51 protein-coding genes, 1 tRNA gene and 1 pseudogene (2 of these 53 running past the window's edge) are annotated in these 57,671 nt (G+C 67.3%); 38 read left to right on the forward strand and 15 right to left on the reverse strand.

The features are described from left to right. Positions 1 to 721, forward strand: the 3' portion of a protein-coding gene (locus tag CA951_RS28690) for an oligosaccharide flippase family protein (RefSeq protein ID WP_087560117.1). The gene continues 734 nt to the left of window position 1, outside the view; only the last 721 of its 1,455 coding nucleotides appear in the window; the start codon falls outside the window, past its left edge; its stop codon occupies positions 719 to 721. Continuing rightward, positions 722 to 1,270, forward strand: coding sequence for a YdcF family protein (locus tag CA951_RS28695; protein ID WP_256974123.1), 549 nt, complete (start codon positions 722 to 724; stop codon positions 1,268 to 1,270). Here the strand turns inward: CA951_RS28695 and CA951_RS28700 are convergent. Continuing rightward, positions 1,225 to 2,394, reverse strand: a complete 1,170-nt coding sequence (locus CA951_RS28700) for a transferase (protein ID WP_179220336.1) — start codon at positions 2,392 to 2,394, stop codon at positions 1,225 to 1,227. The genes CA951_RS28695 and CA951_RS28700 overlap by 46 nt on opposite strands. 62 nt (positions 2,395 to 2,456) lie before the next feature. On the opposite strand from CA951_RS28700, the gene CA951_RS28705 reads away from it, so the two are divergent. Next, positions 2,457 to 3,023, forward strand: coding sequence for a dTDP-4-dehydrorhamnose 3,5-epimerase family protein (locus tag CA951_RS28705; protein WP_087560065.1), 567 nt, complete (start codon positions 2,457 to 2,459; stop codon positions 3,021 to 3,023). 19 nt (positions 3,024 to 3,042) lie between these two features. On the opposite strand, the pseudogene CA951_RS28710 reads toward CA951_RS28705, so the two are convergent. The 3 genes and pseudogenes from CA951_RS28710 to CA951_RS28720 form a co-directional block, all read right to left on the reverse strand. Next, a pseudogene (locus CA951_RS28710) lies at positions 3,043 to 3,801 on the reverse strand (NAD-dependent epimerase/dehydratase family protein); the annotation flags it as partial. Beyond that, positions 3,702 to 4,436, reverse strand: a complete 735-nt coding sequence (locus CA951_RS28715) for a glucose-1-phosphate cytidylyltransferase (RefSeq protein WP_256974124.1) — start codon at positions 4,434 to 4,436, stop codon at positions 3,702 to 3,704. The gene CA951_RS28715 and the pseudogene CA951_RS28710, both read right to left, overlap by 100 nt. Continuing rightward, complete coding sequence (locus CA951_RS28720) at positions 4,433 to 5,692, reverse strand: class I SAM-dependent methyltransferase (RefSeq protein WP_087560067.1); 1,260 nt, start codon at positions 5,690 to 5,692, stop codon at positions 4,433 to 4,435. Before CA951_RS28720 ends, CA951_RS28715 begins: the two co-directional genes overlap by 4 nt. Positions 5,693 to 6,039: 347 nt before the next feature. Between CA951_RS28720 and CA951_RS28725 the strand changes: the two genes are divergently transcribed. From CA951_RS28725 to CA951_RS28845, 25 genes are all read left to right on the forward strand, one after another. Then, positions 6,040 to 6,504, forward strand: a complete 465-nt coding sequence (locus CA951_RS28725) for a GyrI-like domain-containing protein (RefSeq protein WP_087560068.1) — start codon at positions 6,040 to 6,042, stop codon at positions 6,502 to 6,504. Further along, positions 6,501 to 6,926, forward strand: coding sequence for a hypothetical protein (locus tag CA951_RS28730; protein ID WP_087560069.1), 426 nt, complete (start codon positions 6,501 to 6,503; stop codon positions 6,924 to 6,926). The genes CA951_RS28725 and CA951_RS28730 overlap by 4 nt, the downstream gene beginning before the upstream one ends. A gap of 192 nt (positions 6,927 to 7,118) precedes the next feature. Continuing rightward, positions 7,119 to 7,895, forward strand: coding sequence for a hypothetical protein (locus tag CA951_RS28735; protein ID WP_087560070.1), 777 nt, complete (start codon positions 7,119 to 7,121; stop codon positions 7,893 to 7,895). Next, complete coding sequence (locus CA951_RS28740) at positions 7,892 to 10,018, forward strand: Rv1355c family protein (protein WP_087560071.1); 2,127 nt, start codon at positions 7,892 to 7,894, stop codon at positions 10,016 to 10,018. Before CA951_RS28735 ends, CA951_RS28740 begins: the two co-directional genes overlap by 4 nt. 14 nt (positions 10,019 to 10,032) lie before the next feature. Beyond that, entirely contained in the window at positions 10,033 to 11,877 is a 1,845-nt protein-coding gene (locus tag CA951_RS28745) for a bifunctional diguanylate cyclase/phosphodiesterase (protein ID WP_087560072.1), read from the forward strand. A 267-nt stretch (positions 11,878 to 12,144) separates the two neighbouring features. Then, a complete protein-coding gene (locus tag CA951_RS28750; protein WP_087560073.1) occupies positions 12,145 to 13,599 on the forward strand; it encodes a sugar transferase in 1,455 nt (484 codons plus the stop codon). 260 nt (positions 13,600 to 13,859) lie between these two features. After that, positions 13,860 to 14,297 carry a holo-ACP synthase gene (gene acpS, locus CA951_RS28755; RefSeq protein ID WP_087560074.1) on the forward strand — a complete coding sequence of 146 codons (438 nt, stop codon included), beginning with the start codon at positions 13,860 to 13,862 and terminating at the stop codon, positions 14,295 to 14,297. Continuing rightward, positions 14,294 to 14,536 carry an acyl carrier protein gene (locus CA951_RS28760; protein WP_015889559.1) on the forward strand — a complete coding sequence of 81 codons (243 nt, stop codon included), beginning with the start codon at positions 14,294 to 14,296 and terminating at the stop codon, positions 14,534 to 14,536. Before acpS ends, CA951_RS28760 begins: the two co-directional genes overlap by 4 nt. Further along, positions 14,533 to 15,738: an acyl-CoA dehydrogenase family protein gene (locus CA951_RS28765; protein WP_087560075.1), complete on the forward strand. Its 1,206-nt coding sequence runs from the start codon at positions 14,533 to 14,535 to the stop codon at positions 15,736 to 15,738. Before CA951_RS28760 ends, CA951_RS28765 begins: the two co-directional genes overlap by 4 nt. After that, the gene (locus CA951_RS28770) at positions 15,735 to 16,685 is read left to right on the forward strand and encodes an amino acid--[acyl-carrier-protein] ligase (protein WP_087560076.1); all 951 of its coding nucleotides are present in this window, start codon (positions 15,735 to 15,737) and stop codon (positions 16,683 to 16,685) included. The genes CA951_RS28765 and CA951_RS28770 overlap by 4 nt, the downstream gene beginning before the upstream one ends. After that, complete coding sequence (locus CA951_RS28775; protein ID WP_087560077.1) at positions 16,682 to 17,647, forward strand: DUF1839 family protein; 966 nt, start codon at positions 16,682 to 16,684, stop codon at positions 17,645 to 17,647. Before CA951_RS28770 ends, CA951_RS28775 begins: the two co-directional genes overlap by 4 nt. A gap of 32 nt (positions 17,648 to 17,679) precedes the next feature. Next, the gene (locus tag CA951_RS28780; protein ID WP_087560119.1) at positions 17,680 to 20,115 is read left to right on the forward strand and encodes a glycosyl hydrolase; all 2,436 of its coding nucleotides are present in this window, start codon (positions 17,680 to 17,682) and stop codon (positions 20,113 to 20,115) included. A gap of 119 nt (positions 20,116 to 20,234) precedes the next feature. Then, a complete protein-coding gene (mfd, locus tag CA951_RS28785) occupies positions 20,235 to 23,882 on the forward strand; it encodes a transcription-repair coupling factor (RefSeq protein ID WP_087560078.1) in 3,648 nt (1,215 codons plus the stop codon). A 4-nt stretch (positions 23,883 to 23,886) separates the two neighbouring features. Next, a complete protein-coding gene (locus tag CA951_RS28790; RefSeq protein WP_087560079.1) occupies positions 23,887 to 24,753 on the forward strand; it encodes a MazG family protein in 867 nt (288 codons plus the stop codon). Between the two features lie 304 nt (positions 24,754 to 25,057). Then, positions 25,058 to 25,885: a glycosyltransferase family 2 protein gene (locus CA951_RS28795; RefSeq protein WP_087560080.1), complete on the forward strand. Its 828-nt coding sequence runs from the start codon at positions 25,058 to 25,060 to the stop codon at positions 25,883 to 25,885. Between the two features lie 6 nt (positions 25,886 to 25,891). Continuing rightward, positions 25,892 to 26,842, forward strand: coding sequence for a glycosyltransferase family 2 protein (locus CA951_RS28800; RefSeq protein ID WP_087560081.1), 951 nt, complete (start codon positions 25,892 to 25,894; stop codon positions 26,840 to 26,842). After that, complete coding sequence (locus tag CA951_RS28805) at positions 26,839 to 28,149, forward strand: glycosyltransferase (protein WP_087560082.1); 1,311 nt, start codon at positions 26,839 to 26,841, stop codon at positions 28,147 to 28,149. Before CA951_RS28800 ends, CA951_RS28805 begins: the two co-directional genes overlap by 4 nt. Continuing rightward, a complete protein-coding gene (locus tag CA951_RS28810) occupies positions 28,133 to 29,926 on the forward strand; it encodes a serine aminopeptidase domain-containing protein (protein WP_087560083.1) in 1,794 nt (597 codons plus the stop codon). The genes CA951_RS28805 and CA951_RS28810 overlap by 17 nt, the downstream gene beginning before the upstream one ends. Positions 29,927 to 29,928: 2 nt before the next feature. Continuing rightward, positions 29,929 to 31,302 carry a lipopolysaccharide biosynthesis protein gene (locus CA951_RS28815; RefSeq protein ID WP_087560084.1) on the forward strand — a complete coding sequence of 458 codons (1,374 nt, stop codon included), beginning with the start codon at positions 29,929 to 29,931 and terminating at the stop codon, positions 31,300 to 31,302. Further along, positions 31,289 to 32,527: a hypothetical protein gene (locus CA951_RS28820; protein ID WP_087560085.1), complete on the forward strand. Its 1,239-nt coding sequence runs from the start codon at positions 31,289 to 31,291 to the stop codon at positions 32,525 to 32,527. Before CA951_RS28815 ends, CA951_RS28820 begins: the two co-directional genes overlap by 14 nt. A 2-nt stretch (positions 32,528 to 32,529) precedes the next feature. After that, positions 32,530 to 33,201: a DUF998 domain-containing protein gene (locus CA951_RS28825; protein ID WP_087560086.1), complete on the forward strand. Its 672-nt coding sequence runs from the start codon at positions 32,530 to 32,532 to the stop codon at positions 33,199 to 33,201. Between the two features lie 31 nt (positions 33,202 to 33,232). Continuing rightward, positions 33,233 to 34,030, forward strand: a complete 798-nt coding sequence (locus tag CA951_RS28830) for a glycoside hydrolase family 16 protein (protein ID WP_087560087.1) — start codon at positions 33,233 to 33,235, stop codon at positions 34,028 to 34,030. Further along, positions 34,023 to 36,131 carry a hypothetical protein gene (locus tag CA951_RS28835; RefSeq protein ID WP_087560088.1) on the forward strand — a complete coding sequence of 703 codons (2,109 nt, stop codon included), beginning with the start codon at positions 34,023 to 34,025 and terminating at the stop codon, positions 36,129 to 36,131. Before CA951_RS28830 ends, CA951_RS28835 begins: the two co-directional genes overlap by 8 nt. A gap of 56 nt (positions 36,132 to 36,187) precedes the next feature. Continuing rightward, complete coding sequence (locus tag CA951_RS28840; RefSeq protein ID WP_087560089.1) at positions 36,188 to 37,027, forward strand: glycoside hydrolase family 16 protein; 840 nt, start codon at positions 36,188 to 36,190, stop codon at positions 37,025 to 37,027. A 449-nt stretch (positions 37,028 to 37,476) separates the two neighbouring features. Beyond that, on the forward strand, positions 37,477 to 41,445 hold the full coding sequence (locus tag CA951_RS28845) for a bifunctional diguanylate cyclase/phosphodiesterase (protein ID WP_087560120.1): 3,969 nt from the start codon (positions 37,477 to 37,479) through the stop codon (positions 41,443 to 41,445). Positions 41,446 to 41,463: 18 nt separating this feature from the next. On the opposite strand, the gene efeB is transcribed toward CA951_RS28845, so the two are convergent. From efeB to efeU, 3 genes are read right to left on the reverse strand one after another with little or no spacing between them, the layout of a single operon-like run. After that, the gene (gene efeB / locus CA951_RS28850; RefSeq protein ID WP_179220337.1) at positions 41,464 to 42,744 is read right to left on the reverse strand and encodes an iron uptake transporter deferrochelatase/peroxidase subunit; all 1,281 of its coding nucleotides are present in this window, start codon (positions 42,742 to 42,744) and stop codon (positions 41,464 to 41,466) included. A 2-nt stretch (positions 42,745 to 42,746) separates the two neighbouring features. Continuing rightward, the gene (gene efeO / locus CA951_RS28855) at positions 42,747 to 43,886 is read right to left on the reverse strand and encodes an iron uptake system protein EfeO (RefSeq protein WP_087560091.1); all 1,140 of its coding nucleotides are present in this window, start codon (positions 43,884 to 43,886) and stop codon (positions 42,747 to 42,749) included. Positions 43,887 to 43,902: 16 nt separating this feature from the next. After that, complete coding sequence (efeU, locus tag CA951_RS28860; protein ID WP_087560092.1) at positions 43,903 to 44,838, reverse strand: iron uptake transporter permease EfeU; 936 nt, start codon at positions 44,836 to 44,838, stop codon at positions 43,903 to 43,905. A 244-nt stretch (positions 44,839 to 45,082) separates the two neighbouring features. Between efeU and CA951_RS28865 the strand changes: the two genes are divergently transcribed. The 9 genes from CA951_RS28865 (at position 45,083) to CA951_RS45215 (ending at position 51,090) form a co-directional block, all read left to right on the forward strand. Then, on the forward strand, positions 45,083 to 45,853 hold the full coding sequence (locus tag CA951_RS28865) for a lytic transglycosylase domain-containing protein (RefSeq protein WP_087560121.1): 771 nt from the start codon (positions 45,083 to 45,085) through the stop codon (positions 45,851 to 45,853). Between the two features lie 196 nt (positions 45,854 to 46,049). Continuing rightward, on the forward strand, positions 46,050 to 47,336 hold the full coding sequence (eno, locus tag CA951_RS28870; protein WP_072940896.1) for a phosphopyruvate hydratase: 1,287 nt from the start codon (positions 46,050 to 46,052) through the stop codon (positions 47,334 to 47,336). 33 nt (positions 47,337 to 47,369) lie between these two features. Continuing rightward, a complete protein-coding gene (locus tag CA951_RS28875; RefSeq protein WP_087560093.1) occupies positions 47,370 to 48,092 on the forward strand; it encodes a septum formation initiator family protein in 723 nt (240 codons plus the stop codon). Then, positions 48,089 to 48,643: a DUF501 domain-containing protein gene (locus tag CA951_RS28880; RefSeq protein WP_087560094.1), complete on the forward strand. Its 555-nt coding sequence runs from the start codon at positions 48,089 to 48,091 to the stop codon at positions 48,641 to 48,643. The genes CA951_RS28875 and CA951_RS28880 overlap by 4 nt, the downstream gene beginning before the upstream one ends. Then, positions 48,640 to 49,584, forward strand: a complete 945-nt coding sequence (locus CA951_RS28885; protein WP_087560095.1) for a Ppx/GppA phosphatase family protein — start codon at positions 48,640 to 48,642, stop codon at positions 49,582 to 49,584. Before CA951_RS28880 ends, CA951_RS28885 begins: the two co-directional genes overlap by 4 nt. 50 nt (positions 49,585 to 49,634) lie before the next feature. Then, positions 49,635 to 49,711: transfer RNA gene (locus tag CA951_RS28890), tRNA-Leu, on the forward strand. Positions 49,712 to 49,800: 89 nt separating this feature from the next. Then, positions 49,801 to 50,238, forward strand: a complete 438-nt coding sequence (locus tag CA951_RS42990; RefSeq protein WP_143543104.1) for a hypothetical protein — start codon at positions 49,801 to 49,803, stop codon at positions 50,236 to 50,238. Between the two features lie 87 nt (positions 50,239 to 50,325). After that, the gene (locus tag CA951_RS28895) at positions 50,326 to 50,715 is read left to right on the forward strand and encodes a hypothetical protein (RefSeq protein WP_087560096.1); all 390 of its coding nucleotides are present in this window, start codon (positions 50,326 to 50,328) and stop codon (positions 50,713 to 50,715) included. Positions 50,716 to 50,847: 132 nt separating this feature from the next. Beyond that, the gene (locus CA951_RS45215; protein WP_179220334.1) at positions 50,848 to 51,090 is read left to right on the forward strand and encodes a LysR family transcriptional regulator; all 243 of its coding nucleotides are present in this window, start codon (positions 50,848 to 50,850) and stop codon (positions 51,088 to 51,090) included. Positions 51,091 to 51,130: 40 nt separating this feature from the next. On the opposite strand, the gene CA951_RS28905 is transcribed toward CA951_RS45215, so the two are convergent. The 7 genes from CA951_RS28905 to CA951_RS28935 form a co-directional block, all read right to left on the reverse strand. After that, complete coding sequence (locus CA951_RS28905; RefSeq protein ID WP_087560098.1) at positions 51,131 to 51,505, reverse strand: hypothetical protein; 375 nt, start codon at positions 51,503 to 51,505, stop codon at positions 51,131 to 51,133. Between the two features lie 410 nt (positions 51,506 to 51,915). After that, the gene (locus CA951_RS28910; RefSeq protein WP_087560099.1) at positions 51,916 to 52,143 is read right to left on the reverse strand and encodes a DUF3263 domain-containing protein; all 228 of its coding nucleotides are present in this window, start codon (positions 52,141 to 52,143) and stop codon (positions 51,916 to 51,918) included. Between the two features lie 104 nt (positions 52,144 to 52,247). Continuing rightward, positions 52,248 to 52,880, reverse strand: coding sequence for an MBL fold metallo-hydrolase (locus tag CA951_RS28915; RefSeq protein ID WP_087560100.1), 633 nt, complete (start codon positions 52,878 to 52,880; stop codon positions 52,248 to 52,250). Then, positions 52,877 to 54,166: an NAD(P)/FAD-dependent oxidoreductase gene (locus CA951_RS28920; RefSeq protein ID WP_087560101.1), complete on the reverse strand. Its 1,290-nt coding sequence runs from the start codon at positions 54,164 to 54,166 to the stop codon at positions 52,877 to 52,879. Before CA951_RS28920 ends, CA951_RS28915 begins: the two co-directional genes overlap by 4 nt. Continuing rightward, the gene (locus tag CA951_RS28925; protein WP_087560102.1) at positions 54,163 to 54,486 is read right to left on the reverse strand and encodes a 2Fe-2S iron-sulfur cluster-binding protein; all 324 of its coding nucleotides are present in this window, start codon (positions 54,484 to 54,486) and stop codon (positions 54,163 to 54,165) included. Before CA951_RS28925 ends, CA951_RS28920 begins: the two co-directional genes overlap by 4 nt. A gap of 86 nt (positions 54,487 to 54,572) precedes the next feature. Beyond that, a complete protein-coding gene (locus tag CA951_RS28930; protein WP_087560103.1) occupies positions 54,573 to 54,884 on the reverse strand; it encodes an EthD family reductase in 312 nt (103 codons plus the stop codon). 25 nt (positions 54,885 to 54,909) lie between these two features. Further along, the gene (locus CA951_RS28935; RefSeq protein WP_087560104.1) at positions 54,910 to 56,223 is read right to left on the reverse strand and encodes a cytochrome P450; all 1,314 of its coding nucleotides are present in this window, start codon (positions 56,221 to 56,223) and stop codon (positions 54,910 to 54,912) included. Between the two features lie 164 nt (positions 56,224 to 56,387). Here CA951_RS28935 and CA951_RS28940 point away from each other — a divergent pair, with 164 nt between their 5' ends. Then, positions 56,388 to 57,386, forward strand: a complete 999-nt coding sequence (locus CA951_RS28940; RefSeq protein WP_218780525.1) for an AraC family transcriptional regulator — start codon at positions 56,388 to 56,390, stop codon at positions 57,384 to 57,386. A 110-nt stretch (positions 57,387 to 57,496) separates the two neighbouring features. Here CA951_RS28940 and CA951_RS28945 read toward each other — a convergent pair whose 3' ends face one another. Further along, positions 57,497 to 57,671 carry the end of an NADH:ubiquinone reductase (Na(+)-transporting) subunit F gene (locus tag CA951_RS28945; protein WP_087560105.1) on the reverse strand. 863 nt of this gene lie beyond the right edge of the window, so the window shows 175 of its 1,038 coding nt (coding positions 864–1,038); the start codon falls outside the window, past its right edge — the gene reads right to left on this strand; its stop codon occupies positions 57,497 to 57,499.

Here is a 57,671-nt window from a genome sequence, read left to right on the forward strand (position 1 = left end):
GGCCATCGTCCAGGTCTGCTCGTACGTGCTGTTTCCCGCTTTCGCTCGTATCTCGGCCGACTCGAAGCGGTTCAAGGACGCCTTCCTGCGTGCGCTGAGCTGGATCTGGCGGGTGGCAATGCCGGCCGGGGCACTGATGGTCGCCGTCGGTGAGCCCGCCGTCGTGGTGCTGCTCGGCGAGCCCTGGCGCGGCGCCGGAGTGGCGGTGGCATCGATGTCGGGCTTCGGACTCGGCGTGGCGATGAACTCGGTGAGTTCGGAGGCGATGAAGGGCGCCGGCCGATCCAGCCGTATGAATTGGATGACCGCAGCGGGCTTGCTGACCGGGGTCCCGTTGCTGCTGCTGTTGCTACCTCTCGGGCTCGCCGGGGTCGGTCTCGCGGTTTCGGGGGCGGCGATCGTCGTGGGGATCACGGGGCTCGGCCTCGCACGCTCGGTGGTCGGGGCATCGGGCGGTGAGATAGCCCGGGTGATGGCCCCACCGGTGGTCGCCTCGCTCGCGGCGTTCGCGATGATCGCGCCGCTCGAACGGTACGTGGTGCACTCGGACCAGCGGTCGATCGCGGTGGGACTCGCGGCGATAGCCCTGGAGTGTGTGGCGTTCCTGATCGCCTACCTACTGACCCTGCGGCTGGTCGCACCATCCGTCTTCGCGGAGATACGGGAGGCCGTCCGCTCGGTCGGTGGCCGCGCAATACGAGCCGTGGGAGGGGAACGCTAGGTGCGCAGGACGGCTCGGTGGTTGCGCGGGACGTTCATCTGCGTGGTTGCGGCCGTTCTCACCGCGACGGCAGCGTGTGTGCCGACATATGTCGAGCCCCAGCTCGACGAGCTTCACCGAGCCGATGCAATTCTGGTCCTCGGCGGCCCCGGCCACGAGCGGTATACGTACGGACTCGATCTCGCTCGCAAGGGCCTCGCCGGGCGGGTGGTGCTGTCCGATCCCAGCGGTGGATCCGACGCGTGGCTCGATCGACTCTGCGGAGCACGGTTCGCGTTTGCCGTTGTCTGCTTCGACCCCGACCCCGCGACCACTGCCGGGGAGGCGAGGGCACTCCGCGATCTCGCGACCGCCGGCGGGTGGAACAGCGTCATCGTCGTCACATTCCGACCACACGTGTCACGGGCGCGCTACAGCATTCAGCGCTGCTTCGGCGGGGACGTGATGATGGCGGCAGGTCCGGCGGACATTTCTGCCGCCGATTGGGTGTGGCAGATCGGATATCAGACGGCAGGGTACGTGCGGAGCGTGTTCCAGCGAGGTTGCTGACCCCCATGAGCAAGCGCGTGATCGGCGTCCGGCCGGTCCCCGTCGGCAATGTCCACCACCCATTTGCCGGCCAAACCCGGAAGCTGTGACTGCACCTCCGGAAGCAGGTCGGCGATTGTCAGCAGGACCACGTCGGGGTCGTCTGCGAGCAGCTGTGCGGGGGAGATGATCGGGATGTCGGTGCCGGGCATCCGGCGGCCCTGTTTCGCGGGGGACGCATCGGCTACCGCGCACAACACGCGATGGTCGACTCCCGCCCGGCTGAACAGGGACACCGCCCGGGACGCCGCGCCGTATGCGTAGACCCGTTGTCCGCGAGCGGTCATCGTGGCGAGCCAGGTATGCAGCGCACCGGCGTGACCGTCCGCAGCCTGCTGAAGGGTCCGGAGTGTTCGCGGCTCGCACACCCCCAGGGCGTTTTCAGCCGCAAGGATACTGCGGACGGTGTGCGATGTGTCCGACCGGACTCCGTGCCGCGCGGCAATCAGGACGGTGCCGCCGTAGAGGTCGAACTCCCACGCGTGCGACACGCTCATTCCCACGTCGGTGAGCATCCGCTGCAGCGCGGTCAACGAGTAGTACGCATAGTGGCCGTGCCGCAGCGCGTTCCACTGACGGTGTGCGACTATCGCCGCGAGAGAGTGGAACTGGAGCAGGAGGATACCGTCACTCGCCGTGGCGTTCACCCGTTCCCGCAGTGCCGACCTCTGGCAGGGTTCGTGCATGAGGCCGAAGCAGTCGAGGACGACCGATGCCGGTCTCCCCGGGGGCGGTGGGCAGAAACCGCGCGACGCGAGCAGTCCGAGCCAGCTACCGCCGTGCGGGCTGCCGAACTCGAGTACGGTGTCACCGTCGAGGAATCCCGACATCGCGACCGTCCGAACGGCGTCGGCAGCCTGCTTCCGCAACGCCAGCGGCTCGACGCCTTGCGGCTCCTCGGGAGTCGTGTCGTCCTCTGCGAGTTGCGCGAGGCCGCACCGTCGGCACAACTCCATTGCCAGCGGGTGCGCCGACTCGCACGAGTCGATCGCCGACCACTCCGGCGGGAAATGGTCCGCAGCAGGAGTGCACCCGAGATCGAGCACCCGCACCGTGTCGGATCCGGCGCATCCGCGGCAGATCATTGTGGTCACCCTGACTTCCTGAAATGCCGGACTCGCCCGTGGCGATGCGGCACGATGGTGATGTGCGCGTGGAAAACACGGAACTCGACGATGTCCTGCTCTTCACTCCCGAGCCGTTTCGGGACGGGCGGGGACTCTTCACGCGGACGTTCGATGCGCAGATCTTCGACGACGCCGTCGCTAGCCGGCCATCCTCGGGTCGACCGGTCCGTGCCGCGGACTTCGTACAGGATTCGCAGTCGCGATCGGTGCGCGGCGTGATCCGCGGCATGCACTGCAGATCGGGAGATGGCGAGGCCAAGCTCGTGCGTTGCGCGCGGGGAGCGATATACGACGTGCTCGTGGACGTGCGGCGGGCGTCGACGACCTTCGGCCGAAAGCAGGCGTTCAGGCTCGACGACGTCAGCTTCTCCCATCTGTTCGTACCACCGGGATTTCTTCACGGGTTTCAGGCAATCACCGACTGCGATGTCTGTTACCGGATCGACCGCGGCCACGATCCCACCGAAGATCTCGCAGTGGCCTACGACGATCCCAGCCTGGGGATCGAGTGGCCGCTCCCGGTGTCCGCTGTGAGCCCACGCGATGCCTCGGCGGGAAGCTGGGAGGCTTTGCTGCTGTGTCTCTGACGACCTCGAGATGCCGATGTCAGCCATGTCCGGCCCCGACACGGAGAAACCGGAGTGACTCGTCGAGCACGCCCGAGGCCCGCAGCTTCTGCAAGTGGGCCAACCGGGTGAACCGGGTGTTGAACAGTTCCTCGGTGAGCCCCCACCGCACGTAATTCTCGTACAGTTCGACCGCGCCGTCGGCGACGGTCCACTGCGGTGTGTATCCGTCGAGCGCCGTCCGGATCGCGCTGAAGTCGACTCGATACGACCGCGGATCCGGTCCCGTCTCGCCGGTGACCGCGACCGTCGAGTCGGGCACCGCCGCCGCCGCGGCTTCCGCGATCTGCGCCACGGTGACGTTGTTGGTCTCCGTGCCCACGTTGTAGGCGCGGCAGTGAACAGCGTCCACAGGCGCGACGAGTGCGGCGCAGAATGCAGTGGCGATGTCGCGGGCGTGTACGAGCGGACGCCATGGCGTGCCGTCCGACAGCACCCGCACAGTGCCGGTGAGCATCGCGACGCCGACGAGGTTGTTGAGAACGATGTCGGCGCGAAGGCAGGGCGAGAACCCGAACGCGGTAGCGTTTCGCAGGAAGACCGGCGAGAACCCCGAGTCGGCGATGGCCGTCACGTCTTCCTCTACGCGCACCTTGCTCTCCGCGTACGGGGTGAGTGGGCGCAGAGGAGCGTCCTCCGTCACGAGTTCGTCGCCTGCCGAGCCGTACACAGAGCACGTCGATGCGTACAGGAAACGTTGTACTCCGGCATCTTTCGCAAGTCGAGCGAGACGTAGGTTTCGCAGACATCCGCGACCAGATCGCCACCCGGTGGGAGAAATTCGAAGATCTCGTCGCTGAGGACGAAATACCCGCCGTTCTCCCAGACGGGTAGCCGGCTGACAGGAATGATCTCTTTGACGTCACCGTTGTCGGCCACATTCACGCAGTGGAACGAGGACTGCGGCGGGACGACGAGCATCGACGCCGCGGCACCGGATTCGTGGAATTTCGCGACCACGTCGTCGAGGGGAGCGTCGGTCAGGACGTCCGCGTAGTTCGCGAGGAAATGCTCGTCGCCGTCCAGATGCTGCCGCACGCGGCGCAGTCGTTCACCGATCGCCGATTCCAGACCCGTGTCGACGAACGTGATGGACCAGTCGCTGATGTCGGAATGCAACAACTCGATCTTGTTGGCGTGAAGAACGAAGTCGTTGGTCTCCGCTTCGCGGTAGTCGAGGAAGAACTCCTTGATGGCCTCGGCGCCGTAGCCGAGGCAGAGGATGAACTCCTTGTGCCCGAAATGGGCGTAGTAGTGCATCACGTGCCACAGCAGGGGCCGAGGGCCGACCATCTGCATCGGCTTGGGGATGGCGTCGTTGCGGTCGTTACGCATCCGCATGCCGTAGCCGCCGCAGAACAGGACAACCTTCATATCGTGAGCCTCCTTGCCGCGCTGTCGGGTTGAAAGGTCGCGCTGTGTAGGGAGGGGAGCGGGAAGACGATCTCACCGCCCCACTCGGTGATGTATCGCAACTGTTCGGTCAGTTCTGTTTCGAGATTCCAGGGCAGCGCGAGGACGACGTCGGGGCGATCCTTCTCGATCTGCTTCGGGTCGAGAATCGGAATCCGGGTGCCCGGCGTGAAACGACCATGCTTGTAGGGATTCCGGTCGACCGTGTATTCGAGGAGGTCGGGACGGATTCCGCAATAATTCAGCAGTGTGTTGCCCTTGCCGGGAGCGCCGTAGCCGACGACGGTCCTGTTCTGGGCTCGGCAGGCGAGAAGGAACCCGAGTAACTGTTGTCGGGTGGCTCTGGCCTTCAGTTCGAGGCGGCCGTATCCTTCGGCGTCGTGCAGGCCGGCTTCTTCCTCCTGCTTCAACACGTCGGCGACACGCTGTGTGGGCACTGCGCCTGCAGTGTCGGGGCGCGCCCAGATTCGGATCGAGCCGCCGTGTGTTTCCAGTAGTTCCACGTCGACGACCGAGAGGCCGGCCGTGGCGAGCGCACGCGTCGCGGAGAGGAGTGTGTAGTACTGGAAATGTTCGTGATAGACCGTGTCGAATTGCGCGAGGACGATCAGATTGAGGGCATGGTGCACCTCGATACTCAGCCGGCCGTCGTCGGCGACGAGGGTACGCAGAGCGCGCGTGAACCCGCGGAGGTCGGGGATGTGCGCGTACACGTTGTTGGCAACCACGAGGTCTGCCGGCCCATGCTCCGCGCGGACCTGCGCGGCCAGTTCCTCGTCGAGAAATGCCGTGAGAGTGGGAACTCCTCGTTCGCGCGCGGCGGCACCGACGTTGTGCGAAGGTTCGATTCCGACGCAGCGGATCCCGGCGTCGACCGCGTGCTGCAGCAGGTAGCCGTCGTTGCTCGCGACCTCGACGATCAACGATCCCGCGTCGAGGCCCAGTCGTGACACCGAGGAGCGGACGAATTGGCGGGCGTGCTCGACCCATGAATCCGAGTAGGACGAGTAGTAGGCGTAGTCGGTGAAGGTGTCTTGCGGAGAGATCAGGGCCGGAATCTGAAGCAGCAGGCAGTCCTCGCAGATGCGTAGGTGCAGCGGATAGTTCGTCTCGGGGGCGTCCAGGCCTTGTTCGGTCAGGAAGAGTTCGCACGGCGGCGTCGCTCCCAGATCCAGGACGCTTCGCAAGCGATCGGAGTCGCACAGTCGGCAGCGCACGGGCAGTCTCCCCTCGTCACCGAGACTTGGAGGCCGCTGCGTGTCAGATGCGTCACACCCAAAGTCTCGACCCGTCCAATTAACCACACTTGGAGTCGTCTTGCAAGGCTTTAAACCAACTTCAAGTATGTAAATGGTCGTAATTAGAGAATACTGTCCTTTTATTTGGCGACTCGTTGGGGCTCGGTCAAATGAGCGATTTCTCAGTCGTAGAGGTTTTCGCGACTAAGGGCGCAGACCGCGGGATTCGGAGGAGGTATGGTGATATCTCGTCCTCCAAATTAAAGGTGGGCGAACATTAATTGCCATTGCAGGCCCAATGTGCCGGTGACATCGGAGGGTGCCCGATGCCGTTCGTCATAGTCGAACGCAAAGAGACGCTGGTCGCCGGACTGGCCGTCCGCAGCCCTAAGAGGGCGCTGGGGAAAGCGCGCGACAAGGATCTCGAGAAGACGTGGTCCACCCTGCTGGCGCAGAACGTGGACAAGCCTTTGGCGTCTGCCTATGTCGACCACGCTCCCGAGATCAATTCGTACTACACGCAAATCGTGGGCTACGAGTGCACGTCGATCGATCAGGTCGGGCGCGGGCACCTGGTCTCACGGATTCCTGCGGGAACCTATGCGAAGTTCTCCTCGGTCGGCACCTTTCCTGACCTCTTCGATGCGCTCTGGGGGCAGATTCGTGACGCGGAGGAATCGCGGCAGATTCAACGGTCGTACACTGGCGACTTCGAGTTCTATCCGCACGCCTTCGGGATCGATTTGTATGTGGCGATAGTGCCACCCGCCACGATGCAGGGGCCGCAATGAGTTTCGAGATCGTCAAGCGTGAGTCCGCCGACTTCGGGGGGCTCGTTCTGCCGCGCACGGAGCTCGGTTCGACGGCGCATTCGACCGATCTGATGAAGTTCACCCGCGAGCGCATCCAGCAGCGCGGCACCGCGGAGCTGATCACCGTCTACGTCGCGGTCCCGGATCTGGGGTGGACCGCCGTGATCGGATATCGGTGTACCGACCTCGGTCGGCTCGCGGTCGGTGACGTGCTGGTGCGTGTCCCGGCCGGCTACTTCGCCAGGTTCACGCCCGACGGGCGGTCGTCCGACCCGATCGAGGACGTGTGGATTCAGGCCGAGCTGGCGGAGAAGGAAGGGCGCATCGAGCGCGCCTACGCGGAGGAGATCGAGGTCTTCCGCGCTCCGAGCAACGTCGAGCTGTTCATTTCCCTCGCTTAATTCCAGGTCGGCAATTACAGACCTGAAGTTTGTTTTCGAGCGCATTTCTGGCATCTCAGGTGACAAATCCGGTGTAAACGCGGAAAATAAGTAGCCGCGGGGCTGTGACCGGGTTCGTGTGTCCAGTTCTTGGGGTCTTTACATAACCCGTGAGTCCCCGGAATTGCCGCACCGACTCCGATGGGAAAGCCAATGCCAGTTGAACAGCTGTCGCGTCCGCAGGTCGACACACAGTCGACAGATACTCTAATCGACCGAACTCTGAGCGTGTGGGATCCACGGTCGGAGTGTCGCTTCGTCGTGGCCCGGCCCTCCGAGGAGCCTGAGCTGTGGGAAGCATATCTCGAGGGGGCGGTAGCGGGCTATCGCAAGTACGGCGCCGAGAAGGCGCTCGAGTACCGCCGGATTCAGGACGGTGACAGCACCGCGATCTTCTTCGTCGCGATCGAGTCGAACGGCTCCGTCGCGGCGGGCGTTCGCGTGCAGGGACCGTACATTTCTGCTGCTCAGGCACATGCGATCACGGAATGGGCGAACGATCCCGGAGCGCCCGCCGTCCGCCGGATGATCGAGGATCGGCTGCCGTTCGGTGTCGTGGAGGCGAAGGGCGCATGGGTGTCGGGCACCGCCGCCCGGCGCGGTGAACTCGTCGGCGCACTGGGCCGTTTCGCCACCTTCTCGATGGACCTGCTCGATGTCCAGTTCATGCTCGCGACCGCCGCATCCCACGTCCTGGACACGTGGCGAACCACCGGTGGGGTAGTGGCCGACCATATTGCTCCCGTGCCCTACCCGGATGACCGCTACGAGACGCGCCTGATGTGGTGGGATCGGAGTATGCGCAGGGGCCGCGCCGAAGCCATGCAACTGGCCCAACTGTTACTCACGGCGTCCGGACCGACACCGTCGGCAGCCATCGCGACGGGGACGGGAGGCGACGTCGTCCGGCCGATGCGGAGCGTCTCGTGAATGAAACCCACGGTGGATACACCGCGCTGCTGCTCGACGAGGGCCACTCCGGGGACGCGGCGGTACTCGACCGCCTCCGCCGCGACCCCGCGGTAGTCTTCGTCGATCAGCTCGACCATCAGCGGAACGCCCTGCGTTCCCTGGTTCCCACGCCGGGCCCCGGTGTACTGGATGAGACTCCGGTGTGGGCGTACTACTCGTGGCGACGGACCGTGGTGCGGCTGCTCGGTCCTACGTCGTTCCGGCTGTTGCGGCTGGACCGGAATCGGAACAAGATCACCGCGCAGGAGCAGGAACGCCTCAGGGACGTCACCGTCGGGATCGTCGGTCTCAGCGTCGGTCACGCCGTCGCGGTGGCTCTCACGCTGGAAGGTGCGTGCGGCGGCCTGCGGCTCGCGGACTTCGACACCCTCGAGTTGTCCAACCTGAACCGGGTTCCCGGCACCGTTTTCGACCTCGGCGTGAACAAGGCCGTGGTCGCAGCCCGCCGTGTCGCGGAGATCGATCCCTACGTCACAGTGACGTTATGGAAGGACGGTGTCGACGTCGACTCGGTCGCCGAATTTCTGGACGGCACGGACGTGGTGATCGACGAATGCGACTCCCTCGACGTCAAGGTGTCTCTGCGGCGGGAGGCCCGGCGCAGGGGATTACCGGTGCTGATGGCGACCAGTGACCGGGGTCTGCTGGACGTCGAGCGTTTCGACGTCGAACCTGATCGACCCGCGTTCCACGGAGTGATCGGTGACGTCGACGTCGAATCGCTGGCGGGTCTCGGCTCGCGGGACAAGATTCCGCTCGTGCTGCAGATTCTCGACGCCGGACAGTTGTCGGCGTCGATGGCGGCGTCGTTGGTGGAGGTGGACGAAACCATCTCCACGTGGCCCCAGCTCGGGGGCGAAGTGCTGCTCGGTGGGGCGCAGGTCGCTGCGGCGGTGCGGCGCATCGGGCTCGGGCAGCCGCTCGCGTCGGGTCGGTGCCGGATGGATCTGGACGAGAATCTCGACGCCCTCGCCGATCCGCCGCTGCCGCAGGACCTGCCGGAGCAACCCGTGGGCCGGAGCGCAGCGGCGGTTCCGCAGGACGCTGTCGACGCCGTCGTCGATGCCGCGGCCCGCGCGCCTTCCGGCGGCAACGTGCAGCCGTGGACGATCGCGGCGGACGACGCGGGACTGACCATCTCCCTGGCCCCGGAGCACACGACGGCCATGGACGTCGCGTACCGCGGCAGTTGTGTCGCGGTCGGCGCCGCGCTGCACAACGCCCGGATCGCCGCGTCCGCCGCCGGGATTCTCGGCGCCGTGACGGTCCACGACGGCGATCCGGGGCTTCCCGTCGCCACGATGACGTTCGGCAGCGGGAACGACCGGGAACTCGGCGACCGCTACGAGCACATGCTCGACCGGACCACCAACCGCAGGCTGGGCGTTCCCCGGCCGTTGGACGACTCGCTGGCCGGCCTTCTCGCGGAGGCCGCGGCTCGCGAAGGCGCCCGCCTCTGCCTGGTCACCGACCGGGACGACATCGCGGCGATCGGCGCCATCCTGGCGGAGTCGGACCGCATCCGTTTCCTCACACCCACCCTGCACCGTGAGATGATCGGCGAGTTGCGGTGGCCACCCCGGGATTCGGTCGAGACCGGCATCGACGTGCGCGCGCTGGAACTCGACTCGGCGGAACTGTCGACGCTCGCATTGTTGCGGAGACCCGAGGTCATGGAACGACTCGGCGCACAGGACGCGGGACAGGCGCTGGGCAAGTCCACCGCGGACCGAATCGCCTCGAGCTCGGCTGTCGCGGTCGTCGCGATTCCCGGCCGCACCTCACGGGACTATGTGCGCGGCGGTGAGGCGACCGAAAGCGTGTGGATCCACGCGCAGGCACTCGGCCTCGCCGTTCAGCCGATTTCGCCGGTGTTTCTCTACGGTGTGGAAAGTGCGGAACTCGAACAACTCTCACCGCGGTATGCGGCACCATTGGAGAGGCTGCGGGAAGAATTGTTCGACGTCGTCGGAGCGAAGGCAGATGAGGAGCTCGCCATGGTGTTACGGCTCAGCCATGCGCCGGGCCCGTCGGTCCGGAGCGAGCGCCGTGCCGACCGGGTGCGAAGGCGGATATCGTGACGACAGGAGGGCCCGTGAACACCGAGAAGCAAACCGAAAAGCTCGAGACCCTGGTGACAACCGTGGCGTCCCGGCTCACGCCGGTCGACGCGGTCTCGTTCAAGGCCGTGGCGACCCGCGTGTTGCAGGATCTCGTCGAACACTTCGAGGTCGACACCAGCTTTCTCCGGTTCACCGACCACGAGATCGCGGCGACGGTCCTGGTCGCGGAGTATCCCCTTCGGCCCTTCATCCCCGACCCCGACCCACTCGGCGTCGTCTACTTCAAGGATGCCGATCCGACCTTCGCCCAGATCGAGCACCAGAAGGAAGTCGCCATCTTCCGACCGGAGGTGTCCGGTCCGGATTACAACGAACGGGTCCGCGAGGCGTCGGGGGTGCCGCAGGTGTCACTCGCCGCCGTTCCGCTGCTGTCCGGTGAGACGACGACGGGCACGCTCGGATTCATCAAGTTCGGCGACCGCGACTGGACGCCGCCGGAGCTCGACGTCCTGAAGGCGATCGCCGCCCTGCTCGCCCAGGTCCAGGCCCGCATCGTCGTAGAGGAGCAGTTGCGCTATTCGGCCGATCACGATTCCCTCACCGGACTCAGTAACCGGCGCGCCCTCTACCACCACCTGGACACCCGTCTGGCGTCGACCGAACCCGGTCCGGTCGCCATTCTGTTCCTGGACCTGGACCGCCTGAAACCCCTCAACGACTTCTTCGGTCACGGGGCGGGCGACGGGTTCATCTCGACGATCGCCGACCGGCTCAGATCGACCAGCCTGCCCGACGACCTCGTCTCCAGGCTCGGAGGTGACGAATTCGTCCTGGTGCTCGGAGGGTCGGTGGGTCTCGAGGAGGCAGAGAGGCGGGCGCAGCACATCCGCGACGTCGTGACCGAACGGGTGCGTCTCGGCCGGGAAGTGGTCAGCCGCAGTGTCAGCATCGGCGTCGCCGCGGGGCGTCCGGGCAAGGCCACCACGAGTTCGCTCCTCAGCCAGGCCGACCAGGCTGTCATGGTTGCGAAGACCAAGGGCGGAAACGCGATCAGCGTCTTCACCGACGAGATGCAGGAGGAGAGCGAGAAGCGCAACATGATCGAGCTCAGTCTGCGTGCGGCCATCGCGGACGAGTCGCTGTTTCTCGAGTACCAGCCCGAGGTCGACCTGCGGACCGGCCGGATCATCGGGGTGGAGGCCCTGGTGCGGTGGAATCATCCGCTGCTCGGGCTGTTGCAGCCCGCGTCGTTCATCGACGTCGCCGAGGCGACGAACGTTGCTGGGGAACTCGGGCGCTGGGTCATCCGGAAGGCCTGCGGGCAGTGGGCCGACTGGCGGTCGCAGGCTCCCGAGCTGGATCTGGATCTCAGCGTCAACGTCTCACCGGGCCAGTTGGCCGGTCTGGACTTTCTCGACGTCGTCGCGAACGCGTTGACGGAGTTCGACCTTCGCAAGGGTGCACTGTGCCTGGAGATCACGGAGAACGCAGTGCTCAGTGACCTCACCTGGACGCGTGAAGCGCTCGAGGGACTGCACGCGATGGATGTGGAGGTCGCGATCGACGACTTCGGCACCGGATACAGCTCCCTCAGTCACCTCAAAGCACTGCCGGTGGGGACATTGAAGATCGACAAGGGGTTCGTGATGAACCTGGACACCAACCCCGAGGACCGGGCGATCGTGAAGTCCATTATCGGCCTCGCGGAGTCGTTCGGCCTGGAATTGGTGGCAGAGGGCGTCGAGAATGTGGAGTCGGCCCGGCAACTTCTGGACATGGGATGCCATCGGGCCCAAGGATTCCTGTTCAGTCGCCCGGTCTCGGCGGAAAAGATCGGCAAGTTACTGGTGGCCGGAGTTATCGAGGTAGGCCTTTAAAGGTCGGAATAAACCATACCGAAAGCTCGGTTTAGTTCATTTATGATAATTAAGAGCATTTGATTGCAGCGATAACAAACTCGGAGTATGTTTTTAAGGGTAGTAATCAACTCCACGGCGCGACGAATCGACGCGGTGGCGGGCGGGCTCCGAGCATGGGTTTGATCAATGTGCGAATGTGGAAGCGATTTCGAGGCACTGAGCGTATCCGAGCGGACCCAACTCCTCATCAAATCTGAATGTGCACACGGCCGTAGAGGGGCGGGGGTGCCGACCATCCCCGGGCGTGCCGTGCCCGAACTCCCTTCGCCACGGCCGTCCTGGGAGCGGTGGTACTCCCAGGCTGCGATATGCAGTGATCTGTTCAGCGTCGTCGCCGCAGACCTTTTCGTCACCGTCGTCTACCGCCAGATCCCTCTCTGGACGTGGGCCGGGAGCCTCGCGGTCGCGGTCGCGGTTCCGGTCCTCGCGATGCTGTCCCTGGCGTTGGCGCATGCGTGGGATCCGCGCATTCTCGGCAGCGGTGCCGAGGAGTTTCGCAGAGTGGGACGGGCGTACGTGTGGGTGATCGCAGTGATGGCTGTCGCCGGGTACGCCCTGGGTACCGCGAACGGACACTCGTGGGTGTTCGGCGCTCTCCCGCTCGCAGTAGCGCTGTCGGTGCTCGGACGTTATGTGCTGAGGCGGGCGTTGCGCAGGCGCCGGAGATTGGGAGATTATCTGCGATCCGTCCTCGTAGCCGGCGACATCGACGAAGTGCTCGAATTGATCAAGCGCACGCCGGACATCTCGCAAGCGGGGTGGCGCGTGGACGCCATCTGCCTGGCCGACGTGAGACCGGGCGAACAGCTTCCGCTCGCGATCGACGACACTCCTGTGATCGGCACGGAAAAGGACATCGTCGGAATCACCAGGCTCCATTCCTTTCAGGCGATTGCCGTACTCCCCTCGAGCGGCTGGACTCCGGCTCGCACCGAGCGGTTGAGCTGGGAGCTGGAGGGCACCGGAACCGATCTTCTGATCGCGCCCGTCCTCATGGATGTCGTCGGTCCTCGTCTGCATATCGCCCCCGTCGCGGGGGTCCCGTTGATGCAGTTGAGTGCGCCGACGTACTCGGGCCCGGCGTGGGTGATCAAGAATGTCTTCGATCGGATCTTCGCTCTCGCCATCGTCGTCGCGATCGCGCCCGTTCTGCTCGTCATCGGCGGGGCGATTCGCGCTACCAGCCGTGGTCCGGCGTTGTTCAAGCAGACTCGCGTCGGACGAGACGGCGAGGTGTTCACGATGTACAAGTTCCGCAGCATGGTGGTGGATGCGGAAGCGCGGATCCGTGAGCTCGCGGCGTTCGACGAGGGTGCCGGCGTCATGTTCAAGATTCACGACGACCCTCGGGTCACCCGGATCGGCAGGTTCATTCGCCGCTACTCGCTCGACGAGCTGCCGCAGTTGTTCAATGTCGTGTCGGGCAGTATGTCTCTGGTGGGTCCGCGGCCGCCGTTGGAATGCGAGGTAGCGCGTTACGGCGACGACGGCGCGCGGCGCCGGTTGTTCGTCAAGCCGGGACTCACCGGACTGTGGCAGGTGAGTGGCCGGAGCAACCTCAGCTGGGAGGAGTCGGTGCGCGCCGACCTGCACTACGTCGAGAACTGGAGCTTCACGCTGGATTTGCTGATCCTCTGGAAGACCGTTCGCGCCGTGCTGCGACCGGACGGCGCGTACTGAGGGTGTGCCGGTCCGGCGCCGGTCGCCGGCGTGTGAGGCGATAGGGCGGTTGTCGAGTCGAGACCGCGGATAACTCACGGGCATCCTCGGCTTCGAGAAGACAGCGTTACAGACTTGGGGTATGTTTATGCCCACACTGAAGGACCTCTTGTCTTTAATTGGCAACGTACGGTAACTTCTCGAAGGGTTTGCTGGAGAGTCGCTGGGAGTGGCTTCCCGCGTGGAATGTGGGACTGTCGAAGACTGGAGCAGGGGGATCGATGTCTGGTGGTTCGGTCTCGTCGATTCCCGAGTCCCGCATCGGGTGCGACGTGATGACGGTCGGGCACGTTCGAAGCAGTGTCGAGCGGTTCGGCGACCGCTATCTGAGCAGAATCTTCACACCCCACGAATTGGAAACCTGCGCAGGACCTGCGCGGGTCCAACGGCTGGCCGCCCGATTCGCGGCCAAGGAGGCCGTGGTCAAGGTGTTGCGCCCCGGCGACGTGGCCTTGCCGTGGCAGTCCATCGAGATCCGGCGCGAGAGCTGGGGCGGATGCGGAGTCCGACTGTCCGGCAACGCATCGGCCCTCGCCGAGCGTCAGGGACTCGGCGGGTTCGACGTCTCGATCTCGCACGAGGACGACGTCGCGATCGCGATGGTCACCGCGTCCCGGCTGGGCACGCCCCCCGATCACGAAGGAGAACGCCACCCATGAGCGAGCACACCATCCGCAAGGTCCTCGGCGACCACGCCCGGCTGTCCGTCGACGCCGCGAGCATCGCCGTCGGCGCCGACCTCTACGAACTCGGTCTGACGTCCCACGCGAGCGTCAACGTCATGCTGGCGCTGGAGGATTCGTTCGACATCGAGTTCCCCGACGAGTTGCTGCGCAAGAGCACGTTCGCGAGCGTCGACTCCATCCGGGGCGCGCTCGTCGAACTCGGCGTGGCGTGAGCACCGCCCTCGCGGGCGACACGGGGATCGGGTCCGCCCCGCTTTCCCGACCGTCGGCACGGGCCGCGAGTGTGGCCGAGGTGGCCGCCCGGTGGGCCGTCGACGTCGACCGTGACGCGCGCTTTCCGCAGGAGGCCGTGGACGCGCTCCGGGACCAGCGTCTGCTCTCGTGCGCCGTACCCGCGGAATTGGGTGGTGAAGGCGCGACACTCCGGGAACTGTGCACGATCGCCCGGACCCTGGGCCGCGAGTGCGCCGCGACCGCGATGATCTTCGCGATGCACCAAACCCAGATCCTCTCGCTCGTACGGCATCCGGGTGGCGACGGCGTCTCCGGCTTCCTGCGCGACGCGGTCGCCGGTCAGTACCTGCTCGCGTCGGCGACGACGGAACTGGGCATCGGCGGCGACGTCCGCCGCAGCACGTGCGCGGTGGAGCGGTCCGGTGGCGTGGTGTCGCTGGTCAAGAACGCCCCGGTCATCTCCTACGGCGAGTATGCCGACGCGATCCTCGCGACCGCGCGGCGCACTCCCGACAGCCCGCCGAGCGACCAGGTGCTCGTCATCTGCCGGCGTGCCGACGTGACGCTCGAGCGGACCGGCGACTGGAACACGCTGGGGCTGCGCGGAACCTGCAGTCCCGGGTTCGTGCTGCGGGCCACCACGACCTCGGATCTCGTCGTCGCCGATCCCTACTCGGAGATCTCGGCGGCGACCATGCTCCCGGTGTCGCATTCGGTGTGGTCGGCGGTGTGGCTCGGCATCGCCGACGCTGCGGTGGAGAAGGCGCGCCGGTACGTGCGGGCGGGCGCGCGTAAGCAGCCGGGCGTGGCCTCGCCCGCCGCCCTGCGCCTCGCCGAGGCCGCCGCTGTACATCAGCAGTTCGTGGACGTCGTGTACGCGGCGGCCCGCCGGTTCGACGACGCCGACGCGGCTCCGGCCGGTTCGCCGGAGGCCGAAGTCGCGTGCGGCGTCGGGTATTCGCTGGCGATGAACAGCCTCAAGGTCACGGCGTCGACGCTGGCCGTCGACCTCGTCGGCAGGGCCCTGCTGATCTGTGGGATCGCCGGCTACCGCGAAGACACGGAGTACTCCCTCGGCCGGCACCTGCGTGATGCGCACGGTGCGGCCGTCATGGTCAACAACGATCGAATCATGGCCAACTCGGCGCAGATGGCCACGGCATACCGGGGGACGATATGAGCACGGATCTCGCAGTGGAGCAGGAAGAGACGAGCGAACTCGAGCGCGCCCGGCGCGCGTTCCGGGCGGAACTGCTGGGGGCCGGGCTCCTGGTGGACACGTCCGTCGCCGGACTCTACGGACGGTCGGGGTTGTTCGAGGACATCGTCGACGGCATCGACGCGGTGGTGCGGGCAGCAGGCCCGGGCGCGTCCGCGGCCCGATTCCGGTTTCCGCCGGTGTTTCCGCGCACCAGTTTCGAGCGCACCGACTACATCGCGTCGTTTCCCAACCTGACCGGTGCCGTCAACACGTTCACCGGTACCAACGCCGAACACGCGCAACTGCTGGCGGCGCGGGCGGAGGGGGAGAGCTGGGACAGGTGGCTCGAACCGACCGACACCATGCTGGTGTCGGCGGCCTGCCACCCCGCGTACCCGATGTTCACGGGAGTGCTGCCGGACGGCGGTGCGCTGCTCGACGTGTACGGGTACTGCTTCCGGCACGAGCCCGCGTTCGATCCCGCCCGCATGCAGGCGTTCCGGATGCATGAGTTCGTGCGGATCGGCACCGCGGACCAGGCTGCGGACCACCGTGACTCATGGATCGAGCGCGGGCTCGAGGTGCTGTCCGACCTGTGGCTGGACGCGACGCCGGTGATCGCCAACGATCCGTTCTTCGGCAGGGCCGGGCGCATGCTTGCCGCCAACCAGCGCGACGAGAACCTCAAGACCGAGCTGACGGTGCGCCTGTACGGCGATCTCGACGACGGGACCGCGGTCGTGTCGTGCAACTGCCATCAGGACCATTTCGGTGTCACGTTCGACATCGCGACCGCGGACGGCGGTGTCGCGCACAGTGCGTGTGTGGGGTTCGGGATGGAACGCATCGCGCTCGCGATGCTGCGGACCCACGGCCTGGACCCGTCGCGCTGGCCGAGCGCGGTGAAATCCCGGATGTCGCTGTGACGTCCCGGCTCATCGACATCACGCCGGACGGCTACGAACCGCACCCCATCCACTCGGACGAACGGACCTGGACCGAGACCAACTGCTACCTCGACCTGTGGGTGGAGGTGCTGCACTCGCTCGGGCTCGATCCGGTGCCCGCCGCCGCGTGCGCATTCGGCGCCCGGTTCGACGGATCGCAGTGGACGTTCCTGAAGTTCAAGCCCGAGGATCTGTTCGCCCTGTACGGGATCGACGTCGGGGAGATGAACGTCTGGCGCGGTGTCCTCGACCACGTGGAGGACAATCTCGCAGTCGGGATGTTGTCGACCGTCGAGGTGGATGCGCACTGGCTCCCGGACACGGCAGGCACCGGCTACCGCGAGAGCCACACCAAGACCACGATCGTCGCGAACTTCGTCGACCGCGAGTCCGGTGTGCTCGAGTACTTCCACAACAGTGGGTATCACCGGCTGACCGGGGACGACTTCCGCGGGCTGTTCGGGCTCGACCTCGCCGGATCGGCGACGTTCACGCCGTACGTCGAGCAGGTCCGGTTCGACGGGGACCTGGCGTACCGGCCGGGCCGCTTCGATGCGGTGCTGCGGCATCATCTCGGGACGCGACCGGACGGAAATCCGGTGCGCGCTCTCGGTGAGCGGGTGGTCGCCGACGTGCCCTGGATCCGCGGCGCGGGCATCGACACGTTTCACCTGTGGACGTTCGGGGTGCTGCGTCAGTGCGGTGCCACCGCGGAACTCGCCGCCGACGTCTGCGAGTATCTCGAACGCAACGGATTCGCGGGGGCCGCTGCGTTCGCGCCGGGCTTCCGGGAAGTGGCGCAGGGGGCGAAGAGCGTGCAGTTCCAGATGGCGCGCGCCGCTCGCGGACGCAGCGTCGACCCCTCGGCGCAACTCGACGGCATGGCCGAGGCGTGGGAACGATCGGTGGACGGCGTGGCCCGCGTGGTCGGACGCGCGTAGTGGATCTTCTCACCGGCGCCCGGTGGCGTTGCGTGGCAACGGAACCGGATTCGGTCACCGACCCGTCGGGGTTGGCGGGCGTGCCGGGTCCGTGGTATCCCGCGCAGGTTCCCGGGACCGCGGCCGGAGCGATCCGGGCGGCCGACGGCGTCGCGGCGGCGCGCGCGGTGCAGACCGATGCGGTGGACTGGTGGTTCGTCACCGACGTGTCCGGCAGCGGCCCCGGTCCGTGGCGGCTCGAGTTCGACGGCCTCGCTTCGCACGCGGAGGTGTGGGTAGGCGGCGACCTCGCCCTGTCCTCGGAGTCGATGTTCGTGCCGGTCTCGGTCGAAGTGGACTCTCGCCCCGGCACGGTCACGCTGGCGATCCGATTCCCGTCGCTCGACGCGGCGCTGCGCCGACGGCGGCCCCGCGGACGCTGGCGGTCGTCACTGGTGAGTGCGCAGGGGCTGCGCTGGATGCGGACGAGCCTGCTCGGTCGCGCTCCGGTGTTCGGCGGCGTGCCCGCCCCGGTCGGGCCGTGGCGGCCCGTGCGACTCCACGACCGCACGGCGCCGGTGCTGTCGGACCGTCACGTGGTCACCACCGTGCAGGACGGGACGGGCGTGCTGGATCTCGCCGTGCGCGTGCACGGCTCGGCAGGCCAGGCCGCGGTCGTCCGGCTCGGGGACGTCTCCGCGGAGGCGACCGTCGTCGACACCGGCCCCGGCGTGCGCGACGTGCACGCTCACCTGTCCATCCCCGACGTCCGGTTGTGGTGGCCCCACACCCACGGCGTCCCGGTGACGTATCCGCTGAGCATCACCCTCGGCGAGCACGTTCTCGACCTGGGCGCCGTCGGATTCCGCACCGTGAGCGTGGCGCGCGGTGACGGCGGGTTCCGGCTGTCGATCAACGGGGTCGACGTGTACTGCCGCGGCGCCGTCTGGACCCCAGTCGATCCGATCGGGCTGGGCGGCCGGTCGCAGACGCGGGAGACGCTCGAGCGAGTGGTCGAGGCCGGGCTCAACATGGTCCGGGTGCCGGGCACGATGCTGTACGAGGACACCGCGTTCTGGGACGACTGTGCCGAACTCGGCGTCCTGGTGTGGCAGGACGCGATGCTGTCGACGTTCGACCCGCCCGACGACCGGCCGTTCCTGGAACTGCTGACCGCGGAGATCGAGGCGGTGCTGCGACCGCTGTCGGGAAACCCCGCGCTCGCCGTGTTCAGCGGCGGCAGCGAAACCGAACAGCAACCCACGATGCTCGGACTCCCGGCGCCGCACATCCCGGCGGTGCACGACGTGATCCCCGCGGTGGTCGCGCGGACCGCGCCCGGGGTGGTGTCGGTCTCGTCGTCGCCGTCCGCGCCACCGGGCGGCGGCGCGCCCGCGACCCACGTCGGAACGGGTGTCGCGCACTACTTCGGCGTCGGCGGCTACCGGCTTCCGCCGTCCGACGTCCGCCAGGCCGGGGTGCGGTTCGCCGCCGAATGCCTGGCGTTCTCGATCCCGCCGTCGGACGCGACAATCGAGCGCGAGTTCGGCAGCCTCGCCGCCGCAGGCCACCATCCGCGGTGGAAGGCCGCCGTGCCCCGGGACAACGGGGCGTCCTGGGACTTCGAGGACGTCCGCGATCACTACGTGCGGACGCTGTTCGGTGAGGAGCCGTCGTCGGTCCGCTGGAGCGATCCCGAGCGGTACCTGGCGCTCGGTCGCGCCGCCGTCTGCGAGGCCTTCGCGGCGGCACTCGGATACTGGCGCCGGCCCGACTCGGGTTGCGACGGCGCGCTGGTGCTCGCGCTCCGCGACCTCGAACCCGGCGCCGGGTGGGGACTGCTCGACTCCGAAGGCAGGCCGAAGGCGCCGTGGTTCGTGATGCGGCGGCTGTCCCGGCCGGTCGCGGTGCTCATCGGCGAGGACGGAATGGACGGACTGCGGATCGATGCGGTCAACGACTCCGCCCGCGCGATCGTGGGGGAGTTGCGGGTGCAGGTGCACACCCGCACGGGTTCGCGGGCGTTCGACGTCGCCGAACCGGTGACCGTCGCCGCGCACGCTGCCCGCCGGTGGTCGCTCGACACGCTGCTCGGGTGTTTCACCGACGCGACACACGTCCACCGTTTCGGGGTCCGCGGCTACGAGAGCGTGACCGTCACGCTGTCGGGCGAGGACGGTGTCGTCGCCGAGGCCGTTCACCTCGTCGGCGGTCCTGCGCGCGCCCTCGAACGCACCGTCGGACTGACGGCGGCGGCGCGGGAGACGGCGCCCGGCGACTGGGTGGTCGACGTCGCCACCGACGGCGCCGCGCAGTACGTCCACCTCGAACTCGGCGGGTTCGAACCGGCCGACTCCTGGTTCCATCTGCCGCCCGGCGGCACCCGGATCGTGCCGGTGCGCAGGACCGGGACGGCCGAGTCGGTGACCGGGCAGGTGCGGGCGCTGAACTCGGTGAGCGTCGCCCCGGTGGTGCGGGCCGCCACCTGATCCGGACCCCGGTTCGTCGACGTGCGATATCGACTAGGCTGGCTCAGTCCGCAACTGGCCGCTCGTCCCGGCCCGAGCTGTTCGCCGGCAGTTCGTCATCACTGCTCAGGAGTGCGTCGTTGTCTTCCCCGCTCATCGCTGCCGAGCCCTCGTCCGACACCCCGCTCGCCGGGCTGGCGAAGATCGCGCTGGGCGACGCCGTCGTCGCGCAGGTGACCGAGGCCCTCGGGCGGCATCACCTCGACATCGTCGCGCCCGCACCCGCCCGGCCGTTCGTGGCGGCGGCCCTCGCCGAGCGCACCCACCTGCTTCTGGTCACCGCGACCGGTCGCGAGGCCGACGACCTCACCGCCGAACTGCAGGAGATGATCGGCGACGCCGTGGCGCAGTTCCCGTCGTGGGAGACGTTGCCGCACGAACGGCTGTCGCCGAGCGCCGACACGGTCGGTCGCCGGGTGGAGGTGCTCCGCAGGCTCGCGCGGCCCGACGACCGCTCGTACGGGGCGCCGCTCCAGGTGGTCGTCACCACCGTCCGTTCACTGGTACAGCCCATGGCGCCCGGTCTCGGTGAGATCGAACCCGTCACGCTGCGGGTGGGGGTGGAGCACGACTTCGACGGGCTGATCCAGCGGCTCGTCGAAATGGCGTACACGCGCGTCGACATGGTCGGCAAGCGCGGCGAGTTCGCCGTCCGCGGCGGCATTCTGGACCTGTTCTCGCCCACCGCGGATCATCCGGTGCGCGTCGAGTTCTGGGGCGACGAGGTCACCGAGTTGCGCGCGTTCTCCGTCGCGGACCAGAGGTCGCTGGCCGAACTCGACATCGACGCCGTGATCGCCCCGCCATGCCGCGAACTGCTCCTCACCGAGGACGTCCGCGACCGGGCCGCGCAGCTCGCGGTCGACAACCAGGCCGACGCCGCGCTCGTCGAGATGCTCGACAAGATGTCGGCAGGCATCCCGGTCGAGGGCATGGAGGCACTGCTGCCCGTGCTGCGGCCGGGGCAGCTGCAGCTGCTCACCGACGTGCTGCCCGAGAGCGCCCACGTGCTGCTGTGCGATCCGGAGAAGATCCGGACACGCGCCACCGACCTGGTGCGCACCGGTCAGGAGTTCCTCGAGGCGTCGTGGACGGCTGCTTCGATCGGCGGCGCCGCCCCCCTCGACACGTCGGTACTGAAGGGCGACGGCATCGACCTCGGCGCCTCCGCCTACCGCTCGCTCAGCCAGGTCCGCGAATCCGCGGAGACCGCCGGTCTGCCGTGGTGGACGCTGAGCCCCCTCGCGTCCGGCAACGGCGAGGAACTGGAACTGGCGGTCACCCCGGCACCGCAGGTCCGCGGTTCCGACGAGCTGCTGTCCGAACTGTTCGTGAGCCTGCGCGCCCACGTCAGCACGGGCGGGCGCGCGGTCATCGTGGTCGCGGGCGCCGGTACCGCGCATCGTGTGCTCGAGCGACTCCGCGAGGCCGAGGTGCCCGCGGCGGAACTCGCACCCGGTGCGGAGCCCGCCCGCGGTCAGGTCGGGGTGCTGCGCGGTTCGCTGCACGACGGCCTGGTCTTCCCCGGCGGCGACACCACCCCCGGGCTCGTCGTCGTCACGGAGTCCGATCTCACCGGCAACCGGGTGGCCGCGGTCGGCGACGGCAAGCGGCTGCCGGCCAAGCGCCGCAACCAGGTGGACCCGCTGGCCCTGACGGCCGGCGACATGGTGGTGCACGACCAGCACGGCATCGGACGCTTCGTCGAGATGGTCGAGCGGACCATCGGCGGCGCGCGGCGCGAATACCTCGTGATCGAGTACGCCGCCAGCAAGCGCGGCCACCCGGGCGACCGGCTGTTCGTCCCGATGGAGTCGCTCGACCAGCTGTCGCGGTACGTCGGCGGCGAACTGCCCGCACTGAGCAAGCTCGGCGGTTCGGACTGGGCCAACACCAAACGCAAGGCGCGCAAGGCGGTTCGGGAGATCGCCGGTGAACTCGTCCAGCTGTACGCGGCGCGGCAGGCCGCGCCCGGTCACGCGTTCGGCCCGGACACCCCGTGGCAGAAGGAGATGGAGGACGCGTTCGCGTTCACCGAGACCCACGACCAGCTGACGGTCATCAGCGAGGTCAAGGCCGACATGGAGAAGGCGGTGCCGATGGACCGCGTCGTCATCGGCGACGTCGGCTACGGCAAGACGGAGATCGCGGTGCGGGCCGCGTTCAAGGCCGTGCAGGACGGCAAGCAGGTGGCGGTGCTGGTGCCGACGACGCTTCTCGCCCAGCAGCACCTGCAGACCTTCACCGAGCGGATGGCGGCGTTCCCGGTAAAGGTGCGCGGGCTGTCCCGCTTCACGGATACCGGGGAGTCCAAGGAGATCGTCGCCGGCATGGCCGACGGCGAGATCGACGTCGTCGTCGGCACCCACCGGCTGCTGCAGACCGGGATCCGGTGGAAGGACCTGGGCCTCGTCGTCGTCGACGAGGAACAGCGCTTCGGTGTGGAGCACAAGGAGCACATCAAGGCGCTGCGCACCCACGTGGACGTTCTCACGATGTCGGCGACGCCGATCCCGCGAACGCTCGAGATGAGCATGGCGGGCATCCGCGAGATGTCGACGATCCTCACGCCGCCGGAGGAGCGGCACCCGATCCTCACGTATGTCGGCGCATACGCCGACAAACAGGTGGCCGCGGCGATCCGACGGGAACTGCTGCGCGACGGGCAGGTGTTCTACGTCCACAACCGGGTCAGCTCGATCGACAAGGCCGCCCAGCGGATCCGCGAACTCGTCCCCGAGGCGCGCGTCGTCGTTGCGCACGGCCAGATGAACGAGGACACGCTCGAGCGGACCGTGCAGGGCTTCTGGGAACGGGACTACGACGTGCTGGTGTGCACCACCATCATCGAGACCGGCCTCGACATCTCCAACGCCAACACGCTGATCGTCGAACGCGCCGATTCGCTGGGCCTGTCGCAGCTGCACCAGTTGCGTGGCCGCGTCGGCCGTAGCCGTGAACGCGGCTACGCGTACTTCCTGTACCCGCCGGAGAAGCCGCTCACCGAGACGGCCTACGACCGCCTGGCGACCATTTCGCAGAACTCCGACCTCGGCGCGGGCATGGCCGTCGCGATGAAGGACCTCGAGATTCGTGGCGCCGGAAACGTGCTGGGCGCCGAGCAGTCCGGTCACGTGGCGGGGGTCGGGTTCGACCTGTACGTGCGGCTGGTGGGGGAGGCGGTCGAGGCCTTCCGGGCGGCGGCCGACGGCAGACCGATCACGACGGAGGACGCCCCGAAGGAAGTGCGGATCGACCTTCCCGTCGACGCGCACATCCCCCCGGACTACGTGACCAGCGACCGTCTCCGGCTCGAGGGGTACCGCAAGCTCGCGGCCGCCACCGAACTCGACGGCATCACCGCCGTCGTGGACGAACTCGTCGACCGGTACGGCCCGCTCCCCGAGGAGGTCCGCCGGCTGGTGTCGGTGGCCAAACTGCGCCTGCTGGCCCGCGAATACGGCCTCGAGGAAATCGCCGTCGTCGGGACGCAGCTGAAGATCGCGCCGATGGCCCTGCCCGACTCGAAGCAGCTGCGTCTCAAGCGGATCTACCCGAGTGCGCAGTACCGCGCCACCACCGGCATGGTCCAGCTGCCGCTGCCCCGGGCAGGTTCGGGCGGGATCGGCGCCGAGCGGGTGCGCGACGTGGAGTTGCTGCAGTACATCGCGGACTTCGTGCTCGCGCTGGACGGCAAGGCCGCCGGGTCCGTGGTGATGGAGGCCTGACCAGATGACGGTGGTCCTGCTCGACCCGTTGCGGCCCACGACGATCCCGATGGAAGCCGTCGAGGTGGTCGGCGGCGGAGTGGAGTTCACCGACGAGGTGCCCGAGGCCGTGCGGGCGCTGCTGTCCGCAGCACCCGGCGCCGCCGTCCTGATCAGTACCGATCCCGACCATCCCACCGTGCGCGAATGGGTCGCGTCGGGGTCCCGGATCATCGCGGCACCGAAGGTCCCGGGCGACAACCTCGTCGAGGCCGCCGAGGTGATGGACCGGTTGTGGAGCTACGGCGGCTGGGAAGTGACGCAGACACACCGGACGCTGTCGCACTACCTCGTCGAGGAGACGTACGAGGTCCTCGACGCCATCGAGTCCGCCGAGCCCGGAGACCTGCGCGAAGAGCTCGGAGATCTGCTGCTGCAGGTCCTGTTCCATTCGCGCATCGCCTCGGCGTCGGGCAATTTCGACGTCGACGACGTGGCCGCGACACTGGTCGCCAAACTCGTGCACCGCAGCCCCCACCTCGGTGAGGACGTCGTCGGCCCGATCGACATTGCGGAGCAGGAACGGGCCTGGGAGATCCGGAAAGCTGCGGAAAAGGCCCGCAGCTCCTGCCTCGACGGTGTCGCGATGAGCCAGCCCGCGGCATCCCTCGCCGCGAAGGTCATCGCCCGCGCGAGCAAGGCGGGCCTGCCGCCCGAGCTGGTGCCCGCGGAGATCACGGCGGACAGCGCGGCCGTGGTCGCCGCCGAGTCGAGGCTGCAGGCGGCGACGGCCGATTTGATCGCCCGTGTCCGCGCGGCCGAGGATGCTGCGCGCGCGGCGGGGAAGACCGAACTCGCCCCGGCGGACTGGCTCGGGTACTGGACGTCTTGATACCGGGACGATCGGCGCTGTCGCTCGGTTTGCCAAAATGTAACTGAGGGATGAATCACTCCCGTGTCCGTAGTGCGAGAAAAACAAACCTGAGGTAGTTTAAAACGCGCATAGAAGACCGGTTGGTTGAAAACACGGGTTTCGAAGTACTGCGAAGTCCTTCGATTCGGGTGTTTACGGTCTTCGCGCACTGCACGTGGTGGGTAACCGAGCTCCCGGTCGGGCGAGGGCCGGTACCCACAGGGGACCTCACATAGTGATGCTTCCGGGCCGAGTCGATTGCCCGACGATGAGAGACGGACACATGAGCCTGTACACGCCTGACCGCCTGGAACCCTCCGACGAGACAGACGCGCACGACATCGACGAGACCGGCGCCGTGGACCGCGCGTCCGGCCGCCCGACGGTCACCGTCGTCGTGCCTGCGATGAACGAAGCCAAGAACCTTCCTCATGTCGCCGCGCGCATGCCGGCAGACATCGACGAAATCGTCTTCGTGGACGGCCATTCCGTCGACGACACGGTCGCTGTGGCGCGGAGCCTGTGGCCGGACGCGAAGTTCGTGACGCAGAGCCGCAAGGGCAAGGGCAACGCCCTCGCCTGCGGCTTCCGTGTCGCGACCAGCGACATCGTCGTGATGATCGACGCCGACGGCTCCACCGACCCGGCGGAGATCCCGTTGTTCGTCGGTGCACTCGTGGCCGGCGCGGACTTCGCGAAGGGAACCCGTTTCGCCGACGGCGGCGGCAGTTCGGACATCACCTTCAGCCGGAAGCTCGGAAACAAGGCGTTGAACGCCATCGTCAACCTCAAGTTCGGGGCCGCGTTCAGCGACTTGTGCTACGGCTACAACGCATTCTGGCGCCACCACGTCCAGGTAATGGCATTGCCCGCGGTGGAGGCGACCGAGGCGCAGTGGGGCGACGGGTTCGAGATCGAGACCCTCATCAACGTGCGGGTCGCGAACGCGGGCCTGAAAATCACCGAGGTGCCGAGTTTCGAGCAGGATCGCATCCACGGCGAGAGCAACCTGAACGCGGTGCGCGACGGACTTCGTGTGTTGCGCACCATCAGGAGCGAACAGCGCACGACCGCAACGCCCCTGTCCCCGGCGCCTGTCCCGCAGGGCTGAGCGGCCATGACAGTGTCCACGCTCGTATCCTGCTCCGTCGTCATCTGCGCCTACACCACCGAACGGTGGAGCGACCTGTGCGCCGCAGTCGACTCGGTGCTCACCCAGAGCGTGCCGGTCCTCGAGGTGCTGCTGGTGATCGATCATTCGGAAGAGTTGTTCTCCCGTGCCGAACGGCACTTCGCAGCGGAATCTCGTGTGACCGTGCTCCGCAACTCCGAGTCGAGGGGCCTGTCCGGCGCCCGCAACACCGGCGTCCGCGCGTCGCGGGGCGACATGATCGCGTTCCTCGACGACGACGCCCGCGCCGAACCCGACTGGTATCGCGTGTCCGCCGCCCACTACTCCGATCCCGACGTGCTCGGTGTCGGCGGATTCGCGAGCCCGGCGTGGCCGGCCGACCGCCCCGTGTGGATGCCCGCCGAGTTCGACTGGGTGGTCGGCTGCAGCTACGTCGGCCAGCCGACGAGCATCGAACCGGTGCGGAACTTCATCGGCTGCAACATGTCTCTGCGGCGCACCGTCTTCGACGCCGTCGACGGGTTCAGCGACGGAATCGGCAGGGTCGGGAAGACTCCGGTCGGGTGCGAGGAGACCGAACTCTGCATCCGGATCCGAACTCACCAGCCCACCGCACGGTTGCTGTTCGACCCCGCGATGAAGGTGGTGCACCGCGTCAGCGACGACCGCACCACGTTCCGCTACTTCCTCTCGCGCTGCTTCCACGAGGGCGTGTCGAAGGCGCTGGTGTCCGATCTCGTCGGGGCCGGCGATGCGCTCAGCAGCGAACGGGCGTACACGGCACGTGTCCTCCCGCGAGCCGTCGTCACGGGGATCGCGTCCCCGCGGCACGGCGGACTGGTCCGAGCGGGTGCCGTGATCGCGGGGTTCACGGTGACCGCAGCCGGATACGTCCGAGGCCTCGTCGGTCTGCGATCGAAGCGGGTGACGGCATGACCGGAACACTCGATCGCAGGATCGACCTGATGCCGGCACTGGAGAGCGATCACGCGCCGACGTGGGACGGCGCCGTCTGGGTCGGCGAACTTCGTGGACCTGTCCGGGACGACACCGAATACCGGCTGGAGAAAGCCGAAGGATATCGGCGCGCCCGGCTGCTCGTGCGAGAGGATCGCACCCTGCTGGGATTCGTCGAGGTGGACGTCGAGGACGGCAGGCTCGAGACCGCCGCACTGCGGCACGCAGTGGACGGGCTCGTGCCGGCGACGGTGGCCGACAGCGTCGTCGACGCCGGCGCATCCGGCCCGTCCGTCACCGTCGTGGTGTGCACCCGCGACCGGGTCGACAGCCTGAAGATCGCCCTCGACTCGATCCTGGCGCTCGACCATCCCGGCTACGAGGTGATCGTGGTCGACAACGCATCCCGCACGGATGCCACCCAGCGCTACGTCGCCGAACTCGGTGACCCCCGGGTGCGCGTCGTGACCGAGCCCCGGCCCGGACTGTCCCGGGCGCGCAATGCGGGCGTCCGCGCGGCGACCACCGGGATCGTCGCGTTCACCGACGACGACGTCGTGGTCGACCGGTACTGGCTCACCGAACTCGTGGCCGGCTTCGGTGCAGGGAATGCGGTGGCGTGCGTGTGCGGCATCGTCCCGAGCGGTGAGATCCGCACACCCGCGCAGGCGTACTTCGATCAGCGGGTGGGGTGGGCGAGTTCCTGTGTCCCGCGGTTGTTCGACCTCGCGCACCCACCGGCCGACGTGCCGCTCTTCCCCTTCCAGGTCGGGATCTACGGCACCGGCGCGAATTTCGCCGTCGATCGGCAGGCCGTGTTCGCGCTCGGCGGATTCGACGAGGCACTCGGAGCGGGAGCCCCCACCGACGGCGGTGAGGACCTCGACATGTTCTTCCGCGTTCTGCACTCCGGGAGGCAGCTGGCGTACCGGCCGGGGGCCGTCGTGTGGCATCGGCACCGCGCGGACAACGAGGCGCTCGCCGTTCAGGCGCGCGGCTACGGACTCGGGCTCGGCGCCTGGCTGGCCAAGATCGCGGCAAACCCCCGCACCGCGTGGCTCGCGGTGCGGATCGCCGTGCGGCAGGCGCCGACGTTTCTCCACCTGTCGCGGAAGATGTCCCACGTCGCCACCCCTCCGGACGGCCTCGCAGGTCACCTGCCCGCGGGGATCGGAGCCACCGAGCTGCGCTCCATCGCACGCGGACCCTTCGCCTATCTGAAGGCCCGCAGGGAGGGCCGGGATCCGGCGCCGATGAGGGCGGTGTCCCATGACGGCCCGTCCTGATTTCGTAGGAACCGAGTCCGGCGCCGGTCGCGCCGACGGCACCCGGTTCGCCACCTGGTTCGGACCGGACGACGCACCGCTGTTCGGCGTCGTCGACGTTCCGGCCGACGGCCGGTGCCGCGGTGCCGCCGTCCTCTGCCCGCCGATCGGCAAGGAACAGGTCGACTCGTATCGCGCAATGGTGTATCTCGCGCAGCAATTGCGCGCCCGAGGGCTGCTGGTGCTGCGGTTCGACTACCGCGGCACCGGTGATTCGCCGGGCGCCCAGGACGATTCCGACGCGGTCGCCGGATGGCTCGACAGCATCCGGCGAGCGGTCGAGTACGTCCGCGGCTGCGGCATCACGGACATCGGGTTGGTCGGCCTCCGGGTCGGTGCCCTGCTCGCCGCGCAGGTCGCGGCGGCGTGCGGTCCGGTGCGGGCCGTGACGCTGTGGGATCCGGTGGTTCGTGGCCGCGGCTACCTGCGCAAGCAGACCGCGCTGCACCAGATGGTGGTCGGCGCGGAAGACGCCGGCGATCCGCGGGTCACCCTCATCGGCGCGGTGCTCGCACCGGTCGCAGCGTCGGCGCTGTCGGCGATGAGCCTGCGCGCGGCGGTCCCGCCGCCCGGCGCGAAGGTCCTGATGGCGTTGCGCGAGAGCGAGATCGATTCCGTCGGGACACGAGAGACTGTCGGCGCCTGGAACGCCGAGACGTTCACCGTCCACGACTACGAATCGTTTCTCGAACCGGCGGACTTCACGGTCCGGCTCCCGTTCGGCGACGTCGATCGGATCGCCGAATGGATGTCCGCATCCTTCGGCGACCACCGCACCGGAACCGCACTCGATCTCCGCGCCACCGCCGTGGTGGATCGGACCGTCGACGGCAGGCAGGTCGTCGAGACGCTGGCGTTCGCCGGAGCGTCCGAACTCTTCACGATCCGCACGTCCGTCGTGCCCGCGCGGGGTACGAGGCCCGACGCGGCGGAACCGGCGGTGATCTTTTACGGCACGGCCAACGAGCACCGTGTGGGCCCGGTCCGGCTGTGGGCCGAGACCGCACGCGAACTGGCGGCGCACGGGATCGTCAGCGTTCGCTTCGATCGGCGGGGCACCGGCGACACCGGCCTGGTGCAGCACGGCGAACGCACCACCATCTACACGGACGAATCCCGGGACGACGCCGTCGACATCATCTCCGTCAGCGGTGCGCAGCCCGACTCGGTTGTGCTCGCCGGGATGTGCTCGGGTGCGTGGAATTCGGGTTACGCCGCCCTCCGGCGTCCCGTCCGGGCAGTGGTCCTGGTCAACATGGCGGACTGGACCATCACCCGGAAGGCGTTCGTGAAGCAGTCGACGATGGTCACCGACCGGAAGTCCCTGACGGGTGCGGCGCTCGCGCTGCTCCACCGGCACGCGGCGACGACGAAGAAATACCTGCGGCTGTGGATGCCGTACCGCGGCTGGTTGTGGCTCGGCAAGGCCGGACTGCTGCAGGTGCCGGAAGTCATGCTCGCTCCGCTCAACCAGCGCGGCGTGCACACCACCGTCCTCCTCTCACCGGTCGACCACGCCGCGTTCCTCGAGAACCACGGTGAGCGCAGCCTTCGCCGATTGCGGCGCGCCGGCTGGAACGGACGCCTGGTCACGTATCCGACCGGCGATCACTCGCTGTACAGCACCGCCCTGCGGGACAGGGTCCTGCGGGACGTCCTCGCCACCGCTCTCTGCGAACTGACCGTGGACCGTGTCGACGACGCCCGCCACGCTTCCCGGCCGGAGTTGGCGGGATAGCCATGGGAGCCCCGACAGCGACGCAGTCGCAACTACACGCCAGACATCGCGCCGAGCAGCCCACGCGCTCCGCCGGGCGGAATCTGCAGCTCAACTCGATGGCACTGATGCTGTCGAGTGTGGTCACCGGTGTCCTCGGCCTCGCCTTCTGGGGCGCGGCGGCGCGATTGTTCCCCGCCGACCAGGTGGGGGTGGCGTCCGCGCTCATCTCGACGGCGATAATGCTGTCGACGCTGTCGAATCTCAGTCTCGGCTCGATGTTCGAGCGCTTTTTGCCGGTGGCCGGTCATCGTGCGGGACCGTTGCTGATCAAGGGCTTCGCCGCCGTGGCGACACTGGCCTTCGTGTCGGCTGTGGGGCTCATCGTCCTCGGCCCGCGGGACACGCTGTTCGAGAACAAACTGGAAATCGCGATCTATCCGGTGTTCGTCGTCGTCCTCGCCCTCTTCGCGCTACAGGACCAGACGGTCTCCGGTCTGGGTGTCGCCCGTTGGGCGGCGTCGAAGAACGTCTTCCACGCGCTGGCCAAACTGCTGGCGGTCGTGGTGCTCGCGGCGTCGGGTTCGGCGCTTGCCATCGTCGCGTCCTGGGGAGTCACCGCGGCGATCGCCGTGATGGCCCTGCTGACGTCGATGGGACTGCGCATCCGGTCCGACCCGCGGTACCGGCAGGCACCGGCGCTGCCGTCGAACAAGGAACTCGGGGTGTACTTCGGCTCTTCGTACGGCATTTCGGCGCTGGGGGCCATTGCCCCACTGGTCGTCCCGCTGATCGTCGTCACCCGGGTCGGTACCGCGGCGAATGCGTATTTCGCAGTGACGTGGTCGATCGTCAGCGCCCTCTACATCATGGTGAACCTCATGGTGGGCCCGTTCGTGGCCGAGGCCGCCGCGCATCCGGACAAGATCGTCAGCCTGTCCCGCCGGTTCGTCCGCACCATCGCCGTGATCGCGGTGGTGGGCGGGCTCGGTCTGGCCTTCGTCGCGCCGTTGGCGCTCGGATTCATCGGTGCGGAATACCGTGCGGAGGGAACACCTCTGCTCCATCTCGCCGCGGTGTTCGTGCCCCTCGCCGTCATCGGCGCCGTCTACGACGGTCTTGCGCGGGTGTACCGCCGACTGACCCTCGCCGTCGTCACCCAGTGCCTGGCCACGGTGGTGATCATCGTCGGCAGCCTGGTCTTCAGCGCGTCCGTCGGCGTCGCGGGGGTGGGCTGGGCGTATCTCGCCGCCGAGACACTCACCGCCGTGATCCTCGCCGGACCGCTCATCTCCTGGCTCCGCCGACTCCAGAACCGCGCCAAGTGGGAGCGGTGGCTGGCGAAGAACAGCGCGAACCAGAAACCGATGTGGCAGGTGTCCGATGTCGATGCATAGCGCGAGCTCCCGCGACCTGATGCGCAGCGGCAGTCGCATGATCACTGCGATCGGTCCCGTCCGCCTGCCGAGCACCGGCGAGATCCGGGACACGCTGACCGTGCTCGCGCACGCCGGTGGACGTCACACCCCGATCGGGCTCGTCCCGACCACCGAGTCACGCCGGTGGGAGCACCGACCGCAGGACTTCCTCGGCGTCCGGCAACTCGGGCCGTGCACCCGGGAGGAGGTGCCGCGGCTGCTGACCCGGCTGGCACGCGCGGGCGCATCTGCGCGTCCGCTGAACGTCGCGGTCGCGGGAGACTTTCTCCTCCTCGACATCTCGCACGGACTCGGTGACGGGCGGCTCGCACTGGCACTCGTCCGTGCCGTCGCCGGCGGACGCACCGGGACGCCGGTCCCCGAATGGGCCCGGACACGCGACAGTGCACTGCCGCTTGCACGCGCCCTGACCCGGGCCTTCGCGACGTCTCCCGCCCGTGTCGCTCAGCTCCTCGAACCCCGGCCCTCCATCACGCCCGACGCCGGTCCCGTCGGGACCGTGCCCTGGCGCAGGTCACCCACGGCGGTGGTCGAGTCCGCCGTGTCCGGAACCACCGCGGAACTCCGTCGCTGGCGGGATCGGGAACTGCCCGGGGCGTCGGTGTCGTCGTTGCTGTTCGCGGCAATCGCGCGGGCGATGCGCAGTCGTGGTCTGACGGTCGACGACAAGGTCGACGTCCTCTTCGACTGCCGCCGCTATCTCCCGGACGGTGCGACGGTGAACGGAAACTTCGCGGCCGGAGTGCGGTTCGCACTGTCCGACCCCGGTGATGCCGCCGAGATGAGTGCGGCGATCGCGGAGGCCACCGCGTCGGGCAGGCCGCTCGCCTCGCTCGCACTCAGCATCGCCAAGTTCCGAAGGCGCATGCGGGCAGGGACGGCGCACACCGAGGCCGCGCACGTCGCGGCGAGGCCCCGGGCGAGGCTCGTGTACTCCGACATGGGGGAGGCCGCGCTGCTGGCCGATCTCGACTGGACCGACGAGCCCGGCCGGCGGATCGTCACCGCACTGAGCGAGCCGGCCGATCCGGCGTCGATCGTCTTCACCTCGGTGCGCCGCGGTCCCGAACTCGACGTGTCGGCGTCCCTGCACGACAACGTGTTCGACCCCGAACTCGTCCGCGACGCACTCGCGGACGCCCTGTGCGACCCACTGTCTCTCCTGTCTCGAAGGATTGTCTAGCCATGCCCTCACACGTCCTGGAGACATCGAAGCGAACCCCGCTGTACCTCACCGTCGCCGCGCTGCAGTTCTTCGTCGTCGAATTCCTCGTCGCCGGAACCTGGCGCGGTCACTACAGCTATTCGACCAACTTCATCAGCGACCTCGGTGTCCCGTTCTGCGGCACCGACGGCACCGCGCCGTGCAGCAGGACGTCGCTGCTGATGGACGCAGCGTTCGTCGTGGCCGGTATCGCGTATGTGGTTGCCGCCGTCCTCTGGTACCGAGTCGAGCGGGTGCTCCCACTCGTCCCGGTGGTGTTCCTCGTGGTGGCCGGAATCGGCGGAGCGGTCGTCGGTCTCGCGCCGTCGAACACGCACTGGGAAATTCATTCGCTCGGCGCGACGCTGTTTCTCATCTTCGGCAGTCTCTTCACGCTGACGACGGCACTCACCGTCTGGCCGCAGATGTCGGGGCCGGCCACGTACGCCGCCGTCGCGCTGGGGGTGCTCGGACTGGTCGGATACTTCTGTTTCACGTACTCCTGGGACCTCGGTCTCGGCGTCGGCGGCATCGAACGGGTCGCGGCGTACTCGGCGATCCTCGGCTTCGTCGTGTGCGTCCACCTCGTGACACAGCTGCAGTCCGTTCGACGTTCGGCTGCCGTCCGGGTCGGAGACAACGCCGGTGCATAGACCGCTGAACCGTCCACGCAGAGCCCGTGCCGTGTCGTCGGCTGCGGTGTTCCTCGCGCTCGCCTGCGTCGGCGCCACCGGGTGGTACGCGTCGAACGATGTCGCGCAGGCATCCGGGAAGGGCGAAAACGTGCTCATGTTCGACGATTTCGACGGGGCCGCCGGAACCTCGCCCGACCCCCGCTACTGGGGGCACGCAGTCGGGGGAGGAGGCTGGGGAAACGATGAGGCGCAGGTCTACACGGACGCTCCCGCCAATTCCCGGCTCGACGGCGAGGGCAACCTCGTCATCGAAGCCCGCCGCAACGGATCCGGCTACACGTCGGCACGGCTGGTCACCCTCGACCGCTTCGCCTTCCAGTACGGGCGTGCCGAGGCACGTATCAAGCTGCCGAAGGGGCAGGGCCTGCACCCGGCGTTCTGGTTGCTGGGCACGGACGTCAACCGGGTGGGCTGGCCGCAGTCGGGGGAGATCGACGTGATCGAGACGATCAACGACGCGTCGTTCTACCACAGCGCGCTGCACGGCCCGTCCGCCGACGGCACGCCCTGGGCTCTGAACGTCGAGGGCAGCGAGGACGTGTCGGACGATTTTCACGACTACTGGGTGGAGCGGTCGCCGGACCGGATCACGTTCGGCATCGACGACGCCGTGACGGGCGAGTTCTCGCGCGCGGACCTGGATCCGCGGCAGGAATGGGTGTTCGACAAGCCGTTCTCCCTGTTGCTGAACGTCGCCGTCGGCGGACGGTGGCCCGGTGACGTCGGAGCCGGCACGACGTTTCCGGCCACGATGCTCGTCGACTGGGTGAGGGTGACCGATGAGTGATCTCCTCACGGCGGAGCGCCTCGACACGCGCACTCCGGAGCTGTCCAGGTACTACGACGTCGCCGCATTGGCGTCGGCGGTCGCGGGACTGACATCCCTTGCCCCGCTTCCGTCGCCCGTCGGTGCCGTGCTGCTGACGGTGTTCGTGCTGAGCGGCCCGGGTCTCGCGATCGTGACATGGTTGCGGATACCGGTCGCCGCAGCGGCCGCGGCCGTCCCCGTCCTCGGACTGTCCGTGGTCACCGCCGCCACCACCGTCCTGGCCTGGTTCTACCGCTGGCCCGCCACCGGTCTGCTGCTGGTGATGGTGCTGGCCGTCGTCGCGTCCGCGCTGCGGCATCGGTGGCACGACACCGGCGCCGGCCCGGTTCGCGTGGTCACCCTGCGGCAGGTGCGGTTTCGCCTGTCGCACTGGGCGCACGACGCCCGCTGTAATCGCCCCCTGATCCTCGTCGCCGTGGCACTGGCTCTGTGGGTGGCCGTGCTCTTCGGGCTCGGCACCACCGAGTACTCACAGTTCGGTCTGCTGTTCGTCGGAAGCGGCCCCGGTCTGGTGGTGTGCACGCTGATGATGCTCGGCGCGTTCGTCTGGGCTCTCCGCACAAAGGCTGTCGGGACAGCGGCCACGGCTGTGCTCGGTGTGATCGTGGTGGAACGGCTCACTCCGACACTCGTCACCGACGTGCCCATCTACGGCTGGACGTACAAGCACCTCGGCGTGGTCGACTACATCCAGCGGTTCCAGACACTGCCACCCAAGGGCGTCGACATCTACGGTGAGTGGCCGGGCTTCTTCACCGCATTCGCGTGGTTCGGTGACATCACGTCGGCGGGCATGATGTCGATCGCCCACTGGTTCGCGCCGGTGATCCACGTGTTGCTGGCGGTCGTGATCGCCGCTATCGCACGGCTCCTCGGGTTCGACATGCGGGTGGCACTGACCGCCGCGATGGTGGCGGAACTCGCCAACTGGGTGGGGCAGGACTACTTCTCGCCGCAGGCCATCGCACTCGTCATGGCGCTGGGTGTGGTGGCGCTGCTCGTCGTGTCGACGGAGCACCGATCCGCGGCATACCTGTCGGTCCTCATCTTCGCCGCCCTGGTCCCCACCCACCAGCTGACCCCCTACTGGCTGTTCGGCGTGACGGCGGCCCTGGCGGTGACGCGGAAGATCCGCCCGTGGTGGCTTCCCGTGCCCTACTTCGCGATCCTCGTCGCCTACCTCGTGCCGCGGTTGGACATCGTGGCACCGTACGGGCTGCTGTCCGGTTTCAACCCGGTCGACAACGCCGCCAGCAACGTGACCGCGGTCGGCACGTTCGGGAAGATCTTCACCTCCGCCGTGTGCCGTTCCCTGTCCGCGGGCATCATCCTGCTTGCCGTGGTCTGCGCGATCCTCCTCTGGCGGAGCAAGCGTCCCGCCTGGATCGGGACCGTCATGGCGTTCAGCTCGTTCGCGCTGCTGGCGGGCCAGAGCTACGGCGGTGAGGCGATCTTCCGGGTCTACCTCTACGCCGTGCCCGGCTGCGCGATCCTCATCGCACCGATTCTCGTGGACGCGCTCACGATCAGGTTCCGGTCCGGATTGCTCCGCCGAGTCGTCCCCGTCGGACTCGCGATCGGACTCGCGTACGTGACATTCGCGGGCCTGCAAGGCTATTACGGGTTGTGGTCGCTGGTCGTCGGATATCAGTCCCAGGTGACGTTCGCGGAGGACATCCTCGCGAACGAACAGCCCCCGGCGACGATCATGTCGCTCTATCCCGCGGGTCTCCCCACTCGGGTCAGCGCCGACTACATCAAGTTCGCAGTCGTCGACAAGGATTTCGATCAACCCCTGCTGGCCTTGCCTCCGGCCTTGCTGGAGGGTTTCCCGCACGGCGGCCAGATCGAGATGATCACCGCGGATGCGGCGGAACGCGCAGGCGACACGTATGTCGTGTTCAACACTCAGGGCACTGCCGCCATCCACTACTACGGTTATCTACCGGACGGATCCGTCGACAACTTCGAAGACCAATTGCGGGCCAGCCCCGATTGGTCCGTGTCAGCGCAGGACGTCGACAGCACCATTTTCCGGTACACGGGCCCGCGGAGGTAACGGCTACCTGGCGTATTCGGTCACGAACGGTCGGGGCGGGCACTTAGCATCGGCACATGCAGCGGATGCGCTCGGCCATGTTCGACATGGCGTTGACGTGCTCGGTGGCGCTGTGCGCGCTGTCCCTCACCCCAGCTGTGGCCGGCGCCGTTCCCGTCGCCGGAGGTGCCCGGACCGCCTACCCCGGGTACACCGTGGTCGGCAGCGACGAATTCGACGGTCCCGCAAACGCCGCACCCAATCCACAGTTCTGGGGGTACGACCTCGGAGGCGGCGGGTGGGGCAACAACGAGAAACAGGTGTACACCGATTCCAGGCAGAATTCGCGACTCGACGGCAGCGGTCGCCTCGTTGTCGAGGCGCGCAGAAACGGTGGCGGGTTCACCTCGGCTCGGCTCGTGACCCGCGGCAAGTTCGACTTCACGTACGGCGTGATCGAGGCGCGGATACAGGTGCCGTCCGGCCCGGGAATCCATCCGGCGTTCTGGACGCTCGGGACCAACATCAACAGCGTCGGGTGGCCCGCCTGCGGCGAGATCGACATCCTCGAGGTGATCGGGGACGGTTCGCGATACCACGCGGGAGTACACGGTCCCACCGTCGGCGGCGGCCACTGGGAGCGCTCCACGGACGGCTCGATCGGCGCGAACCTCAGCGCAGGTTTCCACGACTACGCACTGATCAAGGCGCCCGGACGCATCTCGGTGGGGATCGACGGGAACATCGTCGGCACCGTCACCACGGCGGATCTCCGTCCCGAGGAACGCTGGGTGTTCGACGCCCCCGCGTATCTGCTGCTCGATGTGGCCGTCGGCGGAAACTGGCCCGGTCCTGTCACGCCGTCCACACGCTTTCCCGCCACCATGCTGGTGGACTGGGTGAGGTTTTCCCAGTGACGTCGGAGTCGGGCGAGTTTCACGTGTGAATAGAATCAGCTTCATGGTCGTGTCGAACTCAGAGTGCCGCTGCGGCCACCCATTCACCGCTCACGAGCACTACCGCAAGGGCACGTCCTGTGCGATGTGCGACTGCCCGAGGTTCCGGCGGCCGTTCCCACGGTTGATCGGGAAACTCGTCGGCCGCTGACCGCGCGCTGAATTCGTCCGGATGCTTCCACCGCCTCGGGCGATTGCCGGGGTGGATGTACCGTTCGACGTGCCGAACGCGGTGACAGGTACGTTCGCGCTGCCTTCTCACTGTGCGACGGCATAACATACTTCAGGTATGTATAAGGCTGTATTACAGTACATGCATCGTGTAAAAATAGTGTTATCAAAACTTTGAATTCAATACGCAATGAACGATGTATGCGCAGTTGCGGCAGACGGCAGTTCGGGTGGTGACGATGGAACGTCGGACAGCCGAACGCGCGGGGACGTCGTCGGGTGCAAAGGCGGTCCGGCGGAGCGATGCGCTGTGGCTGATCGTGGTGATGATTACCGTGCCGGCGTTGCTGTTCGCGACGGCTCTGTGGCATGGGTGGGACCGGGCGTTTGCGACCACGGTTGTCGTCGACGTCGGCTTGCTGGTGTTCGCTCTCCTCGCGACCGGGTGCGCCGGGTGGGCGGCCTGGAGAGGACGGGGTGCTCGCCGCCGGAGTTGGCTGGCACTGGCGGGTGGGCTGGCGGCCTGGTCGGTGGGCGAAGCCATCTGGTGCTACTACGAGGTGTGGCAAGGGCTCGAGCAGATCCCGTTCCCCTCGCCGGCGGACGCGGCCTTCCTGCTGTTTCCGGTCGGCGCAGGCGCGGCTCTGCTGCTGTTTCCGGCGGGCGACGGCGGACAGTCCCGTACCCGGTTGATTCTCGACGGAATCATCGTGGCCGGTTCACTGTTCGTGGTGTCGTGGGTCAGTGTGCTGGGCAGCGTCTACCACGCGGGAAGCGACACACCGGTCGCCCTGGTGTTGTCCCTCGCCTATCCCGTCGCGGACGTGGTGACCGCGACGATGGCGATAGTGGTGCTGGCCCGCGCGCGGTCCGGGCAACGCCTGACGCTGGGGTTGCTGTGTATCGGGATCATCCTGATGGCGTTGTCCGCCAGCGCATTCACGTATATGACCGCGATGGGCACGTATCACTCCGGAAGTGTGATCGACCTGGGCTGGGTGGCCGCCTTCGCCGCATTCGGCCTGGCGGCGCTGGCGAGTACCCGCGAGCCGTCACGCGAACCGGTTCCGGTGCAGATTCCGTCTCGAACACGGTTGTGGTTGCCGTACCTTCCGTTGGTGCTCGCTGCTGGAGTCGGCCTGCAGCGGGAGTTGCCCGGCCTGGGCTCCGGCCCGATCCCCGCGGTGATCATCGTCCTGGTAGTCGCGTTGCTCGCGCGGCAGTTCATCGTGCTGGCCGAGAACCGACGGCTCCTGCTCACCGTGGCCCGGCAAGCCTTTCGCGACCGGCTGACCGGATTGGCGAACCGTGCGTTGTTTCTCGACCGGCTCGACCAGGCCGTACAGCGCCGGCGCCGGGAACCGACACCGATCGTCGTGCTGTGTGTGGATCTCGACGATTTCAAGACCGTCAACGACAGCCTCGGCCACCCCGCCGGGGACGAGTTGTTGATCCGCGTCGCCGAACGGCTCACCGGCTGCATGCGGAGCACCGACACCGTGGCCCGGCTCGGAGGCGACGAGTTCGCGGCACTGGTCGAAGGGAGTGTCGAGGATGCACTGTCCGCCGCGGATCGGGTACTGGAGGCATTCACCCCGCCGTTCATCATCGACGGTGTCGTCCTTTCCATCCGCCCCAGCATCGGGCTCACCATCGCCACGTCCGAGGTCCCCGACGCGACGACCGAGAGCCTGCTCAAACAGGCCGACCTCGCGATGTATGCGGCGAAGCGCTGCGGTGGCGGCTGCATGCGCAGTTACATCCCGGACCGGGCCGACGCCGAAGAGATCGAGGCGTCGACCGCCGTCGACCGCCCGACGGACCGCCCCGTCGTCACCAGACCCGGTGAAGCCGCACACACACCGCGGCACGCGCGTCCCCTGGCCGTATCCGGAAGCGGCAGCGTGCCGGGGTCGACGACTACGCACCACCTGTCCCGGCAGGCCCGGACGAACTGGGTGGCGCCGTCCGACCCGTCGCGGTGCGGCGTCACCGTCAGGCTCGGGATTCTGCTGATCGGTGTGGTCCTGTTGGGGATCTCGATCGGGTCGGAGGATCAAGCCGGTTGGGTGGTGCTGCACGAGGTGCTCTACGACGGACTGGCCCTGTCGGCCGCGCTTCTCGTCGCCGCTCGTGCATGGTGGGTACCGACCGAGAAGAGGGCGTGGGCGCTGATCGCGCTGGGCATGACGAGCTGGGGTGTCGGCGATGTCCTGGCGACGACGTGGGTGCCCGACGGCCAGTCGCCCTCGGTGGCCGATCCGCTGAAGCTGGCGTTCTACCCACTCGTGTATGCCGGGCTGGTGGTGCTGCTGCGCGCACGGGTGCGGCGGGTGCCGACCGAGATCTGGTTGGACGCGGTCACCGCAGCGTTGACGCTGGCGGCACTGGCGACCGCCCTCGCATTCGGCCCGATCGACTCGGTGGCCGACGGGTCGCCTGCCACGGTGATCGTCGGGCTGGCCTATCCGGTGGGAGATGTGCTGCTGCTGGCACTCGCGGTCGGGGCGCTCGCGGTGCTGGGGTGGCGCGCCGAGCAGCGGTGGGTGCTGCTGGCCGCGGGGTTCATGCTGTTCGCGGTGGCCGACACCGTGTACCTGTTCCGAAGCGCTGCCGGTCATGAGGTGGATGTGTGGGTCGATGCGCTTCCGCATGTCGCGGTGATGCTCGTTGCCGTGGCGAGCTGGCGGGCCCCGGGCCGACGGAAAACGGATCAGCTACCGGGACCGGTCATCTGGGTTCCCCCGCTGGTGTGCACCGCCGCTGCAGTCGGGCTGCTGGTGATCGACCACGATGCGCGACTGCCGCGGCTCGCGGTCATGCTGGCAGCGCTCAGCCTGGTCGCGGTCGCGGCCCGGTTCGCGGTGACGTTCCGGCAAGTCGTCGTCCTGGCCGACAGTCATCGCGAGGCAAGCACCGACGACCTCACGAACCTGGCCAACCGGCGGGCAATCGTGGCCGCGCTGACGGCCGCGTACGACGAGCAGGCGGGACAGCCGGCCGGGCATCACAACGGTCCGGGACCGGGTCTGCTGCTGATGGATGTGGTCCGCTTCAAGGAAATCAACGACTCGTTCGGACGTTACGTCGGCGATCAACTGCTGCGCCAGGTGGCGGACCGGTTGTCGCGGTCGGTGCGACCGGGCGATCTGCCGGCACGGCTCGACGGCGACGCGTTCGCGGTCCTGCTGCCGGCGGGGACCGATCTCGTCGGCGCCCGGGCGCTGGCGGGCCGTCTCCTCGAGGCATTTCACGAGCCGTTCGACCTCGACGAGGTCACGGTGCGCATCGAGGCGTGCATCGGGATCGCCCTGTGCCCACAACACTGCGCCAATCCCCAGGATCTGCTGCAGTGCGCGGGAGTGGCGATGTATCGCGCCAAGTGCTCCCGCCGCGCGATCGCGGTGTACGACGCCACCGAGAACCAGCGCAGCATCGAGGAGCGGCAGACCGTGGAGGAACTGCGCACGGCGATCGCCGGTGGCGAGCTCACGTGCTACTACCAGCCCAAGGTCAGCGCCTCCGACGGCCGAGTGCACGGCGTCGAGGCGCTCGTTCGGTGGGAGCATCCGCTCCGCGGTCTGCTCCTGCCCGACGAGTTCCTTCCTCAGGCCGAACAGTCCGGACTGATGCGGCCACTGACGACGAGGGTGCTCGAGCTTGCGCTGGGTCAGGCGCGGAACTGGCTCGATCGCGGGATATCGCTCACCGTCGCGGTGAATCTGTCGGTCACCAATCTGCTCGACGTCGACCTGGTCGCCGAGATCAACCGACTCCTGGACGACCTTCGGTTACCCGCCGACACGCTGATCCTCGAGATCACCGAAAGCGTTCTGATGACCGACTACATCCGTGCGAGGAGGGTGGTCGAAGCGCTGCAGGGACTGGGAATCGGATTGTCGATCGACGACTACGGCACCGGCTGGTCATCCCTCGCGTACCTGCAGGACCTGACCGTCGACGAGCTCAAACTCGACCGGGTCTTCGTCGCGCGCCTCGCGAGCGACCCTCGGTCGGTCGCGATCGTGCGTTCGACGGTGGAGCTCGCGCACAGCCTCGGTGCGTCGCTGGTGGCGGAAGGTGTCGAAGACGAGGACACCCTGCGGGCCCTGCGCCGATACGGCTGCGACGTCACCCAGGGCCACCTCCACGGCCGGCCGTTACCCCCCGACCAACTCGACCTTCGGTTGATCGGCGGGCGCCGGTGACGCGAAGCACCGTGCCGGCTACGTGAACAGACCCTGACCCCAGTACTGCCCCTCGGCGAGCCCGGGCGGGCAGACGAAGAGTGCGGAACCGACGTGCTGGATGTACTCGTTCATCGCGTCGTTTCTCGACAGGCTGAGCTGCATCGGCACGAACTGTTCCTGCGGGTTGCGGCAGTAGGCGATGAAGAAGAGTCCGGCGTCGAGGTGGCCGAAACCGTCCGAGCCGTCCGTGAAGTTGTATCCGCGACGCAGGATCTGGATGCCGCCGAGTTCCTGTGCGGACGCCAGCCGCACGTGGGCGTCGACGTCGATCACCGGGTCGTGCCCCTTCTTGGAATCGAAGTCGAGTTCGTCGAACTCGGCCTTGCCGCTCAGGGGAGCGCCGCTGCCCTTGGACCGCCCGATCACGCGTTCCTGCTCGCCGAGCACGGTGCGGTCCCACTGCTCGATGAGCATGCGGATCCGCCGCGCCACGAGGTACGTGCCGCCGGCCATCCACGGCTGGTCGTCGCCGGAGGCCACCCAGACGTGCTCGTCGACGACGTCGGTCTCCTCCGCCTTGATGTTGTTGGTTCCGTCCTTGAACCCGAACAGGTTCCGCGGGGTGTCCTGGGTGGTGGACGTGGACGACGTGCGGCCGAAGCCGAGCTGCGACCAACGCACCGAGGCCGTCCCGAATGCGACACGCGCCAGGTTGCGGATGGCGTGCACAGCCACCTGCGGGTCGTTGGCGCACGCCTGGATCGCGATGTCGCCGCCGCTGCGCGCCGGATCCAGGTTGTCCGCCCGGAAGTGCGGAAGTTCTTCGAGCGCCGCGGGTTTCTTGGATGCGAACCCGAACCGGTCGTCGAACAGGGAGGGCCCGAACCCGATGGTCAGCGTCAGCTGCGACGCCGCCAGGCCGAGGGCCTCCCCGGTGTCGCTGGGCGGAACGTAGAGGCCGTCGCCGATCGCCCCGTCCGGGGTGGCCTCCTCGCCGGCGGTCATCCGCTCGGCCATCACGGTCCACTTCTTCAGCAGCGCTTCGAGTTCCTCCCGGGACTTCGTGGTGACGTCGAACGCCACGAAGTGCATGCGGTCCTGCGCCGGCGTCACGATGCCTGCCTGGTGTTCGCCGCGGAAGGCGACGACGTCGGCGTGCGAGAACGGCGCTTCGGCGGCGGTGGCGCGGCCGACCAGTGCACCGGCGCCTGCGAGGGCTGCTCCCGCCCCGACGGCGCCGAACAGGCGTCGTCGGGACATGCCCCTGCGCTCGTCCACCGTGGTGGTCGTGTCGGTCGTACCGGTCGGATCAGTCATGGTCATGCGCCCGCTACTACGCCCTGAACCTGGCTGACCTCGGCCGAGAGGGCGTCGATCTTGCGCGACAGTTCCTGGCGCTGTTGTTCGTTGACAGTGTCGTAGAAGACGAACCCGTCACCCTGGCGGTACTGGGCGAGTTCGGTATCGAGGTCCGCGAAACGCTGAGTGATGTTCGCGGCCAGTTCGGGATTGCGTTCTTCGATGATCGGCTGCAGTGCGGCGACCGCGGCCTGCGAGCCGTCGACGTTGGCCTGGAAATCCCAGAGGTCGGTGTGCGAGAAGATGTCTTCCTCACCGGTGATCTTCGACGTCGAGATCTCGTCGAGCAGCCCCTGCGCGTCGCCGGCGATCTTGGTGGGGTCGATCGCGTAGTCCTCGGCGTTCACCTGGTCGGCGAGGTACTGGACGTCGACGACGAGTTGGTCGGCGATCGCGTTGGTGTCGGGCTGGGGGCCGGTCACCCACAGGTCCTTCTCCAGCCGGTGGAAGCCCGTCCATTCCTGCCCGGGCTCGAGGTCGGCCTCCCGCAGATCGAGCTTGGGGTCGAGTTCGCCGAAGCTCTCCGCCTCGGGCTCGATGCGCTCGTAATAGGTGCGGGCGACGGGGAACAGGGCCTTGGCCTGATCGATGTTGCCGGCCTTCACGGCGTCGACGAACTGCTGCGTGGTGTCCTGCAGGGCGACGACCTGACTGCGGATGTAGCGGCGGTAGCCGTCGGCCGCCTCGGCGAGCTGTCCGCTCTCGTCGGAGGCGCTCATCGAATCGCCGGTGACGGTGAATTCCTGGCGGATGCCGTCGCCGACCATGCCGGGCTTGCACGCGAGCTGGTAGGTGCCTGCGTCGGGCAGCGACACGATGAGCTGACGGGTGAGCCCGGGACCGATGTTCTCGACCTCACCCATCGCCCGGTCGCCCTCCCCGAACACGTAGAACTCGGTGACCTTGCTGCCGTTGTTCGTGACCTGGAACGTGCTGTTCCCGGTCGTGCCGGAGTCCGCGCTGACGTCGCAGGTCTCGTCGCTCGCAGTGACGGTGATGTCGTCGGTGCTCGCCGTCGACTTCTCGGTACAGCCTGCGAGGGCCAGTGGCAGCACGGCGACCGAGGCGAGGGCGAAGGTGGATCGGCGCATGGTCTTCATGGGCGGAAGTTGCCTTTCACGAAACTGTTTCGTCGGGTGAGGGGGACGCAGTGCGCTCGGGGGCCGCTGAGGCCGTCGGGGATGCGGAGGGCTCGGGTGCGCGTTTGGGTGCGGAGACGGGCCGGAGGAACAGGAACAGGACCACGACGAGGTACACGGCCCAGGCGACCGCCTGCAGGACGGTCGGGTCGGGCCGGAAGTTGAAGATGCCCGCCAGGACGGTGCCGTACCAACTGGAGGCGTCGTAGCTGCCGGAGATGTCGAATGCGAGTGCGGAACCGCCGGGCAGGACGCCGCCGATCTGCAGCGCATGGACGCCGTACCCGAGAATTCCGGCGGCGACGATGATCAGGAAGATGCCGGTGTACTTGAAGAACTTCGCGAAGTCGAGCCGGACGGCGCCGACGTACAGCAGAACGGTGAGGACCGCGGCGGCGACGATGCCGAGCAGGAGGCCGACGAGGGGCCACGCGCTGCCCGCGGTGTTCTCGGCATACCCGACCATGAGGAGCGCGGTCTCGACACCTTCTCGGCCGACGGCGAAGAACGCGAGCGTGAGCACCGCGATCGGACCGGCGACCAGCGCCTTCTCCATGCCGGCCTTGAGGTCGTGGGAGATGGACCGCGCGGCCTTCCGCATCCACAGCACCATCGTGGTGACGATCGCGACCGCGACGAGGGAGGCGACGCCGGCGATAATTTCGGCGGTCAGTCCGGTGACGGTGGACGTTCCGTAGTGGATGACGAGGAAGATCACCGCCACCATCGCCACGGCGACGCCGACGCCGAGCCAGACCCATTTGAGTGCGTCTTTGCGTTCGGCTTTCACGAGGAACGCGGCGAGGATCATGACGACGATGCCCGCCTCGAGGCCCTCCCGGAGACCGATCAATCCGCTGCCGAACAGCTGGGTGGCGATCGACGGCGCGGTCCCTGCGGCGAGGACGGACATGCACACTCCTGATCGAGGCGGGTCGAGCTGACTGATCAGCAAGGTTGGGTAGGCAACCTTGCCGTAGGCAAGGCGAACCTTAGCCCTCTGCAAAACATACACCGCGCCTCCGCGGCCGAAGAACCCCTCACCAGCACTTTTACAACTCTTTACCTTTGGTGTTTTGCGGTGCCGTGACCCGTATTCGGTGTGGACGCCGTCTCGCCTGGCCGGGATCGACGAGTTCGGTGTGGATGATGGAGACGTGAACCGATATCCCGCGCGGCCGAAACGTCGTTCCCGATGGCCCGGACCGCTGTTCGCCCTCCTCGCGGCGACGGTGGTCGTGGTTCTCGCCTACGGCGCGTGCTCGCGGGAGCAGCAACCGAGGATCGCGATCCCGGAGGGCATCCCGCCCGGTCCCGGCGCGGCGACCCCGCCGATCGACATCAACGCGCCCGGACGCTCCGCGGATCAACTGCACGAGTGGTCCGCCGGACTGGCCGACTCGATCGGCGTCGGAAATACCGCGCTCGAGGCGTACGGCTACGCGTCGGCGGTGATGGCCGCGACGAAACCCGAATGCGGGATCGGGTGGACCACCCTCGCCGGAATCGCCAGTGTCGAGAGCAGGCACGGCACGCACGCCGGTTCGACGGTCGGGCCCACCGGGCAGGTGACACCCGAGATCCGGGGCATCCCCCTCGACGGCGGACCCGGCGTCGCGGAGATCCCCGACACCGACGGCGGCGCGATGGACGGCGACCCGGTGCACGACCGCGCCATGGGTCCCCTGCAGTTCATTCCCGAAACGTGGAAGACGTGGGGTGTCGACGCGAACGGTGACGGCGTGGCCGACGCCGACAACATCGACGACGCGTCGTTGACCGCCGCCCGCTACCTGTGCGACCGCGGCGGCGATCTCACCACGCCGGACGGCTGGCGGTCGGCTCTGATGGCCTACAACCTGTCGGGGGAGTACCTCACCCTGGTACGCGACCGGGCGTCTGCCTACTCCGTCGGGGTGCGCCCGTAATCCTCCCACCACCGCTTCGTGACGTGATCGACGCTGCATCGACAGGTGTCGCGCGGGCGGATCGCCGTCGGCGGGGCGCGCCATCCCGCGCGGGTTTCGGTGTGCCGTTACGCTGTGTCCTGGCACGATCTGGTGTCCTGGCACGATCGGACCGGTCGCTGCACAGTGCGAAGGCCAATATAAGGAGAATCAGCAAGTGTCCATCATTGAGCAGGTCGGAGCCCGTGAGATCCTCGATTCCCGTGGTAACCCCACGGTGGAGGTCGAGGTGCTGCTCGACGACGGAAGTTTCGCTCGCGCCGCGGTTCCGTCGGGTGCGTCGACCGGTGAGCACGAGGCCGTCGAACTGCGTGACGGCGGCGACCGGTACAACGGCAAGGGTGTCGAGAAGGCCGTCGAGGCCGTCCTGAGCGAGATCGCTCCGGCCATCATCGGGATCGACGCCACCGAGCAGCGGACCGTCGACCAGGCCCTGCTGGACGCCGACGGCACGCCCGACAAGTCGCGTCTGGGCGCCAACGCGCTCCTGGGTGCGTCCCTCGCGGTCGCCCGCGCGGCCGCCGAGTCGTCCGGTCTCGACCTCTTCCGTTACGTCGGCGGCCCCAACGCCCACGTCCTGCCCGTCCCGATGATGAACATCCTCAACGGTGGCGCGCACGCCGACACGGGTGTCGACGTCCAGGAGTTCATGGTCGCCCCGATCGGTGCCGCCACGTTCAAGGAGTCGCTGCGCTGGGGCGCCGAGGTGTACCACGCGCTCAAGTCGGTGCTGAAGGAGAAGGGCCTGGCCACCGGTCTCGGTGACGAGGGCGGCTTCGCCCCCGACGTCGCGGGCACCAAGGAAGCGCTCGACCTGATCAGCGTCGCCATCGGCAAGACCGGCCTGGTGCTGGGCACCGACGTGGCGCTGGCGCTCGACGTCGCCGCCACCGAGTTCTACACGGACGGCACCGGCTACAAGTTCGAGGGCAGCAACCGGACCGCGGACGAGATGGCGGCGTTCTACGCCGAACTGGTCGACGCCTACCCGATCGTGTCCATCGAGGACCCGCTGGACGAGGACGACTGGGACGGCTGGGTCGCCCTGACCGATCAGATCGGCAACAAGGTCCAGCTCGTCGGTGACGACCTGTTCGTCACCAACCCGGAGCGTCTGGAAGAGGGCATCGTCAAGGGCGCCGCGAACGCGCTGCTGGTGAAGGTCAACCAGATCGGCACGCTGACCGAGACCCTCGACGCCGTCGACCTCGCGCACCGCAACGGCTACAAGACGATGATGAGCCACCGGTCCGGCGAGACCGAGGACACCACCATCGCCGACCTCGCGGTCGCCGTGGGCAGCGGTCAGATCAAGACCGGCGCCCCCGCACGCAGCGAGCGCGTCGCCAAGTACAACCAGCTGCTGCGCATCGAGGAGAACCTGGGCGACGCCGCCCGCTACGCCGGCGAGGTCGCCTTCCCGCGGTTCGCATTCGAAGGCTGACGTTCGACAGTCGAGTTAGGGGTGTTGGGGTAGGTGGCACAACGCGGCAGGCCGCGGTCGTCCGGAGCAAGTCCGGGCGGCCGTGGCACCGGGCGTGGTGAACGGGCCCGCGGAAGCCGCGCGGAGGGCGCTCCCGGAGCGCGACGCCCCCGCACCACCAAGTCGACGACGCCGGGGCAGGCCGACGGCAAACCGGACGCCGTCGACAGCGCCGACACCGGCAAGGTGCTCCCCGGGCGCGCTCGCCCGAGACGGGTGGGCGCGACCGGGGCCACCCGCATACCGAAGTCCGAGCACAAGATCCTCGGGCTGTCGACGGGCCAGGCGCTCGTCCTCGTCATGGTCGTGCTGCTTCTCGCCCTCACCCTCGCGGTTCCGCTGCGCAACTACCTCACCCAGCGTGGGGAAGCGGATCGTATTGCGGCGGAACAGGTTCAACTCGAGAAGGATCTGGCGGAACTGCGGATCCTCGAGGAACGCTATTCCGACCCCGCCTACATCGAGGCGCAGGCACGGGGACGGCTCCGGTGGGTGAAGCCCGGCGACACCCCGTTCCAGGTGCAGCTGCCCGGCGACTACAAGGAGCCGGAGAAGCCGGAGGAGAAGGACGCCGAGATGGCGGGCCCCTGGTACTCCGACCTGTGGAAAACCATTTCAGAACCGCCGGCCGCGCCCGAGGTGCAGCCGGCACCGGCTCCGGCGCCCCCCGTGGTGCCGCCGACCGTACCGCCAGAACCAGGAGAACCCACCGGGTGACCACTTCGTCCGACCCGTCCAGCCCCGTGCCGCAGGAAGACCTCGCCGCCGTCGCCGCCCAACTCGGCCGCGAACCGCGAGGAGTGCTCGAGATCGCGTACCGCAGTCCCGACGGCACACCCGGCGTCGTGAAGACCGCGCCCAAACTTCCCGACGGAACGCCGTTCCCGACGCTGTACTACCTGACCGACCCGCGACTGACCGCGGAGGCCAGCAGGCAGGAGTCCGCGGGCGTCATGCGTGAGATGACCGAACGTCTCGGGCAGGACCCGGAACTCGCGGCCGCATACCTGCGCGCCCACCAGTCGTATCTCGCCGAGCGCGACGCCATCGAACCCCTGGGAACGGACTTCACCGGCGGTGGCATGCCCGAACGCGTCAAATGCCTGCACGTGCTGATGGCCCACTCGCTGGCGAAGGGGCCGGGCGTCAACCCGCTCGGCGACGAGTCCGTGGCCCTCGCCGCGTCCGCGGCAGGCGGAAAGCTGAGGGGCACCGCGATTCCCGCGGACTGGCCCGGCATCGACGACATCGAAAGCCCCGAGCAGTGACGCGCGTCGCCGCCGTCGACTGCGGCACGAACTCCATCCGCCTCCTCGTCGCCGACGTCGACGACAAGGGCGCACTGCACGACGTCCGTCGCGAGATGCGCGTCGTTCGGCTGGGTCAGGGTGTGGACGCCACCGGGCGGCTTGCGCCCGAGGCCATCGAACGCACCCGCGTCGCGTTGACCGAGTACGCCGGAATGATCGCCGACGCAGGCGCCACCGCCGTCCGCATGGTCGCCACGTCCGCCACCCGCGACGCGTCCAATCGGGAGGACTTCTTCTCGATGACCCGCGACGTGCTGGGCGCCGTCATCCCGGGCGCCGGAGCCGAAGTCATCACCGGCGACGAGGAAGCACGACTGTCGTTCAACGGGGCGGTCGGGGAACTCGATCCCGCCCGGGGGCCGTTCGTGGTCGTGGACCTCGGCGGCGGTTCCACCGAAGTGGTGCTCGGCGACGAATCCGGCGTCCACGCGGCGTTCTCCACCGACATCGGATGCGTGCGCATCACCGAGCGCTGCCTGCACGACGACCCGCCGACACAGGCGCAGATCGAGGACGCCCGGGTGTTCGCGCAGGAACGCCTCGACGAGGCGTTCGCCCGCGTCCCCGTCGAACAGGCCCACACCTGGGTCGGTGTCGCCGGCACGATGACCACGATCGCAGCCCTCGCGAAAGAGCTGCCCGAATACGACGCCGAACAGGTGCATCTCTCCCGCATCCCGCTGCCCCGGCTGCGGGAAGTCTGCACCTCGCTGATCGCCATGACCCACACCGAACGCGCCGCGCTCGGCCCGATGCACCCCGGACGGGTCGACGTCATCGGCGGCGGAGCGATCGTGACCCTCGCCCTCGCCGACGCATTCGAGAAAAAGGCCGGCATCGACCAACTCGTCGTCAGCGAACACGACATCCTCGACGGAATCGCCTTGTCGATCGCCTGAGTTAGGGTGATCTGCGCACGGTCACCGAGCAACACCCTCGGCGGCCGGTAGCCCCTATAGCCCAATTGGCAGAGGCAGCGGACTTAAAATCCGCACAGTGTCGGTTCGAGTCCGACTGGGGGCACCACTTTGCCGCAGTTAGGGGCATTTCCGTCTCGCGCGACGAAGCTGTGCAAGTACTCGCGGGCCGTGAAAAGGCCGTGACGTGCGGGCGGCATGCGATCAACACCAGGCCGCCTGCACAGCCGGCTCGGTACGTCAGTCCCGACCCGTTCGAGGCGGCTTACTACGCTCACCCATCAACTCCCTAACCGGAGATGTCGCCAGCATAGGAGCGACTACCAAGGGCGTCGCCAGGTCATCGGACCGAATCTGCTACCGGATCGAATCTGGCGGGCGCTGTGCCGCGACAAGGATCTCGAAGGCGGCGTCGGAGGAGCCAAACTCCGCGCCGCCCGCTGCTACCTCTACACCACGCTGACCGGCACCTCGCTGTACCAGGCGCCGATACCCCTCTCCCTGCCGTCGAACGCACTCCGGATGCACTACGAGAGTTTCGTCTTCCACATGAACGACCGCCTCGCCGGCGCACTCGCGGACTACGCCCACGGCTATCTCACCGATCTCGGCATCTCCGACGAACACGTCAGCTGACAGCCGCCGATCTCGATTCTCGATGGACTCGAACTGCCCGGACGTCACCCCGATTCCCTCGACGTTGCTGCCATCCATGCCGTGGTCATGGAAACCGATCTGTCCTGCGGTGCCATCGGCGAGCTGTTCGGAACTTCACGCGAGCACAGACGGTGCCTGCTGTCCGATCATCCCCGGCCCTATCAGGAACTCAAGCCGCGCACGGTGCCGCACTCGTCGCGGCGGTACCGCGAGATCCGCCTCTCGCTCAGCCGGAAGGCGATCGATGCCTGGGCGCAGCAGGGCATCCGGTCGACACGGCAACTGGCTGCCGAGAAGGGAATTGAGCGCAAGATGATCGCCCGCCGCCTCCACGAGCTCGACGTGCCCATGCTCGAGTCCGGAGGCCATGCCAAATATGACCTCGATCGTGACTGGCTGTATCAACGTTACATCGTTGACAAGCGCACCCACGGCCAGATCGCCGCCGAAGCCTGAGTTAGCCAGTCCACGATCGAAAGGCTCACCGCCGCTTACGGAATACCCAACAGAAGTCGAGGTAGAGATAGTGACATCGCCACCATCCTAGTCAGGGAAGAAGCGGCACACTACGATCCGCCACTTCGCAGTGTGCTCACCGGCCGGGGAGCGTGGTCTCGACTCGAACGCTTCGACGCCATAGTCCGGTGTGGGTCGCTCCAAGCTGCGGCAGACGACCTGAACCTATACGCGTCTGTACTGTGCACTCAACTTTCCAGACTCGAATATGAAGCAGGAATGCAACTGTGGGACCGACGGGAGAAGACCTCAACTGTCGGCGGTGAACAACTACTGCGACAGTTTCGTGCTGCGAAGTCGGCGGAATCCACCTGACGCAATCGCGGGGGTAAATGACTCAGCGATGTAGACTTGGTCAGCTGTTGAACCCGTGCGCCGCGAACTCGCGTGCGGCGTGCTCGACTTCGCCGCGTGCGCGGACTGAATCATCCTCACGCAGCACTTGCGCAGGCGCGTGGTCACCCAGCGCCGGGTTGCGCCCGACGAACCACGACTGAACAACGGCAGGACACTCACGAGCACTCAGCATCTGCGCCGAATCGAGCGCTACCGACATGCGATCCAAAATTACTTGCTCGGGGAGCAGGCTGCTGCCCTCGACCCAGCGCTGAACGGTTCGGGTGTCGGCGACGCCTGCCCGGTACGCCACGATCGTCGTACCCACAAGCCTCCGCAACTCGGTCAGCCTTCTCTGCGAGTCGGACTCCGGCGTTGCAACCACGGCGCACATCGCCTATCTCCTCGGCAGGAAGTTCCTACCCAGGACGATACTCGGAAGATGGCCACCGACGCTGCGGGAGCAAGGAGACGTGCACCCGACAATCAATTGCGGACGTGATGGCTAGCCCCGAAAATGCAGCTGCTGTGGGTTCCGGGCTAGATGAGGTATTCCGGGGTAGTCAGTTCCCTACTTGCGATTGTTCCGCCCAATATGTCCTGGTTCGTCAAGTTCCGATAGCGGACAAGGTGACCCGGAGGGGCGAAGACCCCGCCAGGAACGAGGCAGACAAGCTCCTTGCCGATTTGCTGGTAGTGCTCAACAACATCGACGTCGAATGATTGTTGAGAACCTGCGCTAACCTACTGAACTCACCTTTTGCGCCAACGGAAGCATTCCCACGTTTGCCGAATTCGTCTTCGCTACAAAGAAATAGGTTGTGCCGAGTAGCGTGCTGCACATTCTTCGATGAGGTGGCGCTCGGCGATTGGCAGGTTCCAGATCGCGACGGTGCGGAGGATTCTGGTGACGTTCTGGTAGTAGCTGGCTGGGCTCATACCGAACTCGACGAGGATGTCACCCGGCCGCGCGCCACCGTAGGGAGCCCAGATTCGGGCGAGCTCGAGCATGGCTTGTTCTTCCGAAGTCATGGTGTCTCCTGTTGTGGGGCGGGCGGTGGGGATATCTTTCGGGGGTCTATTTGTGTTGTCAGGCATAGGGTCCCGTTCAAGGAACGGAACCCCATGCCGGGAGGTCAACTCCCTTTCGCGATCCACTCGGCGAGATACGGGGCCTCGGTACCGATCGCGGTGCCGTCCCCGTGCCCGGTGTGGACCACGGTGGTCTCGGGCAGCGCGAACAACCGGTCCCGGATCGATCCGATGATCGTCGGGAAATCCGAGAACGATCGACCCGTGGCACCCGGGCCGCCGGAGAACAGGGTGTCCCCGGAGAACAACGTCCCCGCCTCGGGCAGGTACAGGCACACCGACCCCGGCGAATGTCCGGGTGCGTGGATCACCTGGATTTCGGTGCCGGCGATCGCGATCCGCTGCCCGTCCTCAAGGTTCCAGTACTTGTCGCCGGGGTGGCTCATCTTCCACAGCACGTCGTCCCCCGGGTGCAGCAGCACCGGCGCGTGCAACCGCTCGGCGAGTTCCGGGGCCACGGTGACGTGGTCGTTGTGACCGTGCGTGCAGATCACCGCGTTCACGTGCCGGCCGCCGACCGCGTCGATGATCGGCTGCGCACTGTGGGCGGCGTCGACGATCACCACGTCGGTGTCGTCCCCGACCAGCCAGATGTTGTTGTCGACGTTCCATTCATCGCCGTCGAGGGCGAAGGTGCCCTCGGTGACGACCCGCTCGATCCGGAAGGTGCCGCTCATGAGGCCACTGCCTGGTGTTCGACGCCGCCGTGCTCGGTTTCTGCGGCTTGGCGGTCCTTGTGTTCGGCAATGGCCTGTTTGAGGTCGAAGGTGGTGTCGGCGGCCTGTGCGGGTGTGAGGGGCATGCCGCTGGCGAGTATCTTGCGGGCGGCCATGTGATCGCGTGGCTTGTTCACGGACTCGACGCCGAGGAGTCGCTCGCCGGCGAAGCAGAAGATGGAGAACGCTCCGCTGTCGACCGAACCGCGGACCACGTGGGTGTCGGCCCCGGCGGTCAACCCCGTCATCTGCAATTTCGACTCGTATTGTTCGGACCAGAACCACGGCACACTGTGGTACTTGGTGGCGCTGCCGGTGATTTGACCAGCGATGCAGCGTGCCTGGTCGACGGCGTTCTGCACGGATTCGAGCCGCACCAGTCCGGCGGAGCCGGCGATGGGGTAGGCGGCGCAGTCACCGATCGCCGAGATGTGGGGATCGCCTGTGCGGAGGTACTCGTCGACGACGATGCCGTTGTCGACCTGTAGGCCGGTGAGTGCTGCCTGCTCGATGTTAGGAAGGACCCCGATCCCTACGACCACCGCGTCGGCGCGGATGATGTCACCGGTTGATGTGGCGACTCCAGCGGCTCGCCCGTCGGCGGCGATGATCTTTTCCACACCGGTAGACAGGCGCATATCCACGCCGTGGTCGGTATGGGTGGTGGAGAAGTACTCCGACATCACCTCGGACAGTGCCCGGGCCATGGGCCGGGGCATGGCCTCGACGACGGTGACCTCGATGCCCTTCTTGCGGGCCGCGGCGGCCACTTCGAGGCCGATGAATCCGGCGCCGATGACGACCAACGAGGTACACGCGGCCATGCTCGCGGTGAGGGATTCGGCTTCGGCCGCGGTCCGGAGGTAGTGCACGCCGGGCAGCTCGGCACCGGGGACGGGCAGCGTCCGGTTCCGGGCGCCCGTTGCCAGGATCAGGTGGTCGTACTCGAACGTCGTAGCGTCGATCAGCTCGACGCGCTGATTGTCTCGGTCGATGTGGACCACGGGTTTTCCGTAGGCGAGGGTGATCCGGTGTTCGTCGAAGTACTGGCTGGGCCGCAAGGCGAGAGAGTCTCGGTCGGGTTCGCTGTGCAGGTATGCCTTCGACAGCGGCGGCCGCTGGTAGGGCACACCCGATTCGTCGCCGATCAGGGTGATCGACCCGGCGAAGCCGTGGGTGCGGAGGCTGACGGCTGCTTCGAAACCTGCCTGGCCGGATCCGACGATGACAATCCGTTCGGTGCTCATACCTGCTCCTGCGGCAACTGCACGATCAGGCCCTCGACCTCGTCGGTGACGACGAGCTGACAGGACAGTCGGCTGGATTCCGTGCGGGGGCTGACGGTGTCCTCGAGCATTTCGTCTTCCTCTTCGGAGATCGCCGGAAACTTGTCCGACCAGGGGCTTTCGACGTAGACGTGGCACGTCGCGCACATGGCCTGACCTCCGCATTCGGCGACGATGCCGTCGATTCCGGCGCCGATGGCGGCCTGCATGACCCTCTTGCCGGCGGGAACCTCGACCTCATGCTTGGTTCCATCAGGGTGAACGTAGGTGACGGTGGGCACGTCTATCTCTCTTTCACGAAAAATGTGCAATGGGGACGAACTCCGGGGTGGGGCACCGGCGGTGGCGCCGGCGCCCCACCCCGGGCTCACGGCAGAACGGTCTCTTCGTCGCTGAAGAGCATCGTCACTCCGCCGGTGGCGAAGTTGGCGACGTCAGCGGCGGCGTTCTGGCCTTCGGGGGACGCAAAAGCCTGTCCGGCTTCTTTTTTCGTCTCGAAGTACAGCTGTGCGTGTCCGTAGGCGGCAGGCGGGTTGCCGTCGAGGGATTCACATTTGCCGTAGGCGAACTTCTTGACGCTCGGGATCTGGCGCACCAGCGGCAGATGCTTGGTGGTGTAGTGCTCGTCGAACGCGGCCGGGTCGGTGGGCTGGTTGTAGGTGATGGTGACGCGGTACATGTGTGGTCTCGTTCCTTCGGGTCGGTCAGGGGCGGTCGGCGGGCACGGGATTGCGCTGGGGGTCCCACTCGACGAGCACGTGCTCGGGGCCCCGGAAGGAGGTGTTGGGCAGGTACGAGAAGTCCTGTCCGGCAACGAGCGACATGTGCGGAAGGCGACGGGACACCTCTTCGAGGAACACCTTCATCTCCAGCCGGGCGAGCGTGGCACCGAGGCAGGTGTGGCTTCCGATGCCGAAGGTGAGGTGACGGCGGGCGTTGCCGCGATGGATGTCGAAGTCGTCGGGTTCGGGGAAGACCGAGTCGTCTCGGTTTGCCGAGGCCATGACGATGAGCAGTCGACCGCCCGCGGGGATGTCGACGCCGCCGACGGTGGTGTCGGTGACGGCCTTGCGCCGCCATGCGACGACGGAACCGCTGTAGCGCAGGCATTCCTCGATGGCCTTGGGGATCAGTGTGGGATCGATGCAGATCTCTTCCCAGGCCGCGCGGTTCTCGAGGAGCGTGCGGAAGGCGTTGCCGGTGGCGTTGGTGGTGGTCTCGTGGGCCGCAACGACACCGCTCATCATGATGTTCTGCAGGTAGTTGTCGTCGAACAGATCGGGGTGCTGGCGTTGCATCTCGATCGCGTGTGGGATCCAGCCCTTCGCGTTCGGGTCGGCCTTGAGCTTCTGGACCAGGCCGCCGGCGAATTCCCAGAACTTGCCCATACCGGTGGCGACCCGGGTCTGCTCGTCACCGGTGGGGTGACCCCAGGTGAACAGGGTCTGCTGCATTCCGAAATGCCGGCAGGTCTCGATGTCCTCGTCGGGGACCCCGAGGAAAATGAGCGCGACGATGCACGGCACTTCGTAGAGCAGGTCACCGATGAGGTCGGCGCGCCCGTCCTTGATGACCTTGTCGAGGTAGGTGTTGACGACCTCACGGATCTTCGGTTCGAGTACCGCGACATTGTCCGCCTCGAACGGCTGCATCAGCAGGCGACGGCGTTCGGTGTGGATCGGCTCGTCCTCGTTCACGATGGTCGGGCCGGGCGCGAACTGGTAGCTGCCCAGAATCTGCAGGGCTTCGTCGCTGATGGGGGTGATCTGATCGAGGGTGATCGACGGTGAGAACACAGACGGTGTCTTGAAGATCTGCTTGATGTCCTCGTAGCGGGTGACGACCCAGTAGTCGAGGAGTGGGCTGTAGAACACCGGCTCCTCTTTGCGGGCTTCCTTCAACGATGTGGGTGGATCGACCTGGTATGCACCACGAAACGGATCGAATCCTGCCGCCATACCTGAAACGGGGCATCCGGTCGGGCTTTTCACGCCTTCCGGCGCGTGATCGACGGTCATTCGTCTCCTCCAGATTGGGGAATAGCCGCTGTCGAGCGATTCCCCATTAGCGTATGATTCAGGTCACAAGAGCCGCCATCCTGTGAGCGCAGCAATATATCCAATTGGCGCAAACAACCGAACAGTTCTCCATTTCGAGTCGACCAGAGAGACTGACGAAATTAATGACCGAACTTCCACAGCAGGGAAACGGCACCAGAACGTTTCTCTCGGACGACATCGACGAGGCGCGCGATATCGGGAGCGATCTCTACTACCCCCACGAGGTTCGCGTTCTCGGTGACGAGGACAAGTTTCAAATGCGAATGACGGCCGCATCGTTCGGTCCGGTCACGCTCGGGCGCCTCGACTATTCGACCGAGGTGGAGATCTTCACCAATGAGCTGCTCGATTCGTATCAGGTGAACATCCCGATGCGGGGAGAGCTGATCACTGGGTCGGGCCGTTCCCGAACGGTGGCGAACCCGCACCGTGCCGCGGTCTACCGGTGCGATCAACGGTCGCTGCTGCGCGGGTGGGCTTCGCCCTATCCGACCCCGGTACTCGCCCTGAAGATCGATCGCCGCGCACTCGAAGACCAGCTCGCCGCGCGATTGGGCATCGAGGTCGCGAACCCGATCGTCTTCGACGTGGACCTCGATCTCGACTCGGTGGTCGGGCGTCAGTGGTTGTCCCTGGTCGAGGGGCTGTCGCACCAACTCGACAGTCCCGAAGCCCTGGCCCTGCATCCCATCGTGGCAGCGCCGATGGCCGAATGTTTGATGAGCGGTCTACTCGTGGCGGCCGAGCACGACTACCGGGCCCGCCTCTACGAACCCAAGCCCGCGCTGCCGGGAACGGTCCGGCTCGCCCTCGACTACCTCGATGCCCACGCCCAGCAGCCACTGACCGTGGCACAGGTCGCGAAGAACATCGGTGTCAGCGTGCGCTCCCTGCAGGTCGGATTCCAGAACTCGCTGGGGACCACACCGATGCGCCAGCTGAAGATCATCCGCCTGCAGAAAGCCCGGAAGGATCTGCTCGCCGCCGATCCCGCGGAGGTGGGCGTCACCGAGATCGCTCAACGGTGGGGATTTCTGCACGTGGGGCGCTTCGCCGGCGACTACCGGGCGGCGTTCGGCGTCAGTCCGTCGGAGGATTTGCGCACGATCCCGTTCCACTAGCAGCGGATATGCCGATCCCGCGGAAGTCGTGTCCATCACTTCCGCGGGATCGGTGCACCCGGATCCGTCAGCGCCAACGTCTTGACCCGGATGGTAAGGGCGAGCGGTGGTTACTGCACCACGGCCGCCAGGTTCGGGGCTCCGACGGTGAACTCCTCACGGAAGATCAACCGGGGCGCCATCCGCCGCCGCTTGAGCGCCTTCACGGCCGCCTCGACCATCGGCGGCGGCCCGCACAGGTACGCGCTCATGCCCTTGCAGGACGAGAAGTCGTCGAGCACGACG

Source organism: Rhodococcus sp. NCIMB 12038 (assembly GCF_002165735.1).
GTDB lineage: Bacteria > Actinomycetota > Actinomycetes > Mycobacteriales > Mycobacteriaceae > Rhodococcus_F.

Excerpts from the sequence above, each read along its gene's own strand:
- CA951_RS28915 (WP_087560100.1), bottom strand. The coding sequence starts at position 52,880 with ATGAGCGGCACCTTCCGGATCGAGCGGGTCGTCACCGAGGGCACCTTC.
- CA951_RS28910 (WP_087560099.1), bottom strand. The coding sequence starts at position 52,143 with ATGACTTCGGAAGAACAAGCCATGCTCGAGCTCGCCCGAATCTGGGCT.
- CA951_RS28815 (WP_087560084.1), top strand. The coding sequence starts at position 29,929 with ATGGGAGCCCCGACAGCGACGCAGTCGCAACTACACGCCAGACATCGC.
- CA951_RS28920 (WP_087560101.1), bottom strand. The coding sequence starts at position 54,166 with ATGAGCACCGAACGGATTGTCATCGTCGGATCCGGCCAGGCAGGTTTC.
- CA951_RS42990 (WP_143543104.1), top strand. The coding sequence starts at position 49,801 with ATGCGATCAACACCAGGCCGCCTGCACAGCCGGCTCGGTACGTCAGTC.
- acpS (WP_087560074.1), top strand. The coding sequence starts at position 13,860 with ATGTCTGGTGGTTCGGTCTCGTCGATTCCCGAGTCCCGCATCGGGTGC.
- CA951_RS28725 (WP_087560068.1), top strand. The coding sequence starts at position 6,040 with ATGCCGTTCGTCATAGTCGAACGCAAAGAGACGCTGGTCGCCGGACTG.
- CA951_RS28935 (WP_087560104.1), bottom strand. The coding sequence starts at position 56,223 with ATGACCGTCGATCACGCGCCGGAAGGCGTGAAAAGCCCGACCGGATGC.
- CA951_RS28820 (WP_087560085.1), top strand. The coding sequence starts at position 31,289 with ATGTCGATGCATAGCGCGAGCTCCCGCGACCTGATGCGCAGCGGCAGT.
- CA951_RS28835 (WP_087560088.1), top strand. The coding sequence starts at position 34,023 with ATGAGTGATCTCCTCACGGCGGAGCGCCTCGACACGCGCACTCCGGAG.
- CA951_RS28730 (WP_087560069.1), top strand. The coding sequence starts at position 6,501 with ATGAGTTTCGAGATCGTCAAGCGTGAGTCCGCCGACTTCGGGGGGCTC.
- CA951_RS28770 (WP_087560076.1), top strand. The coding sequence starts at position 15,735 with ATGAGCACGGATCTCGCAGTGGAGCAGGAAGAGACGAGCGAACTCGAG.
- CA951_RS28905 (WP_087560098.1), bottom strand. The coding sequence starts at position 51,505 with ATGTGCGCCGTGGTTGCAACGCCGGAGTCCGACTCGCAGAGAAGGCTG.
- CA951_RS28810 (WP_087560083.1), top strand. The coding sequence starts at position 28,133 with ATGACGGCCCGTCCTGATTTCGTAGGAACCGAGTCCGGCGCCGGTCGC.
- CA951_RS28940 (WP_218780525.1), top strand. The coding sequence starts at position 56,388 with ATGACCGAACTTCCACAGCAGGGAAACGGCACCAGAACGTTTCTCTCG.
- CA951_RS28930 (WP_087560103.1), bottom strand. The coding sequence starts at position 54,884 with ATGTACCGCGTCACCATCACCTACAACCAGCCCACCGACCCGGCCGCG.
- efeU (WP_087560092.1), bottom strand. The coding sequence starts at position 44,838 with ATGTCCGTCCTCGCCGCAGGGACCGCGCCGTCGATCGCCACCCAGCTG.
- efeB (WP_179220337.1), bottom strand. The coding sequence starts at position 42,744 with ATGACTGATCCGACCGGTACGACCGACACGACCACCACGGTGGACGAG.
- CA951_RS28845 (WP_087560120.1), top strand. The coding sequence starts at position 37,477 with ATGGAACGTCGGACAGCCGAACGCGCGGGGACGTCGTCGGGTGCAAAG.
- CA951_RS28700 (WP_179220336.1), bottom strand. The coding sequence starts at position 2,394 with ATGATCTGCCGCGGATGCGCCGGATCCGACACGGTGCGGGTGCTCGAT.
- CA951_RS28760 (WP_015889559.1), top strand. The coding sequence starts at position 14,294 with ATGAGCGAGCACACCATCCGCAAGGTCCTCGGCGACCACGCCCGGCTG.
- CA951_RS28800 (WP_087560081.1), top strand. The coding sequence starts at position 25,892 with ATGACAGTGTCCACGCTCGTATCCTGCTCCGTCGTCATCTGCGCCTAC.
- CA951_RS28795 (WP_087560080.1), top strand. The coding sequence starts at position 25,058 with ATGAGCCTGTACACGCCTGACCGCCTGGAACCCTCCGACGAGACAGAC.
- CA951_RS28805 (WP_087560082.1), top strand. The coding sequence starts at position 26,839 with ATGACCGGAACACTCGATCGCAGGATCGACCTGATGCCGGCACTGGAG.
- efeO (WP_087560091.1), bottom strand. The coding sequence starts at position 43,886 with ATGAAGACCATGCGCCGATCCACCTTCGCCCTCGCCTCGGTCGCCGTG.
- CA951_RS28715 (WP_256974124.1), bottom strand. The coding sequence starts at position 4,436 with ATGAAGGTTGTCCTGTTCTGCGGCGGCTACGGCATGCGGATGCGTAAC.
- CA951_RS28895 (WP_087560096.1), top strand. The coding sequence starts at position 50,326 with ATGGAAACCGATCTGTCCTGCGGTGCCATCGGCGAGCTGTTCGGAACT.
- CA951_RS28790 (WP_087560079.1), top strand. The coding sequence starts at position 23,887 with ATGACGGTGGTCCTGCTCGACCCGTTGCGGCCCACGACGATCCCGATG.
- CA951_RS28735 (WP_087560070.1), top strand. The coding sequence starts at position 7,119 with ATGCCAGTTGAACAGCTGTCGCGTCCGCAGGTCGACACACAGTCGACA.
- CA951_RS28825 (WP_087560086.1), top strand. The coding sequence starts at position 32,530 with ATGCCCTCACACGTCCTGGAGACATCGAAGCGAACCCCGCTGTACCTC.
- CA951_RS28840 (WP_087560089.1), top strand. The coding sequence starts at position 36,188 with ATGCAGCGGATGCGCTCGGCCATGTTCGACATGGCGTTGACGTGCTCG.